Raw genomic sequence first — 56,846 nt, 5'->3', positions numbered from 1 at the left:
CTCCTTTTTCGTATACGGCGGAAAGCCGTATCAGATGATCGACGGCCCGGCCACGATGCGCGCCGCATCTTCCTCGCGCAGCGGCAACGCGGAGCAGGCGATCACGTGTCCGGCCAGCCATCGCGAAAGGGCAGCCTCGCCCTCGCCGAAAAGTTCGACGAAGCGGCATCCGGCAAGCCCGGCGCCCGCCCGCGCCAGATAATTGACCACCTGCGCCCTGCCACTCACGATCGACGTATCGCCCTCGTGTTCGATCACGAACTCGAACGGCTGATCGCTGCCCGGCGGCGTCGACGCGGAAACGGCAAACCCTTCCAGCGAAAGATCCTGCAGCTCGAGCCGCTGCCCGCCCCACACCAGCCAGAACCTCGGTTGACCTGCCTGCACGGTAACGATTCGCTGCCGGGTCCGGCGTTCATGTGGGGCATTCATGGAACTCGTCCTGTATGGGATGTTATTGCCAACATCGGCTTGCTCGCACGGAACTTGAGACGAGCGAGTCGGGCGGCGCGGCTCAGCGCGCACCCGGCTGGTCTCCCGAGATGACCGCCCCCGGGCGATTCGCAAGAATCACCCCGCACACCACCATCAAGCCGCCGATGAGACTGGCCGGTACCGGCCGCTCACCAAGCAGGAGCACCGAAAGGATCACGGCGAAGACCGGAACGAGGTTGGTGAACAGGGTGGCGCTGGCCGGCCCGACCGCGGCGACACCTTGGTTGTACCAGAAGAAGGCCAGCGCGGTTCCGAACACGCCGAGGTAGGCCATCGCGAGCCAGGAAAGCGCATCGGGCATCACGACCGTCCCCTGCGAAAGCTCCCAGGCGGCGGGGCCAGCCAGCATCAAGGTGCCCCACAGCGTGGACCACGTCGTCGCGGAAACGGCATTCATGCCTTGCAATGCGTAGCGACCGATCACCGTGTAGGCGACCCAGGAAACCACTGCAATAAAGATATAGAGCTCGCCAAGACCGGCCGCCTGCGCAAGCGCGGCGCCGAATTCTCCGCGGGTGATCACCAGCGTGACCCCCACCAGCGATATCAATACCCCGCCGACACGTAGCCAGGTCCACCGCTCGTGCGCCAGAAAACGCATGACGAACATCGTCATGACCGGCGACAGCGCCACGATAAGCGCCGCACGCGACGCCGGAATATAGGCCAGGCCGGCAAGGAAGAACGTGTTGTAGGCGAACACCCCGGTGGCGCCGAGCAGGATCGTCGCCACCAGATTACGGCGATCCAGTGGCTGCAGCCCGTCTCCGAAAACGAGTGCGAACGCGAAGAGCGGTATCAAGGCGGAGACGAAGCGCCCGGTTGCGGCCAGAAAATGGGGCATGTGCTGGGCGAGATGCCGGCCGGCGATGAACGCACCACCCCAGAAGGCCGTGGTGACGACAAGTTTTAGGTAGACCGGAAAAAGTCGCTGGCTGCGCTGCATTTACTCGCTCGAAAACTCGGAACCAACTCGTCTATCGTGGCGAGTTGCCTTTGGCAGCATAGCGCGCACGGCGGGTTCGGGGACGCTTTCCGGGTCTGTCACGACGGGCCCCGGCTTTACAGGGGCAAGCCCCTCGGCTTGCGTCCGGCACGCGAGAAGAGGCGATCGAACACGGGACGCGGAATGGCCGCCAGCAGCCGCGCGACCACCGCCATCTGCCAGGGCACCACACCGAATCGGCGACCGGCCTCGATCATCCCGAGCATGCGCCGGGCGGCCGCATCCGGCGCCATCAGGAATGGCATCGGATAGTCATTCACGTCGGTCATCGGCGTGCGGATATAGCCAGGCGCGATGGTCACGACCCGCACACCCGAACCATGCAACTCGACGCGGAGGCTTTCGAGGTAGCTGATCACGCCGGCCTTGGAGGCGCTGTAGGCACCCGCTCCGGGCAGGCCCCTGATCCCGGCAACCGAGGCAATGCCGACGAGGCGCCCACTTCCGCGCCGTCGCATCGGCTCCACGAAGGGCTGGAATGTCGCGACCATGCCAAGCAGATTGGTCCTCAGCACCTGTTCGAAATCCGCCAGGTCGGATTCATATTCGGTCAGGGTACCAACCGACACCCCTGCACTCGCGATCACCACGTCGGGAACGCCGAAACGGGAGACAAAGCGCCGCGTCGCATCGGCAATCTGCGCCTGCACGCTCACATCTGCAAGCAGCGTCAGATGCTCCCCGGGAAGGCTTTCGGCGAGTCTCGCAAGTGCAGCTTCGTTGCGTCCGAGAAGCCCCAGGCGGGCCCCCCGCTCAGCATAGGCGCGGGCAAGTGCCGCGCCGATTCCGCTCGACGCACCGGTGATGAAAACGACGGGGGCGGGATTCACACGGATGGCTCAACCATGACCCGCAGGATGCGCCCCCTCGGCGATCTACTTTCCGCGTGCGGCCCGGGCACGCTGTATCAACTGGTCGGCCACCTTGAGCGCATTCTCATGGGTTCCCGCCATCGAACCGGCAGTAAGGTACTTACCGTCGATTGCAAGCGTGGGCACCCCTTGGATCTTGTAGGCTCTGGCCACCTGATCGGCCCGCTGGACCATCGACTGCACACCGAAGGACTTGTAGGCCTCCATGAAGCGCTTCTGATCGACGCCCTGCTTGCCGATCCAGTCACGAACCCCCTCTTCGGTGTTGAGGGGCACCTTGTCGGTCTGCAGGGCGCCGAACACCTTGCCATGCAGCGCGTGCAACTGACCGGTCACCTCGAGCGTGTAGTAGAAACGGGCGAGTTCCTTGAGCTGAGGATTGCCCCAGATCGCCGGGACGCGCTTGAAATCGACATCCTTGGGAAGCGCGGCAACCCACTTCTCGAGCAAGGGATCGAAATCGCGGCAGTGAGGGCAGCCGTAGTGGAAGAACTCGATCACCTCGATCTTGCCTGTATCCGCAGTCGGTTGCGGCGGGTTCACTTCCACGAACGGCTGCTGGGCTCCGACCTTTCCGGCCACGGCAGCGATGCCGGCCAGCACCGCCATCTGCTTGAGGACACTACGACGATCCATTACTCACTCCTGTATGGCGGAACATCGAAACGGTTCCGCGAACGCATGGGATCGAGGCTCGAGGCCGGGAGTTCCCCGGCACATTCGAAGCCCGTAACTGCAACAGTAAAACGCCCCGGTCGATGCAAGGTTGACCGTCGAGGCCGACGTTCGCCGGATCAGGGCTTTGCCGGCACCCTGACGATGCTGGTATCGATGCCGGCCGCAGCCATCTCGGCGCGCTTGCGCTCGAGCGAGGACTGCGACGAGAACGGACCGACGCGCACCCGATGAACCGTTCCCCGATTGCTCGTCTGGGCGCGTTGCACGCTTGCCTCGATCCCCATCAGCGCCAGCTGGGCCTTGACGTTGTCGGCTTCGGACGGATCTTCGAACGCACCGGCCTGCAGGTACAGCCGTTCGCCGCCGTCCGGCCCCGAGGCATCCTGTTTCGACGTGGAAGGCACCGGTGCCGCGGCACCCTCGCCCTGCGGCAGGATCTTGTAGAAATCGAATTGCGGTTTTTCCACCGGCCGCCCGCCCGGCTTGCCCGGCAGGACGATCGGTGCGGTCTGCGTCGCCTCTCCCTGGCCCTGGGGCTGAGCCGGGACCGGACTCTCGGCGCGACGCGGCGGCTCCTGGAACGGAGAGGATCGGGTGAAATACCAGGCCGCCCCGACCGCGCACAGCGCGCCGATCAACAAACCGATGAAGATGCCGACGAGAATGCCGCCCTTGCTGCGCGAGGGCTTTTTCGCCGTCCGGGCGCGGGGCTTGTGATCACGACTCATTGCTTGGGCATTCCATCCGTTACATCGCTTCGGGCGCGGAAACCCCGAGCAGGCGCAGTCCATTGGAAATTGTCTGGCGGACCGCAGCAGCCAGCGCCACACGCGCGAGCTTCAGCCCCTCGTCCTCCACCAGCATGCGATCCGCGTTGTACCAGCTGTGGAAATCGCCAGCCAGATCCTTCAGGTAGAAGGCGACCTGATGCGGCGCATAGTCCTCCGCAGCGTTCAGGATCACTTCCGGGAAGCTCGCCAGGCGCGCGCACAGGCCGAGCTCCCGCTCGCCGTCGAGCCGCGACAGGTCGGCCGCGGCAAGCTCCGCCACTTCGCCATCCCATTGCCGAAGCACGCTGACGATCCGCGCGTGGGCGTACTGGATGTAGTACACCGGATTCTCGTTGGTCTGGCTCTTGGCAAGATCGAGATCGAAGTCGAGGTGCTGATCCGCCTTGCGCAGCACGTAGAAGAAGCGGCACGCATCGTTGCCAACTTCGCTGCGCAGCTCGCGCAGGGTCACGAACTCTCCCGAGCGGGTGGACATCGAGGCCTTCTGGCCATTGCGGTAGAGCACCGCGAACTGCACCAGCGCCACCTCGAGCTTCTCCGGCGGCAGTCCAAGCGCTGCGAGCGCGCCCTTCACCCGCGGGATGTAGCCGTGGTGATCCGCGCCCCAGATATCGATGATGCGGTCAAAGCCGCGCTCGTATTTGTTGAGGTGGTAGGCGATATCGGAAGCGAAATAGGTGTAGAGACCGTTCTCACGCTGGACCACGCGATCCTTCTCGTCGCCGAAGGCGCTCGAGCGGAACCACTTGGCGCCGTCCTGCAGGTAGATGTGGCCGCGTGCCTCGAGCTCGCTCACGGCGCGCTCGACGAGTCCGGTGTCGAACAGGCTGCGCTCCGAGAACCACTTGTCGAAACGAACGCCGAATTCCTCGAGATCACTGCGCCCGTCGCCGAGTTGCTCGGTCAGCGCAAAGCCGTGCACCCAGTGCCAGTCCTCGCCGAGCAAGCGCTTGGCGTTACCGATCAGTGCATCGAGATGGCCTTCCTTGTCGGCATCGACCGGGGGTGCGTCGGCCAGCACCTCGGCGGCCGTCACCCTCGCAAAACGGTCCTGGTGGCCATTGCGGATTTCCTCCGCCATCCCGACCACGTAATCGCCCTGGTAGGCATTGGGCGGGAACGGCACCACGATGCCGAACAGGGCAAGGTAACGCAGCCAGGTCGACAGGCCGAGGATGTCCATCTGCCGGCCGGCATCGTTCACGTAGTATTCGCGGCTCACCTCGAAACCGGCGAAGTCGAGGACGTCCGAAAGCGAGGCACCATAGGCTGCGCCACGTCCGTGCCCGACATGCAGCGGACCGGTCGGGTTGGCCGAAACGAATTCGACCTGCACCTTGACACCACGCGGCGCGGCACGTCCGAAATTCCCGCCTTCGGAGAGGACGCGCGAGACGATCCCGGTCTTGGCATCACTCGCCAGCGTGAAGTTGATGAAGCCGGCGCCGGCCACTTCGGCCTTGACCACCAGCGGGGAGCGGGGCAGCTCCGCCAGCAGCAACGCGGCAAGATCGCGCGGATTGCGCTTGAGCGGCTTGGCCAGCTGCAGAGCCAGGTTGGAAGCGAAGTCGCCGTGGCTCGCCTGCTTGGGTCTGTCGAGCACGATCGGGGTATCGATCAGCTCGGGAGCAACACTGCCGAGCGCCTGGCGCAGCAGGTCGGCAAGTCGGGATTTTGGATCGGCGCTCATGGCACTCGTGCAAATGCGAAACCCGCAATTATACAGAACGGGCCCGCATTATCCCGGACGCCCGACACGGCGATCTGCATGTTTTACATGAAAAGAACAGCGCCTTCGCTGCGAAAGACGCACTGCACCACGATGCGGCGCTTCCGGAGGAGGTCGGAAGCCACATCGCGGTGCAGCGCAAAGCACGAATACGCGGGACCACAGACACTTGCCCCTTAGCGCTCACCATCGTCCGGTTTCGCTGGCGCGCCCTTGGTAGCCCGCTTGGGCTTGGCACGCGCCTTCGGCTTGCTCGGGGCCGCGCGGACGCTGCCCCCACCATCCGAGGGCGACCCGCCCGGCGCGGCGGCAACACTGCCCGCAATCCGCGAGCCGTTGTTGGGATCGAGCCCGTTCGCGAGATCGCGCAATACCTTTTCGAGTTCGGCATCGCCGGCAGCGCCACGCACCCGCACCAGATCGGCCAGCGTCCGCAGGTGGGACACCACCGAATTGAACTGACGTGCACTCGATGAAACGCCCTCACCGGCCTCGCGGTAGGTACGGGCCACCTCGTCCGCGGCTTGTCCAAGCGTTCCGTCGAGGAGGCGGACTGCCAGCAAGGCATCGGCCGGCCCGATCGCGTCGAAGAAATCGCCCGTTACGGCGAAACGCTGACGCGCGAGCTTCTGGCAACGCTCGGCCAGACCGATATCGTTCGCGACATCGGCGCTACCGGTCAGCCCGGCAAACTGCAATCCGTTGATTACCGTGTAGGGGCTGAAATCATCGCTCTCGGGTGACATGTCCCCGGCCAGGGAAACATTTCTGGCCCGCTCCAGTTCAGCCTGCACTGCCGGCCAGTCCTTGCCCGGTATGGCCGTCCGCGCCAGCAGCACCGCCAGTCGCTTGTATGCCCCCGCGAGCAATGCCCGCCGTTCGTTGTTGGCGTATTTCAGCGCTGCCTCCAGGCTTGCCGTGGGTCCGGTAAAGCAGGTCAGCGCCTCGAGCCGGCCTATTGCGCCGCGGATCAGGGTTTCGCCTTCATGCGGATCATCGCAATCCGCACCGCGGCGGGCCTCCAGATTGGCAAGCTGTTCGATGGCCTTGACCGGGACCCTGCCGGCCGGGTCGTTGGCGACGATCGCCCGCTGGTACGCGGCACACGCTTCGTCGGCCCCGGCTGGGAAGAACTCCGCGAACAGGGCGCCCAGCGCAGCCTGCACTTCGGCCCCGTCGCGCCAGCGTGCGGGGACTGTTTCGAGCAGCGCCGTGACCGCGCTGCGCGCGGCCTTCAGGTCTCGGCCCTTGTCATGCTGCGCATCGATCCGCATATGCCCTAACGCGGCAATCAGCTCTGCCGGAGAAACCGGCGCGACCCCGGTGCCGCCGCCGCTGCCGCTGCCCGGCTCGAGGCGATAGTGCGGATCGCCATAGGCCTGGTAGGCCCCCCAGGTGTTGCATTGCGGCCAGCGTTCCCAGGTCGTCTTGCGGGCTGTATGGACCGCCTCGCCAAAGGGCGTGTTCTTGCTGACGAATTCGCTGAAGAAAGTCTCGGCGAAGCATTTCGCTGCGTCGTCGTTGACCTGCCATCCGGCTGCGATCACGCAGCGGACACCCATCTCGATGAGCTCGCGCGACAGGCTGTAGGCAAGGCGATTGGGGTCCTTCAGCGGTGAATTGATCTCCCCCAGGTGGCAGCAATTCAGAAACACCAGCTCTGGCACCACCTCCATCTGGGAAACTTCGGCTGCAGTGAGAAGCATCCCGTCCGACAGCACAACACCGGTACGCGCCCTGCCATCGGCAGCCATCAGTTCGAAGACCCCGTGTGCCGCGATCACCAGCACCCGGTAAGGCTGCCTGAACAGTCGCGCGAACACGTCGAGCGCGGCCCCATCGTCGCTGTAGGTCACCTCGTAGTGCAAGGCTTCGAGCAGACCGCGAACCGCCCGCCCCTCCGCTTCGGCACCGGTCAGCGGCGGCAGGCGATCCTTGGCCGGATCTCCGATGTCCTTTTCGGCCACGCCGAGCAGCCGGCTGCGATAGCCGGTGGTATCCGGGTTGGCGATGACACAGGCGGTACGCCGGGTGGTGGTGCGCGGCATCGTCCGATAGCGGGTCGAGGCGAACTGGCGTACCACCGCGGTCTTGAGCACCATCGGCAGATCTTCCGCCTGCAGCATCTCCCAGGGAAGATTGGCGGTGTAGCCATCGACCACCAGCACCATCTGCTCGGTTTCGCGTGCGGCGGCCTTGAAGTCGAGCGGCACCATCAGCTGGAACAGGGTTCGCGACAGATCGGGGTCGTACGTATCCCGGCCGATCGCGTTCTTGACGAGCGCCTCGACCAGGCCCGGCTGCCGTTGCTGAACCACGCTTTCGGCACGCGCCCGCTCGGAAAGGAAAACGTAGCGGATCTTCTCGGCAATCGCCGGCGGAGCCGGTCGGCGCGACATGGCAGCCGAGCCCTGACCATTGTCTCCGGTCTGCGCATCGTCATCGCACTCGTTGTCCTTGCGGGCATCATCCGTCACCATCAGGCGCGGCCAGTAGCCGAACGGCGCAAACACCGAAAGGCGCGCACGCGCGCTCTCGTGCTCGAGAAGTTCCGCCTGCGGTTCGAGATGCGCTTCGAGCCGCCGCAGGTCGCCCGCCATGCGCGTGGGCAGCTCCTGGATCGCGTGGGCTGCGGTGATAGCGGTGTCGGTAAAGAGTTCAACGAACTCCAGCCGGCCCACCCGCAGCCTGGCCTTGGGCATCGCCTCGTTGAACTGGCGGTTGCCTTCGAGCACGCCGCGCACGATCGCGGCAATCGAATCGATGACGCTGATGTGGGTCGTCGAGTTGTAGCCGATCAACAGGCTGGCCAGCGTGAGTTCCTGCACGTCGCCAGCCACCGAGCGCTCGCCGCCCTCGCGATCGAGCGTGTGCAGCAGCAGGCGCAGTACGCCGGAGCGAACCGTTTCGGACACATCGCTGGCCGACAGATTGCCGTATTCACCGAGCCCGACGATCACCGCGCCCTGGCCGGTGCCGCGCTTGCGGACTTCGTCGTTGCGCGCCTGCAGCACCACCGCCGAGGTGCCGATCTCGCCGGCATAGACACCGAGCCGCTCGCGCTGGGCGAGCGCCCCCGCGACCAGGCAGGTGTCGATGCGCCGCTCGGCGCCAGCGATCGCATCGCCGATGTAATGACCGCAGAGGATCGGGTACTGCACGAAGCGCAGGTCCATGGCGCGCACCGCCACGCTGAACTTGTGGCTCGCCGCCTCTGCCACCCGACGCCTTGGCCTGCTGCCGACCAGGCCGCGGGCGAGCTCTTCTTCGCCGGGCAGGCTCGGCGGGGCGGCATCATAGGTCCACGTCGCGGCATCCCCCCGGGATACCGGCAAGCGGCCGAGGCGCAAGGTTTCGCCACGCTCGACCAACTCCATGATGGCCGGAAAATAGTCGTCGGTCGCGGTCAGTGCGCCGTGCTCCACCGGCATGTACCAGCAGCGCTCGGCAGGCAGGTTGTCGAGTTTTCCGGCCGCCCAGCTGACCGTGCCGTCGCCTTCCGAGGTGCCGACCATCTTGAGCCACTTGTTCGCACCCTCGCCCTCGATCCGTACGCCGCAGGGTGTGCTCTTGCCCTGACCGAATACGTAGGCGACCCGGTCCGGGTGGGGGATCGTGCTGTCGGTCAGCACCTTGTCCCAGAGTTCACGGGCGCGCTTGAAGGTGCCGTCCGAAACCTTGCCGACCACACCGTCCCCGATCCAGCGATCGCGGTTGAGCTTGCGCATCTCGTCTAGGGTGCCGGTGCTGTAGTAATCTGCCCACGGCGTGCCGCCATCGGCAAAACCAGGCCGCGGCAGCAGCTGCACGCCACCGTAGAAACCGGCGACGATGTCGAGCACCTCCTGCATGTCGTGCTTCATGTCGATGAGTTCGAGCTTGCGCATGCTGTCCGATTTGGCCAGCAGGGTCTCGACCATCGCGTGCGAACCGCGGTTGGGGGTACCGAGCATCACCAGGCGCCCGCCCGGTCGCGCTACCACGTCATCCCAGAGATCCGCATGCTGCGCGATCATCGCCCGGCTCACCAGCCCGCCCATGCTGTGGGCCAGTATTCGCACCGGCTGATCGGGGTGCGTCTTCAGCGCATCGCTCAGCACCCCGGCGAGGCTTTCGGCGAGCGCCTGGATCGGCTGGCGCCAGTCGTAGGGAAAGCGGATGACCAGCTGGGTGCGCTCGAGGTATTCGGCCAGGTCCTCGTAGAACATGCCGAACAGCGATTCGGCCTGCACCGCCGGACGGTCGATGCGGATCTTGTCGAGACCGCCCCAGTTGAGATCGAAGAAATCGAACCACACCCGATCGCCGTCACCCGGCTTGCCGCCCTTGCGCACCTCGAGATGCGAACCCATGATGCCGGGCAGGTAGATCGTCACCGGCCGGGTGTTGGGCGCAGGCGCAGCACCGCGACTGTCGGAACGCGAGCGCACCTCGGCAAAGGACGCCACGCGCGCCTGCTCGAGCGGGCTGAAGGCGGTCAGGCCTTCCGGCTTGTCGGCAACGAGCCAGTCCTTCATCGCCGAGCGGGTGCGCCGGCGGGCAAAATAGCTGAAGTGGTTGACCGCCTCGCCCTGATCGAACAGATAGCGCGTTTCGTTGCGCGAGGCGAGCCCGCCGTACATCGAATCGGTATCGACCACCAGGTCGTTGTCGGCACGATCGAAGAACATCCAGTCGGTGAACATCACGCCGAGCTGCTTGAGCACACCGCCGCCCTCGATGTCGCCAGCAATCACCGACATGGCGAGGCCCTGCCTGCGCGGTGAGCGCGCCAGCAGCGCGGTCAGCGGCGAATCGGTAAGCATCGCCTCGATACCCGGCACCAGTCGCGCATCGACGCGCTTGTCGGCAATCTCCAGCACCACCCGCCGGAACACCGACATCACCGCACCACCGGCCGGACCGGTCACCGCGCCGACCATGCGGCTGGCCAGCGAGAGCAGCCCGGACAGAAACACATCAAGATTGTCCGACAGCAGCGTGGTACCGCGAGCCGGCGCCGCGACCCGCACGTAGCGCTCGATCTGCAGGCCCTTCTTGTCGAGCAGACTGCGCAGCTCGCGCAGCTTGGCCTGCTCGTCGGCGGCGACCTTTTCGCGCAGCAGGTTCTGCTCCGCCGTCTCTTTCTGGTTGACTGGCGCATCGCGGCGGTAGGCCGCGATCGATTCATCGCTGAGCGCCCCGATGCACACCAGATCCCCGACCAGGCCACCGCGCGAATGGCTGACCAGCGACACCCGCGAACCGGCAGGCAAGACCCTTACCAGCTCGAGCGCGTTGTCGATCGGGCTCTCGGAAAAAGTGCGGTGCTCGAGACCGAACACCCGGTCACCGAAGCGCCGCGCAATCGGCTCCCAGTCGGCTTCCGCATCCGGCGCATGCAAGTCCTTGAAGCCGCCCATGGTGTGCGATGCAGTGCCGTGGATGAAGACCAGCATCGGCCCCTCGGCAGCGGCCTTCTCGAGCCGCGGATCGCCCGCGACGCAGCGGTCGGAAGCAGACAGCGTATCGCCGCGCCACTGGTAAAGCCCGGGCTCGCCGGCCAGTTGCGACTCGATCGCCCACATCAGCGCCTTGGCGCCCAGCCACGAGGCATTCGGCGCCACCAGCGAGGCGGCCTTGTCGCCGAGCCAGTCCTCGACCCATTCGCGCGCCTTCTCGGTGGCCAGGTCGGTGATCGAGTCGCGGTCCAGCCGCAGCACCGAGAGTTTCGACCAGACCCAGTCGAGTGCCCCGCGGGACGCCGCGCCGCGATCGCGCAGCAGGCCGATGTCGATCGCGCCCGCGGCCGCCTCGTCGGGATACAGGCGGGCCAGTTCCTCGGCCAGGCGGTCGGCGCGGATGAATACCGTGGTGCCGTCGGCCGCCTCGAGCGCGAGCAGGCGCGCGCCGTCGACGTCCTTCTTGAGCTCATCGGCATCGCCGCGCCCCGGCGCCGCGAGCTCGACGACGGATTCAACGGTCAGCGCCGCATCGAGCAGCCGGTCCCCCGCGATGTCGCCGCGGGTCGTGCTCTGCAATACACGCGGCACGGTCGCGGGCGCGGCTGCGCCTCGACGCGCGGGCAGCGTCAGTGTCAGACCGCCTGAAGCCTTGGCCATGGAAATCCTCCCTCTGGTGCTTTTGTCTTATGTTGCCGGCCTCGTGCGACCTGCGTTCCGATCAGGCAAAGATCTTGAAATTGCGGGCGCTTCGCGAGCCGGATATCTGCGGATTCTGCGGCAGCTTGGTGGATGGCAGGTAATCGCGGATGGCCTTGAACCACTGCGCATAGGTCGCGCCTTCCGGCAGGGTCTTCAGCGACTTGAGGGCGTAGTAGGTGAACGCGCCATTGGGCCGCCCGCCGAACCGGGTATCCCAGCTGTATTCGGTGTCGAGGCAGCCCGCCAGCAGCAGGTCACCCCCCGAGCGGGTAAATCCGCTGAACAGGCCACGCGGTCGCGCCGGCAGCGTCGCAGGGAGCTGGCTGCGCGGCATCCAGGCCTCCGGCGGCAGGAAGCGGGCGCGCGGCATGCCCGGATCGAGGTCGTCCTCGCTGCCACGGGTCACCGAGCCGGAGTGGCAGCTGTCGGAGATCAGCAGCACCCGCACCCCAGCGGCGCGCTCGGAAAAGAGCTGGTGAATCTCGTCGTCCAGCAGCACATTGCCCGAACCGATGTCGTAGGGGCACAGCGCCTCGTCGCGGCCGTCGGGCTCGTCACCCGATTCGTCGGGCACCCAGGTGCCATGGCCGGAATAGGTGATCACCACCGAATCGCCCTTGGTGGCACCGCCGACAAGCTCGCGGATCGCCGCAACCATCGCCGCCTTGGTGGCGTCGCGATCGATCAGTTTCCTGACCTCGAAACCGCGCGCCGACAGCGTCACCGCCCAGTCCTCGGCATCATTGACACAACCCGACAGATCGCTGTCGGTCCCCGGATAATCATTGATACCGATGCACAACGCACGCTTGCTCATGGTGGCTCTCCCGCTTCCGCTGTCGATGCGGGCAGCCCGCGGCACCCGTCCAGCGACACGGATCAATTTGCATGAGATCTTTTACCAGATTCGTATTTAAGCATCTGCACTATCAAGTGCAAGCACGGCCGGGCGAGGCTGGCCGCGGCATCAGGTAAGGATGAAATTCGCATCCGGCCGCGGTGCGGCGGGCGGTACCTCGCCAAGCATCTCGCGCAGACTCGCATCGATGCCGCTGACGATCGCATCGAGCGCAAGGTCGTTCGGCATGGTGCCGAAAGGCTCTTCGATCTCGTCGCTGAGGGACTCGAGCGCAAAGAAGGTGTAGGAGACGAAACCCACCACCAGCGGCGTCATCCAGCCGATGGAGTCCACCAACCCGAACGGCAGCATGATGCAATACACGTACGAGCTGCGATGCAGGATCACCGTGTAAGTGAATGGCAGCGGCGTACTGGCGATCCGTTCGCAGCCGCCGAGGGCCGCGCCGAGTTCGTCGAGCGTGGCCTCCATGTGCTGCGCCAGCATCGGTGACAACGCGCCCGCATCGCGCCACTTCGCAACTTCCTCGCCAAGCCACAACAGGATCAGGCCCGGAGCGAAGCGGGCCTCGCGCAGCCGCTCGATCACCGCCTCCGGCAACAGGCCTGCGAGCCCTTCGTCGCGCGGACGGGCACGCAGCTGGTTGCGCATGCAGGCCGCAAACGCGATCAGGCCGAGAACGAAGAGCCGTGCATCGACTCCGTGGCTGGGCAAGGTGAGCGACTGACGCGCCAGGTTGCGCGCTACTACCAGAACCGCGCCCCACAACTTGCGGCCCTCCCAGTAGCGGTCGTAACTGGCATTGATGCGAAAGCCCAGAAAGATCGCCAGGGTCACGCCCATCAGCGAGAACGGCGACGCGGTCAGCGTCACCTTCCAGTGATAGAGCTGGCCATGGGCGAATGCCACTGCGCAGGCCAGCGTCAGCACGAAGAGTTGCTGCGGCAGGATTCGCGGCAGGAGCGAGCCGCGTCGGACCAGCAGGAGATGCAGCCAATGAGGTCTGGGGCGGATGATCACGGCGTCGGGCAGGCAGTAGCGACGAATTGCGCAGGCGAGGATTCTGGCAGATTTCGGCCGTAGACAAGGCGGACTTTGGCGAAGGCCGGCACCAAGCGCCCGCCCGGACACCTTCCCGGCGGCGCCACGTGTCCGGGCGGCATACGCCAGCGGCGAGCGTTTTCGGGCACAATCCGGCCTTCTTCCCCCTTCGCCCAGATTGCCGTGCGCCTGCTGCGACTTGCCAAGATTGTTTCCGTCGGACTGCGCTTCGGTCTCGACCAGATGGTGCTGGACGGCGACAGCAGCGGCCGCCTGCCCCGCCTGTGGCATCTGGTGTTCTTCTGGCGCAGGTTCGACAAGCCGCGGGCGGTGCGCCTGCGCCTGGCGCTCGAATCGCTGGGGCCGATCTTCGTCAAGTTCGGCCAGATGCTGTCCACCCGGCGCGACCTGCTGCCGCCCGACCTGGCCCAGGAGCTGTCGATGCTCCAGGACAGGGTGCCGCCCTTTCCCAGCGACAAGGCGATCGCCGTTCTCGAAACCCACTATGAGCGCCCGGTCGACGAGGTATTCGATGCCTTCGAGCGCACCCCGGTGGCCTCCGCCTCGGTCGCCCAGGTGCATTTCGCCAAACTGCAGGACGGCACCGAGGTGGCAGTGAAGATCCTGCGCCCGGGCATCGAGCACGTCATCGCCCACGACCTCGGGCTGCTCGAGGTGGCGGCAATCCTGCTCGAGAAGCTCTGGCCGGAAGGCCGCCGCCTCAAGCCGCGCGAAGTGGTCGCCGAATTCGACAAGTACTTGCGCGACGAGCTCGACCTGATGCGCGAAGCCGCCAGCTGCTCGCAGCTGCGCCGCAACTTCAAGGACTCACCGCTGCTGATCGTGCCGGAGGTGTACTGGGACTATTGCGGCAGATCGGTGATGGTGATGCAGCGCATGCACGGCGTGCCGATCTCGCAGATCGAGGCCCTCAAGGCCCAGGGCAACGATCTCTCGGCGCTGTCGCGGGCCGGCGTCGAGATTTTCTTCACGCAGGTGTTCCGCGACGGTTTCTTCCATGCCGACATGCACCCCGGCAATATCTTCGTACATGCCGACGGCCGCTACATCGCGCTCGACTTCGGCATCATGGGCACGCTCAACGAAGTCGACAAGAACTACCTCGCGCAGAACTTCCTGGCCTTCTTCAAGCGCGACTACAAGCGCGTCGCGATGGCCCACCTCGAAGCCGGCTGGGTGCCGGCCCACACCCGGGTGGACGAGTTCGAGAGCGCTATCCGGGCGGTCTGTGAGCCGATCTTCGACAAGCCGCTCAAGGACATCTCGTTCGGCCGTACCCTGCTGCGCCTGTTCCAGACAGCGCGCCGCTTCGAGATGGAGGTCCAGCCGCAGCTTGTGTTGCTGCAGAAAACCCTGCTCAACATCGAAGGACTCGGCCGCCAGCTCGACCCCGACCTGGACCTCTGGAAGACCGCCAAACCCTTCCTCGAGAAGTGGATGAACGACCAGATCGGCTGGCGCGCGCTGCTTCGCCACGCCAAAGAAGAAGCACCGAACTGGGCCGGCACCCTGCCGCAACTGCCACGCCTGGTGCATCGCGCCCTCGCCGCGCCCGACCGCGCCGAGCAGGCCCAGCGCGAGATCGCCCGCCTGGCCGCCGCACAGCGCCGGCAGTCGATCATCCTCACCGTGGTCGGTGTGTTACTCGCGGCAATACTGGCGCTGCAGGTCTGGCATTTTCTCGGGCGGTAGGGCCCGCTAACGCCTGTTCGACGACGTAACAGCGCGAGTCGCCTTCACCGGGTGGGCCGGAGACTTGGCCCGCCGGCAGACGTTCAGGCAAACTGGTGCCGCACTCCGAACGACCAGAAGTGGGCCTTCATGGCTCTGCCGGGAGCGACAATGACGATCTTCATCAGCCACTGTTCCGAAGACAAGGCCATTGTGGACGAGCTGATTCGCCTACTGGAAAACACGGCCACCAGCAGTGCCAACGAAATAAGGTGTTCAAGCGACGATTCGGGCGAAAAAGGCATTCCTGGCGGAGAGGAGTGGTTCAAGTGGATCGTGAACGAGATCAATTCGTGCTCGGTAGCCTTGGTGGTGTTGACGAAACGTTCGATTTCCCGCCCTTGGGTTCTTTGGGAGTTCGGCGCAACCTCCATTGCTGGGGGATATAAATCACTTGCTGCAACCGCCAACCACGAACACCAGGACTCGAATGGTGGGAAGAAGCCGTGCGTCATCCCAGTGCTGATCGGTGCTGATCCGTCGGCCCTCAAGGGCGGCCCCTACAGCCCGCTCGAAGCAATCGATGGCACGATCAGGGCCGGAGTCAGGAAACTGATAAGACAGATTAGTCCTCCGGAAACGATTCAAACGCCTTCTGTAAACGAGAGCAAGGAAATCGAACTCGCGATCGGGACGTATCTGGAGCGCTTGGCAAGTCATCTTCACGCGCTCGAAAGATGCCTTGAAGAGGATGCCGTGCGGCAGTGGGTAAGCACTGCATCCAATTGGTTCGCGGATAACAATGCCCTTCTCGGAAGCGCCCTCCGGCAGCTGCTGCAATCGCCCTGCAACGAAGCCCTGTCGACGATGGTCCGTGACCTGCGCCTGCTCTCGCAGGAAACGATCCTCTCGCTCGATCGATACCTGAAGATCAATAGCCACCACGAGCTGCCGATTCCGGTCGAATACGGGCGAGCCCAGGCACTGCGCGATGCGTTTGAAGAACTCGTCAGGGAGGCATTGAAAAGCTCAAATTTCTTCGAGACGATCAATGAAGCCTTGGGCGTATCCTGTTTCGGTGCATATGTGTACGCCATAGGTCGGTTGAGTGGCGACGGCAAAGTAAAAAGGAACCTTGCATCATGTCTCTCTGTTCCCGGACATCCTCTTCCTGCCCTTATTTCCTTGATCGGCGGTGGCGAGCGGCGTAAAGAGTGGATCGAGCAGAACATCGAGAACTCGATGGGAGAAGAAGACGGCGCGTTCGGTCATCTACTCATTTCGCAGTGGCCCACAATCCCCTTCGCCATCGTTCTCGAATTCAAGCAAAGGGGGGCGTGGTCGGCATCACGCCACTGGAGCAAACCGAACGGCAAGGAAACCCATCCTCTCCTGTATTCAGTCAGCGCATCCGGAGATGTTGAAGGGATGGAGGACGCCTTGAATCATGCGTTCGAAGGGGGCGCGACGCAGCAGCTACTGGAGGATTTCGAGTTGCTCCGCGAAGCACTCGCCGGCGAACCGAACAAGCTCGAGGGTTCCGAAGAATCCGAAACGAACAAGCCCCTGGAGCAGTACATGGCAACGAAGATCAAGGGCGGTTTGCTGCTTCCCATTTTCGGACAGCCCAAGATCACGCTCCTGATTCTCACGAAGAATCCCATCGACCTGACCGGCGATCACTCAGCGGACGTTTCCGGAGCGGGACACCGGACCCGTTTGTCGCCTGACGCCCTCTTTTCAATCCGCCTTGCCGGCGAACAGTTGCAGGGATTGATCGCATCTCATGCCGAAGCGCAAGGCTTTCGCATGCCCCCCGCTCGGCGCAAGGCACCGAACTCAAGGCAATCGAACGGCGCAACCGGACGAACCAAGGCCTAATCCAATCCGCAACCAGCACCTGTTCACACGAGCCACAGACGGCTTCAGGCGGAGCACCCATCTCATCGCTCTTTCAAGATCCATGCCCTTGAGGTCAAAAATCGGTGAGCCGATCGGTAACAACGAAGCGTTGTCACCGATCTTGAGGTGTCGCTCAATCGTATCCTCGATGTATTCCTTGCTGCGTAACATGAAGTAAGTCGACGAGATTTTGGCGAAGACCATGGCGAGCTCGGCTCTGGCAAGCCCCATCTGCAAGAGGTAGCCTAGGTAGTACCTGATCTGCAGCAGCGGGTAACCTGCGGCCGAGTAGTCGTCATTAAGCAACAGGGCGAGTTCACCATCTTCCTTCAGCAAGCCTGCCCGCACCAGCGTACAGACGATTCCAACGCCACGCATGCCGGAAGATTTCAGTTCGGCGGCCCGGAGGGCTCCCGCACTGGCGCAGCCGACGAGTTCGACGCCCGAGCCGATCAGCGCCATGATTTCCCGATGCGTCGGGCAGGCGTCGAAGAAGAGACTGTCCGCGTAAACAATCCGGCGGATTCCGAGACGATGCGCAGCGACAAGGTCTCCGGCGCTGGCTGGAGGAAACCGGACAATCCGCGGGTCATTCACGACACACGCGCTTGGTCCCGCAAAAATCGCCACGCGCTCGGAATTCACGGCACCGATGCGAGCGTCAGTCACAATCATTAAACTCAGGAACGACAACGCGCACGGCCGGGTATTCGAGCACCTGCCGCAGTGGAAAACATCCGATCGTTTCAATGCCAGCTGCGGCCTTCAGCTCGATGGCCAGCTCTTTTGAAAGCGTGCGGTGCCCGGATCGCAGGGTTGGTTGCGGTGCGGCGAGCGTCGATACGGCCCGCAAGCGTTCGAGCCACGACAACTGCATCGCATCGTGGCAAGCATGCGTCTGCTTGGGCCGAACCGACCGGGCCACATCGTCTCGCAGTCCGGATGCGAACGCCGCTCGTCCCTGCGCGACCTCCAGCAGCGCTGAAACCAGGGCATGCTGCATGTCGATGCCAGCTGCGAAGCCGGAGCAATGCAATTGCGGAAATCGCAAAGCCTGATCGAAACCGTAACAGTAGACGACGCTGTATGCCGCGGCTTGGGCCAACAAAAAACAGTGAATCTCGATGTCGTTCGCAGTAAACCGCTCCAACAGACTCCTGGCCAATTGTCCAAACCTGCGCCCGTCGATACGCCTCAGTTCTTCAATTGCGAGGCCCGCCGTGTGGTGTCGCTCGAAACACTCCAGCGCTCCCGAGAGGATGGCTTGGTCTAGGTTGGTATGTGCTGCCAGACCGGTTGTGCTGCACCGGTATCCAAACCGTCCGGGAGGAGGGAACTCGACCCACTCGGACGGCATGACCAGCACCCGATCGTCCGAGATATCCTTGCCCAAGGACCAGCGATACTCGCGCTCCTCATCAAACTCGTCGGGAACGATATAGTGAAAATCGAGCGCATCTGCCCACCGTACGATTTGCGGCAGCGTCGCGACAAAGCTGTACAGGCTCTCTTCGGCTGCCCAACGTTCATACGATTCGAACACCGCGGTGACATCGGCCTCGAATCGCGTTGCGCCCTTCCCACTACTGTAGATGGCCGCGGGATGCAGCGCCGCGGGGCGCACCGCATAGCCCGTAGGAACCCCAATGCGGTCCAGCAAGGTTGTCGAGGCGACTCTCGTAACCCCAATCTGGCGTGATAACTCGGAAAGCTTCTCTTCCGTCAGCAGCTCAGAAGGCTCGGGACCCCCAGAGCAAACACGCCATCGGCGTACCAGCTCAACTAGTGCTGTTGCCTGGCCGCTCGATTCGACAAACATGTCGCTGGTTCCATACGGCGCAAGCACCAGAGGCGTCGCCTTTCAATTGGCGATGACGAGTCGCTGGTTGAAACCTGGTTCGTTACGACTAAGCACCTTTCGCTTCAGCGGCACTCGCCGCTGCGTCCGCGGCATCTCCACTGAATCCGTTCGGCGCACATCCCGCGTAGAACTGGTCGCGGCAACCTTCATCTTGGTCATTCCATCTTCTCCATTCTTAGCCGATCAGGCACCGCGATCCCGCCCCGGAGACATGAACTCTGCCTCATCACGTGGCGGACACTTGCGAGATGTCATGGGAAAACGCTGTGCAACACCAGATTCAGTCTAGCACTCAGCGATGGACAATCGAAACAGGCCAGATTCGCCACTCCGCGACAAACCGTCGACGTGAAGGGTTCTGCCCGCATCCCTCCCTCTTGCCGCCCGCCCGACCTCGGCCACGTGCCCTGAACAACCGTCCCAAACACGTGAGCCCGCACCCCTCTTGATTCACATCAAGCGCTGAAAGCGCAGCCCAGCCTATCCTCCCGCCCCATCTTCGCGAGGCGGGAAACCTCATGTCCCAGATTGAACTGGTGTGCCCGGCCGGCAGCCTGCCGGCGCTCAAGACGGCTGTCGACAATGGTGCCGACTGCGTCTATCTCGGCTTCAAGGACGCCACCAACGCGCGCAACTTCAGCGGGCTGAATTTCGACGACGCGGCGATGAAGGAAGGCATCCGTCATGCCCACGCACGCTCGGCGAAGGTGCTGCTGGCACTCAATACCTATCCGCAGAGCGGCAACTGGGCGAAATGGACCGCCGCGGTGGACAAGGCCGCGGACCTTGGCATCGACGCGGTGATCCTCGCCGATCCAGGATTGATGGCCTACGCGCAGCGAACGCATCCGCAGCTGCGGCTGCATCTGTCGGTACAGGGCTCGGCCACCAGCTATGAAGCGATCAACTTCTATCACCGCCACTTCGGCATCCAGCGCGCGGTGCTGCCGCGGGTGCTGTCGCTGGCGCAGGTCGAGGAGGTCATCGCCAGCACGCCGGTCGAGATCGAGGTGTTCGGCTTCGGCGGGCTGTGCGTGATGGTCGAGGGGCGCTGTGCGCTGTCGGCCTACGCCACCGGCGAGTCACCCAACTGCAACGGCGCGTGCTCGCCCGGCAAACATGTGCGCTGGGAACAGACCCCGAAAGGCATGGAGACGCGCCTCAACGGCATCCTCATCGACCGCTTCGACGATACCGAGCGGGCGGGTTATCCGACGCTGTGCAAGGGCCGCTTCGACGTGAACGGCGAGACCTATTACGCCATCGAGGAGCCCACCAGCCTGAACACCCTGGAACTGCTGCCGACCCTGCTCAAGGCGGGCGTGCGCGCGATCAAGATCGAGGGTCGGCAGCGCAGCCCCGCCTACGTCGCCGAAGTTACCCGCGTGTGGCGCGCGGCAATCGATCGGGCCACCCGCGACGCCGACGGCTTCCGCGTCGAGGCGGCCTGGATGGCGGCGCTCAACAAGGTCTCCGAAGGGCAGAGCCACACCCTCGGCGCCTATTACCGACCGTGGAAATGAAGCCGCCCGGCAATCGGCACGATCGCCGCCGCCTCGACCACTCACCGTCAGCGAACTACAAGTGAACAAGACCAGACTCAGCCTCGGCCCCCTCCTCTATTACTGGCCCCGCGAGGCCACGCTCGCCTTCTATGCGGACATGACCCAGGCGCCGGTCGACATCGTCTACCTCGGCGAAACGGTCTGCTCGCGCCGCCACGAACTGCGTCTCGCCGACTGGCTCGAGATCGCCGAGGCGATGGCCGCTGCGGGCAAGGAAGTGGTGCTCTCGAGCCAGGTGTTGATCGAGTCCGAATCCGATCTCAAGACCCTGCGCCGCATCGTCACCCAACCGCGCTTTCGCGTCGAAGCCAACGACATGGGCGCGGTGCGCCTGCTGGTCGACGAGGCCGGCCGCCGCGACTGGATCGCCGGGCCGACGCTCAACATTTTCAATCACATGACGCTCGGCATGCTCGGCGACCTCGGCGCGACCCGTTTCGTCGCGCCGCCGGAGATGTCCCGCGAGGCGCTGGCCGAACTGCGTGCGGCCCTGCCGACCCGCATGGAGACCGAAGTCTTCGCCTACGGACGCCTGCCGCTGGCCTTTTCGGCACGCTGCTTCACCGCCCGCCACTTCAATCTGCAGAAGGACAGCTGCGCGTTTCGCTGCATCGAGTTTGCCGACGGCATCACCCTGCGCACCCGCGAGGGCGAACCCTTTCTGGCACTCAACGGCGTGCAGACCCAGTCAGCCCGGGTCAACAACCTGCTGGCCGACCTGCCGTCGCTGCTCTCGGATGGCGTCGACATCCTGCGCATCAGCCCGCAGGCGGAACACACCGGCCGCATCGTGCAGACCTTCCGCGATGCGCTTGACGAGCGGCTCGACGCCGACGAAGCCCTCGCTGCCAGCCGCCCGCTGATGCCCGAAGCGCCCTGCAACGGCTTCTGGCACGGCCGCGCGGGGGCCGACCAGTTCATCACCCGCTAATGGAGACCTCGATGCCACGTGCGCTCCCCGCCTTTACCGTTCCAACCGCGCTGGCACGCATCGCCGGGCGGCTGCCGCAGCTGCCGCCGACGCTGGCCCTGGTCGGCGCGCTCAATCTCGCGCTCGGCCGGGTGCTGCCGCGCGATCAGCTCGAACCACTGCACGGCAAGCACCTGATGCTCAAGGTCACCGATGCGGGGCTCGCGCTGCGCTTCACGCTGGGCGCGCGGGGCTTCCGCCCGCGGCTCGATCGCGGCGTGCCTGACCTCACCATCTCCGCCAGCGCGCGCGACCTCATCGCCCTGGCGCTGCGCGAAGAAGACCCTGACACCCTGTTCTTCAGCCGACGCCTGCTGATGGAGGGCGAGACCGACCTCGGCCTGCTGGTCAAGAACACCCTCGACGCCATCGACTGGGACGCGCTGGTTCGCTCGTTCGGGCCATCCGCAGTGCCTGAGCGCCTGCGTCTGCCCACGCGCCGGAGCGCCCACTGACAGCACTGGCGCCCCGTGCGGGCGCTTGCCCACGTCGTCGCTTCAGGGCGGCTGCATAATCATTTCTACATAGAGCGGTCATAAACCCGCTTCAGACTTCGCGAGTCGGCAACCCGCTGCCGGCGCCACGCCCCACGACCCAGCGAAGGAAGTCAGAAATGCTCAAGCCCATCACTCTCGCAGTGCTCGCCGCACTGTCCGTACCGTCGGCCATGGCCGCCGGTAACACCCTTTTCGATGATGTCGCCCCGCTCACCGGTGCCAACACCCCGATTCCGGTCGGCTCACCGCTCGAAGCGACCAACCCGCTGCTGCTGCCCGACGGCCCGACGGCCTGACGCAGAAGACGATCGTCTCGCGCAGCGATGTCTCGCCCGATCTGAACTCGCTCAGTTCCGGCCGCTACTGGGACATGATCGATACCAACCGCACCGGCCCGGACGCAGGCCGCTACCTGTTCATGCCGTTCGAGCCGAGCAACCTCGCCGGCCCGAACACCGCCTCGGGCGCGCTGCGCGTCGACCTCCAGACCGGTACGGCCACCACCATCGTGCCGGTCGGCACCCAGAACTGGCAGCGCGGCGACGCCTCGCGCTGGGCGCCCTGGGGAGGCTGGATTACCGGAGAAGAGAACTGGAGCCCGTCCAGCGTCGCGGTCGAAGCGACCGGCCGCCTGTTCGAAGTCACCAACCCGACGACCGCCACCGAAGGTACCGGCAACCTCGTCCAGCGCAACAACGTGATCCCGCGCGTCTCGCATGAGGGTCTCGCCTTCGACAGCCAGAAGAGCTTCTACTTCATCGACGAGAACTCGAGCGGCTCCTTCTACAAGTTCGTCTCTGCGAACCCGAATGCCAGCAGCGGCGACGATTACTTCGCCGCTGGCACCACCTATGCACTCAAGGTCGGCGCGGGCAACAACGCCAGCGCCGCCGGGGCATTCACCTGGGAAGCCCTCGATCCCTTCAATACCAATGGCCGCAGCGCCGCCGACAACGTTGGCGCGACTGCCTACAACCGGCCCGAGGACATGGAAGTCAAGACGCTCGGCAACGGCGACGAGGCGATCATGTTCACCGCCACTGGCACCCACGACGTGTGGACCGTGAATCTCACCCAGAACACGATCAACCAGTTCGTCTCGCGCGACACCATCGACATCGCCACCGGCGTCGCGGTGGGCTCCGCGCTCGCCAGCCCCGACAACCTTGCCATCGATGCGGACGGCAACATCTACATCGTCGAGGACCAGCCGACCCCGAGCGCGGACATCTGGCTCGCCAAGGACACCGACAATGACGGCGTGGCGGAGTATGTCCAGCGCTGGGCGGCGATGCAGGTCACCGGCGCCGAGCCGACCGGCCTGTTCTTCGACCCCTACCAACCCAATGTCGCCTACGTGAACATCCAGCACCCGGACAGTCTCAATGACCGTCTCGTGCAGATCACCGCAGCGGTTCCGGAGCCCGAGACCTACGCGATGATGCTGGCTGGCCTCGGTCTGATCGGCGCGTTCGCACGTCGCCGCCGCGGCTGACGAATGCTCCGGCGGGCGGCGCATGGCGTCGCCCGCCTTCGCTAGCGGGACTCCGCCCCGTCCCGGGCAAGAACAGCCCAGAAACCGGCGAGCACGATCAGCCCGCCCCCCAGCCAGCCGCTCGCACTCAGCCCCTCACCCAGCGCCAGCGTCGCAAAGAGCGCGCCGAAGACCGGCTCGGTCCCCATCAACAGCCCCACGTGGGTCGGCGAGCTGCGCCGGATCGCGTGATTCTGCGCATGGAAGGCAAACAGGGTGCAGAAGATCACGAGATAGGCGCACGCCAGCCAGAACCCGGGGTTCGAGGGAAGCTGCGGAAGGTGCTCCGGCCCGATTGCGGTAGCCAGCAGCAGGCAGGCAAGCGATACAACCCCCGCCTGGATGGCAGTGAGTCCGAGCGTATCGACCGCTTTCGGACCGGAAACGCGCTTGGTCAGGCACACCGCAACCGCTCTCAACGATGCCGCCAGCAGCATCAGTGCGTCACCGTCGCCAAACGTCATCTGCATGTTGCCAACCAGCATGGCGGCACCGACCGCCGAAAGAACCGCAAAGCCGAGCGCACGGGAGGTGGGTCGCCGCCCGAGCAGGAGCCATTCGGCAAACGGCGTGAGCACCACGCACAGGCTGATCAGGAAGGCCGCATTGGCCGCACTGGTGAGCGCCACGCCGTAAGTTTCGCTGAGAAAGATCATCCACAGCACCAGGCCGAGCGGCAGACCGGCGTGCAGCGTCGCGATCCGGGTCGCGCGGTCGAGCCGCCACAGATGGGGCAGCAGCAACGCAAAGGTCAGACCGAAGCGGACGGCCAGGAAGCCGAGCACCGGATACCAGGCCAGCGCCAGCTTGGTGACGCCGTAACTGCTGCCCCACACCAGTGCAACGGCCAGCAACATCAGATCGGCGTGACGCTCGGGACGGCTGGAGACAGCAACGGGAATAGGCTGAGCGGACATGGGCGGCAAATGAGAAGCTGAAAGCAGGGTAGCCAGTATCGGGCTGTTCCAAATGGATGATAATTACCAGATTCATACAATCAGCTTTGCGTCGTGCGCACAAATAGCCTCATTTCCCTGCTCCCTGATCTCGCTGTATTGGTTCGCGTGGTCGATGCCGGCAGCTTCTCTGCGGCAGCGCGCCATCTCGGCGCCTCGCCTTCGGCGCTCAGCCGTCAGGTCGCCCGGCTGGAAGCCGCCCTGTCAGTGCGGCTACTGGAGCGCACCACACGCAGCCTGCGCCTGACCGACGCGGGCGCGGACGCCTACCGTCACGCCAGCGACATGCTCGCCGCGGCGCACGCGGCAAGCACCGTCAGCGAGGGCACTGCGGCAACACCGCGCGGCCTGCTGCGGATCAGCGCACCGAAGGCGCTGGCGCGCCAGGTGGTGCATCCACTGGTATTGGAATTCCTGCGGAGCCATCCGGAAATGGATGTGCAGTTGATGTTGCTCGACCGGGAAACCGATCTCATCGCCGACAACGTCGATCTCGCCCTGCGCGTCACCGACGCGCCGCCGCCCGGGCTGGCTGCACGACCGCTGATGCGGGTGCGCCAGCTACTGTGCGCGAGCCCCGCCTACCTCGCGGCGCGTGGCACGCCGGCGCATCCGATGGCGCTAGCCAGCCACGACTGCCTGTATCTGGGTGAAGTGGACGGCGACAATCTGTGGCGCTTCCGGCGAGGGGACGAGACCGCGGCGATCAGGGTAAAAGGGCGCTACATCGCCAACCATACCGAAGTGCGTCGCGAAGGGATGGAGGCCGGTTTCGGTATCGGCAGCCTGCCCGACTTCGCCGCGAGGCCTTCGCTTCGGGCAGGAAGTATCGTCCAGGTACTGTCTGACTGGCAGCTGCAGACAGCCTATCAGGGCACCCTCTGGGCGCTCTACTTGCCCGGCCGCCACCCGGCCCCGCGGATCCGGGCGTTCATCGATCATCTGGTCGCCAGACTGGAGGTCGGCGGAGGCTCCCCTTCGACACGGCCCTCGTCCGGCTGAAGCACAGTGGCGCGAACAGGCGCGGGACCCGTTGGCAGCGCTGTGCAACGCGCCCGGTCAGTCCCGGCGCATGGTTGAAATGTCGATGCCTTGTGTCGCCAGGTGCATGCTGGCGGCGGCCGACTGTTCGCGCTTCGATGGCTCACGGGCAGCCTTGACCACAGCAGCGATCACGGCAGTGATAATGCTTTTGAGATTAGTCATTTACAGTCCTCCTTTTGCACTTACGGTATTACCGTATGAACACAAACGCAAGCCCATGATGTGACAGATTGCATATGAGGGACTTGATTGTTCGACCCGAAAACGAAGAACTGGTTGCTCCCGCACTTCGGCACGGTCGATGCCGTTGTGGAAATCAACGGTTATGCTGTGCCGGACTTTAGCCACCACCACAAAAATGCCTACCCACCTTGCCGACCTCTCGCATGCGATACAACTGGCCGTTGCGCCAGTGTTCCTGCTTACTGCGATCTCGACCCTGATCAACGCAATGAACGGACGTCTCGGCCGCATCGTGGATCGACGGCGGGTCGTGCAACGGCGTGTCCAGGAGCAGCCCTCACACCCCCATCGAAACGATTTCGACAAGGAACTCGATCTGCTTGCCCGCCGTGGCCGGTTGATCTACCTCGCGATCTTTACCGAAGCCCTGAGCGCACTACTCGTCTGCGTGGTGGTGACCGCCGCCTTCGTCGGAACGCTGCTGCATGTGGAACTGGCACTCGCTGTTGCCGTGACCTTCATCCTTGCCCTGCTGTCGCTGATCGTCGGCCTCGGGATCTTCCTGCGCGAGGTCTACATGGCGGTACAGGGGCAGATTCACTGGGAACCGTGAAACCGGAAACGACCGGTGCGCCCGACAGCCCCGAAGCGACACCCCTCCTCTGCAATTGAAAAAGGCAGATCGAAATGCAGACCGTTTTTCTCAGCTACGCCACCGAGGACTATTTCTTCGCCGAACTCGCCGAGATCAAACTGGAAAATGCAGGCATTCGCATCTGGCGCGACCAGGACCGCCTGCGCGCGGGGTCAGACTGGCGCCACGGAATCGAAGCGGGCATCGACGATTGTGTCGCGGTCCTGGTGGCCCTCAGCCCGCGTTCGGCCCAATCCCCGTACGTGACGTTTGAATGGGCATACGCGCTCGGCAAGGGCAAGCCGGTCATTCCACTCAAGCTTGCGGAATGCACGTTTCACCCCAGGCTCGAACCCATTCAGTATCTGGACTTCTCGCATGGCGGCCATCTGCCCTGGGAGTCGCTGGTCGAGCGGATCAGGGAGATCGAAACGGAAACCCCTGACCCGGACGCCCCGGTCGAATCGCCGCGGGTGGCGGCAGCTGCAAGCGCGCCCGCAGACCCTCAAACCGACGCGGACATCGATGCGGTGCTGGCCTACCTCGAACAACGCGGCTTCCGGATGGCAAGCTTCGAGCGGCTTCAGAATGTTCTCGACAGGCCCCTGGACGATGCCGCGTTCGAGAAAATCATCGCACAGAGCGGCGGCCGGCTACGAAGCGCCCGCCTCAAGGGCGACAAAGCCGGCCTCGCCAGGACGACATTCTGAGCCTGCTCCCGGCCTGACGATACCTGCCCGCGCTCAGTGAGCCTCGTCCCAGTTGTTGCCCTCACCCACCTCGGCGAGCAGCGGCACCGAGAGCTCAGCCACACCGGCCATCAGCCGTGGCAGCTGCTCTCGGATGGTCGCGACCTCGTCCTCCGGCACTTCGAGCACCAGTTCGTCGTGCACCTGCAGGATCAGGCGCGACTTTGCGCCCGATGATTTGAGCCAGCCGGACACCGCGATCATCGCCAGCTTGATCAGATCCGCCGCGGTGCCCTGCATCGGTGCGTTGATGGCGGCGCGTTCGGCGCCCTGGCGGCGGCCGGCCTGCTGGGCGCGCAGCTCGGGCAGGTAGAGGCGGCGCCCGAAAACGGTCTCGACGTAGCCCTTGTCCTTTGCACTGGCGCGGGTGTTGTCCATATAGGCCGCCACCCCCGGATAGCGGGCAAAGTAGCGGTCGATGTAGTTCGCCGCGGCGGCGCGTTCGATACCGAGATTCCTGGCCAGGCCGTGGGCACTCATGCCATAGATGAGGCCGAAGTTGATCACCTTGGCGTAGCGGCGCTGCTCGCTGGTCACTTCGCCCGGCGCGGTGCCGAATATCTCGCCGGCGGTGGCGCGGTGCACATCCTCGCCCTTAGCAAAGGCATCGAGCAGGCCCTTGTCGCCGGACAGGTGGGCCATGATGCGCAGCTCGATCTGGGAATAGTCGGCCGAGACGATGCGGTGGCCTTTGGGCGCGATGAAGGCTGCGCGGATGCGGCGTCCCTCTTCGCTGCGGATCGGGATGTTCTGCAGGTTGGGCTCGGAGCTCGCCAGCCGACCGGTCACTGCAACAGCCTGCGAGAAGCTGGTATGCACCCGCCCGGTGCGTGGATTCACCATCAGCGGCAACTTGTCGGTATAGGTGTTCTTGAGTTTGGCCAGGCCGCGATGTTCGAGCAGCAGCTTGGGCAGCGGATAGTCCTCGGCCAGTTGGGTGAGCACGTCCTCGTCGGTCGATGGCTGGCCTGTAGCAGTTTTCTTGACCACCGGCAGGCCGAGCTTGGTAAACAGGATCTCGCCGAGCTGCTTGGGCGAACCCAGGTTGAAGGGCTGGCCGGCAAGCTCATGGGCCTGCTGCTCCAGGCCATGCAGCCGACGACCGAGCTCCTCGGAGTGCTGGGCCAGCAGGAAATCGTCGATCAGCACCCCGGTGCGCTCCATCTCGAAGAGCACCTCGAGCACCGGCAGCTCGATCTCGCGATAGACCTTGGCAAGCCGCGGCTCGGGTGCGAGCTGCTTCGATAGCTTGTGGTGCAGCCGCAGGGTGATGTCTGCATCCTCGGCGGCATACTCGACGGCACGCTCGACCGCGACCTCGGCGAACCCGATCTGCTTCGCCCCCTTGCCGCAAACCTCGGTGTAGCTGAGGGTCTTGAGCCCGAGGTGGCGGCTCGCCAGTGAGTCCATGTCGTGACTCTTGTCCGACTCCAGCACATAGGATTCGAGCAGCGTGTCTTCGGCAATACCACCCAGGCGGATGCCGTGGTTGGCCAGCACATGAGCGTCGTACTTGAGGTTCTGGCCGACCTTGCGATGCTCGGCGGATTCGAGCCAGGGCTTGAGCTTCGCCAGCACCTCGTCGAGCGGCAGCTGCGCGGGCGCATCCGCGTAGGCGTGGGTCAGCGGCAGATAGGCGGCCTCGCCCGGCGTCACGCTGAATGACATGCCGACCAGCTTCGCCGCCATCGGGTCGAGGCTGGTGGTTTCGGTATCGAAGGCAGTGAGCGAGGCGGCCGAAATCCTTGCCAGCCAGGCGTCGAACTGTGCCCATTCGAGAATGCCTTCGTAGCCGCTGCGGTGCGCGCCGGGCTCGACCTGAGGAGCCGCTTCTGCCGCCGTCTCGGCTGCGGCCGGAGCGCTGTCAGCGGCAGCCGGATTCTGCAGCTCCCGCAACCAGCTCTTGAACTCCATGCGCTCGTAGAGCGCGGCCAGCTTCTGCTTGTCGTCGGCGCGGGCGTGCAGTTGCTCGGGCTTGAGCGGCAACTCGAGATCGGTGGCCACGGTTACCAGCTTGCGGCCCAGTGGCAGGAAATCGAGGTGCTTGCGCAGGTTCTCGCCGACCTTGCCACCAACCTCGTCGGCCCTTGCCATCAGCGTATCGAGATCGCCGTACTGGTTGAGCCACTTGACCGCGGTCTTGGGACCGCACTTTTCAACGCCCGGCACGTTGTCCACGGTGTCGCCCATGAGTGCCAGGTAATCGATGATGCGCGACGGCGGCACGCCGAACTTGGCCTCGACCCCGGCCTCGTCGAGCACCTCCTCGCTCATGGTATTGACCCAGCGCACCCCGGGGCGCACCAGCTGGGTGAGGTCCTTGTCGCCGGTCGAGATCACCACTTCCCAACCGGCCTCGGCCGCCTGTCGGGTGAGCGTGCCGATCACATCGTCGGCTTCGACGCCATCGACCACCAGCAGCGGCCAGCCCTCGGCCTCGACCGCTTCATGCAGCGGTTCGATCTGCGCGCGCAGGTCATCCGGCATCGGCGGGCGATGCGACTTGTATTCGGGATAGAGATCGTCGCGGAAGGTCTTGCCCTTGGCATCGAATACGCATGCGCGATATTCCGCCTTGTAGTCCGATTCCAGCCGCCTTAGCATTGACAGGACACCACGCACCGCGCCGGTCGGCTCGCCGGCCGAATTTCGCAGGTCGGGCAGCGCATGGAATGCGCGATACAGGTAACTGGAACCGTCAACAAGCAGCAGGGTGGGCATGGATTACATCAGCTCGAGCGACACCGGCGCAGTGCGAAATGGCCTGCAGCCCTGCCGGAGGGCTATGCCAGCGTTAAGGGAACGACATGACCGCAAGCGGAAAAAGCTTCCCGCATGGTCCCGTACGGCACGCTATCGCACCGCAACGCCCGGAAATCGCGGCGTGTTTTCGGCATTATGTCAGAGATGACGGAGGCCACGGAACTGCGTGGAATACCTTCCGGGGCGCGGCCGGACTCAGAGCCTGATGAACAGGAACCAATGCCCGGTCGGCGAGATCAGCTTATCTGAAAGGCCGGGACGCCCGCCGCCGCTCTGCTAGAATCCGGCGCTCAGAATGTGCGAGCGATCTCCCCGGCCCGGCCGCCTGAATCGAACATTCCAATACGGAGATTTCCATGCGTAGCCCTGCCGTACTCACGACTGCAAGCCTGTTGCTGGCACTTGCCCTGCCCACTGCAGCCCAGCAGCCGCCCAAACTCGAGCCGCTTCCCGAGGCGCCACCACCACCGGCGATGCAGGCCGACAACCCCGCCGACGAGCCACAGGTGACGATCAAGCGCCGCGGCGAAGACAAGGTCGAGGAATTCCGGATTCGCGGCAAGCTCTACATGGTCAGGGTCACGCCGCCGCACGGCGTCCCCTATTACCTCGTCGACCAGCGCGGCGACGGCTCGCTGGCGCGCATCGACACGCTCGACCCTACCTTGTCGGTGCCGATGTGGGTGATCAAGAGCTGGTGAAGATGCGGTGGGTAGCGGGATGTCGGCGGCGGGGAGCACCCCTGATTCGCCTTGCCCCTCACGCCTGACCCCTCACGAAAAAAATGTCCGTCTTCACCCCCGTCACCGACGAAGCACTTCAGCACTGGCTCCGCAACTACGCCATCGGCCGTCCCGTCGAGTTGCGGGGCATCGCCGCGGGTGTACAGAACAGCAACTTCTTCGTCACCACCACGCTCGGTCGCTACGTGCTGACACTGTTCGAAACCATGAACCGCGCCGAGTTGCCTTTCTATCTGTACCTGATGGCCCACCTCGCGCGCCATGGCCTGCCGGTACCGGCCCCGATCGCCGATCTCGACAATGAGTACCTTGGCACCCTGTCGGAGCGCCCGGCGGTGCTGGTCGCGCGCCTGTCCGGGGCCTCGGTAATGGATCCCGGCCCCGAACACTGCGCTCGAGTCGGCGCCATGCTCGCCGGGCTGCACCTGGCCGGACGCGGTTTCGGGCGGCGCCAGGACAATCCGCGCAATGCCGCCTGGCGGGCAATCACCGCTGCCCAGGTTCGCGATTACCTGCCGACCGACGAGCGAGCCCTGCTCGACCAGGAGATCGCCTTTGAGGCCGCCCGCGACGACAGTGCCCTGCCTTGCGGCGTGATTCACGCCGACCTGTTCCGTGACAACGTCTTGTGGGACGGCGGACACATCGGCGGAGTGATCGACTTCTACTTTGCGGGCGTCGATACCCTGCTGTTCGATGTCGCGGTCACCGCGAACGACTGGTGCACCACCCCGGGCGGCGAATTCGACGACGCGCGCTGCCGAGCCCTGCTGGATGCCTACCACGCCGAACGGCCATTCACCCGCGAAGAGTGCGAAGCGTGGCCGGCCATGCTGCGCAGCGCGGCGCTGCGTTTCTGGTTGTCGCGCGCAGCCGACTATCATCTGCCGCGTGGCGGCGAGATGGTGCTGGTGAAACCCCCCGAGGAGTACCGCGACATCCTCAGGCTGCGCATTGCCGGCGCGCCGGCACTGGTCGCGTCGGCATGCGTCTGAGGCGGAAAGCAGCTGCGCGGTGGCAGTTTGAATCGGCACGAAGCTTGCTGTTAGCATCGACGCACGCGGACTTCGCCGTCGTTTCAAGACACTTTGCATGAATCAAGACACTTCCACCCGCCCGAGTCGCAGCTGGCGCCACCCTGAACCGCATGCGGTGGGTGCCCGCCATTGCATCGACTGGCTCTCCTCCGGATGGCGCCTGTTCATGGGCGCACCGGGTATCTGGCTGCTGCAGACGCTGCTGTTCATGGCGATACTTTTCGCCGTGGGGGTCGTGCCGCTGCTCGGTTGGGCCGTGGTGCTGGTGGCCTTCCCGGTCCTCTCCGCGGGCATGCTGTGGACCGCTGCGGAAACCGGTGCGGGACGTCCGGTGAAGGTTTCCGGCCTGTTCATCGGCCTGCGGCGCCACGCCGGCAATCTTCTGATGGTCGGCATCTTCTACCTGCTCGGCGGGCTGCTGGCCGGCCTCGTCGGCGCCCTGGTCGGCGGCAGCGCCGCGCTCACCGGCTACGTGCTTGGCGCGCTCGCCGGCATGGGTCTGACACTGGGCGGCGTGGTGCTCGGCAGCGCCGTGTTCATGGTCCTCTGGGTGGGACTGATCATGGCGCTGTGGTTCGCCCCGGCACTGGTGCTCTTCCATGACGTTGCCCCGCTCGAGGCAATGCAGCTGTCGGTGGAAGCCTGCATCCGGAACGTGCTGCCGTTCAGTCTCATGGCGGTGATCCTCTATGTGCTGATCTGGCTGGCCATGCTGCCCGCGGGGCTGGGGATGCTGGTGCTGGTGCCGGTCATGGCCGGTACCGTGCATGCATCGTACCGGGACGTGTTCGGCGATTTGCCGGCGCTGCCCGAAAAGCCCGCGACGGAGGGTTGAGCGATGCAACTCAACACGCTTCCGGCAAGCCGCGGCTGGCTCTGGATCGTCGAGGGCTTCCGACTGTGGAAGCGCAACCCGGCGCTCATGACCTTCCTCACCTTCGGTTACTTGCTGATCCTGCTGGTCGTGAGTCTTCTGCCGTTCATCGGCCAACCGCTCGCCACATTGCTGATGCCCGCCCTCTCCCTCGGTGTGCTCAACGGGGCACGCGGCATCGCCCGCGGGCAGAAAGGGGGGCCGGATCTGATGTTCTCGGGATTCCGCACCAACCTGCAGTCATTGCTGACGATTGGCGGGATCTACCTGATCGCGTCGCTGCTGGCGCTGCTGGCCACCGGCCTGGTGGATGGCGGGTTGCTGGTGGAAGTGATGACCGGCACCCGCAAGATCGATTCAAGCCTGTCCGATGACCCGCGCTTCACTTTCGCCATGCTCACCGGCATCACCCTTTCCACGCCAGTGATGATGGCGTACTGGTTCGCCCCGCTGCTGGCCGGCTGGCATCATCTCCCGGCTCCCAAATCCCTGTTCTTCAGCTTCGTCGCCTGTGCCCGCAACTGGCGAGCGATGTTCGTCTATTCGCTCGGCCTGTTCGTGGTCGGTGGCGTTCTGCCCGGCATACTGGTCGGGCTGCTGAGCCTGGTTTCGCCGACCCTCGGCGCACTCGCTTCGGTACCGATGCCGCTGATCATGATCCCGATCGTGTTCGCCACCTTCTACCCGAATGCGCGCGATGTGTTCGGCGACGCGCAGGAAGTACTGGATGCCACGCGCCCCTGAGCCCGCCCCGCTCGGCCTGCTCGGCGGCACCTTCGACCCGATCCATCTCGGCCACCTGCGTCTCGCCGAAGAAGCGCGCGAGGCGCTGGGCCTGGCGGGGGTGCGACTGATCCCTGCCGGCCAGCCCCCTCACCGCGACACGCCCAGCTCGGCCTCCGAACACCGCCTCGCGATGAGCCGGCTGGCCGCGGCGGGAAACCCGATGTTCGAGGTGGACGATGGCGAAGTTCAGGCCACGGTACGCAGCTACACGGTGCTCACGCTCGAGCGCATCCGTGCCGAGCTCGGCCCGCGCCAGCCGCTGGTCCTGATCCTCGGCGCGGATGCCTTCGAAGGCCTGCCGAGCTGGCATCGCTGGCACGAGCTCTTCGGCCTGGCCCACATCGCCGTTGCCAACCGTCCGGGCTATGCACCCCACGGCCGACGCTGGCCGGGCACACTCTCGGCCGAGCTCGACGCTGCCTGCCGTGGCCGCATCACCGACGACATCACCACGCTTGCAGCGGCACCGGCCGGTCGGGTGGTGCCCTTCGACATGACTCCGCTGGCGATTTCCGCATCGCTGATCCGTGATCTTCTCGCCGGCGGCCACAGCGCACGCTATTTGCTGCCCGATCCGGTTCTTGACTATATTGACAAGCATTCTCTCTACCGCTGAAACAATGGATATACGCAAGCTGCAGAAAATCGTCGTCGCCGCCCTCGAGGAGATCAAGGGCAAGGACATCGAGGTGATCAACACCACCAAACTCACCGCGCTGTTCGATCGCATCGTGATCGCCAGCGGCGACTCCAACCGGCAGACCCGCTCGCTGGCCAGCAACGTCCAGGAAAAGGTCAAGGCCGCGGGCGGTGAAGTGATCAGCGTCGAAGGCGAGGAATCCGGCGAATGGGTCCTGGTCGATCTGGGCGCCATCGTGGTGCATGTGATGCTGCCCGTCGTGCGCCAGTACTACAACCTCGAAGAGCTGTGGGCCACCACCCCGGCAAAACGCCGCAAGCTCTCCGACGCCACCGCCGACGCCTCGGAATAGGCCGCGGGTGAAGCTGCTGGTCGTGGCGGTCGGCACCCGCATGCCGGACTGGGTGAGCGCGGGGTTCGACGAGTTCGCAAGACGCATGCCGCGCGAGATGCCGCTGCAGCTCATCGAGGTCAAGGCTGAGCCCCGCACCACCGGCAAGACCGTGGAAGCGATGATGGCCGCCGAGGCGCAGCGGCTCGAGGCGGCGCTGCCACAACGCTGCCGCAGGGTCATCCTCGATGAACGCGGCGACGACCTCACCACCGTCAAGCTCGCCCGGCGGCTGGAGCAGTGGCAGGGGCTCGGCGAAGACATCGCCCTGCTGATCGGCGGACCGGACGGACTCGCCCCGGAGATCAAGGCGGGCGCGCATGAGCGCCTGCGTCTCTCCAGCCTGACCCTGCCACATGCGCTGGTGCGCCCGCTGCTCGCCGAGGCGCTCTATCGCGCGTGGTCGCTGCACAAGGGCCACCCCTACCACCGCGAGTAGCCGCGGCACCGCCGCGCCAGACGATCAAGGCCTGACCGGCTCGGCAGCACCACGGGTTAGAATCGCGGGATCATCCGTTCGCGCAGGAGTCTTCATGCCGCTCGTTCCGTCGTACATCTACCTTGCGTCCCGCAGCCCGCGACGACGGGAGTTATTGAGACAGATCGGGGTGCATTTCGAGGTACTGACCTTTCGTGGCGGCGAGCGCGGTGAAGATGCCGATGTGAACGAGACCCCTTACACGAACGAGGATGTCGAACGATACGTCGTCCGGCTCGCGCTGACCAAGGCCGAATCGGGCATCCGCCGACTGCAGTGGCGCCACCTGCCGCCCGCGCCGATGCTGGCGGCCGACACCACGCTCGAGCTCGACGGCGAGATCATCGGCAAGCCGGCCGATGCGGCCGATGCGGCCGCCATCCTGCGCAGACTCTCGGGACGCAGCCACCGGATACTGACGGCAGTGGCGATCAGCAACGGCAGTCGTACCCGCTACCGTCTCAACGTCAGCGACGTCCGTTTCCGCACACTCGGCGATACGGAGATTCGCCACTATGCCGACAGCGGCGAACCCATGGACAAGGCCGGCGCCTATGGCATCCAGGGACGCGCGGCGATGTTCATCGAGGAGATCCGTGGCAGCTACAGCGGCATCATGGGGCTCCCTCTGTTCGAAACCGCGGAACTGCTCAAGGAGTTCGACTACCCGCTGATCTGAGCCGAAATGACGAAGTCATGATGAGTGATAGGCAAGGGGCGGGGCTCCTTTCCCATCCCCCATTTAGAAGAAGCCCGTATGGCCGAAGAATTTCTGATCAATTTCACGCCGCAGGAAACCCGTGTCGCGCTGATGCAGCACGGCGTCGCGCAGGAGCTCCACGTCGAACGCACCGCCAGCCGCGGCATCGTCGGCAACATCTATCTCGGCAGGGTCGTGCGGGTGTTGCCCGGCATGCAGTCCGCGTTCATCGACATCGGCCTCGAACGCACCGCCTTCCTCCATGTCGCGGACATCTGGAGCGAGCGCCACAATGGTGACGGTCCCAAGCCGATCGAACGCATCCTGATCGAAGGCCAGAACATCACCGTGCAGGTGCTCAAGGACCCGCTCGGCACCAAGGGTGCGCGGCTATCGACGCAGATCAGCATCGCCGGTCGGATGCTGGTCTACCTGCCCCAGGAAAAGCACATCGGCATTTCGCAGCGCATCGAGGACGAAACCGAACGCGAACAGCTGCGCGAGCGCCTCATGCGCCTGGTCCCCGAGGACGAGCCGGGCGGCTTCATCGTGCGCACCATGGCGGAATCCGCCTCGGACGAGGAACTGCTGGCCGACATCACCTATCTGCGCAAGATCTGGGCAGAAATCGGCAGTCGCACCGTCGGCGCCTTCCCGCCCAAGGTCCTCTATCAGGACCTGACCCTGGGCCAGCGGGTGCTGCGCGATCTGGTCGGCGACGAGACCAGCCGTATCCAGATCGACTCGCGGGAAAACTTCCAGAAGCTCACCGCCTTCGCCCAGGAATACATGCCCAAGGTGTTGCCGCTGCTGGTCCATTACGTGGGCGAGCGGCCGCTCTTCGACCTCTACGGCGTGGAGGACGAGATCGAGAAGGCCCTGGCCCGCCGGGTGGACCTCAAGTCCGGCGGCTACCTGATCATGGACCAGACCGAGGCGATGACCACGGTCGACGTGAACACCGGCGGCTTCGTCGGCGCGCGCAACTTCGACGACACCATCTTCAAGACCAACCTCGAAGCTGCGCAGACGATCGCGCGCCAGCTGCGCATGCGCAACCTCGGCGGCATCATCATCGTCGACTTCATCGACATGGAAAGCGCGGAGCACCGCGACGCGGTGCTCGACGAGTTCCGCAAGGCGCTCGCCAAGGACCACACCAAGATGAGCGTCTCGGGCTTCACCCAGCTCGGCCTGGTGGAGATGACCCGCAAGCGCACCCGCGAGTCGCTGGCCCACCTGCTGTGCGAATCCTGCCCCACCTGCGACGGTCGCGGCGAGGTCAAGACCGCCCGCACGGTGTGCTACGAGATCCTGCGCGAGCTGCTGCGCGAGGCACGCCAGTTCAACGCCCGCGAGTTCCGCGTTCTTGCCGCGCCGAACGTGATCGATCTCTTCCATGACGAGGAATCGCAGGCGCTGGCGATGCTCTCCGACTTCATCGACAAGACCATCTCGCTGCACCCCGAGGCCAGCTACGGCCAGGAGCAGTACGACATCGTGCTGCTGTAACGAGGCCCCGCGAGAATGCGCTACAACGGTCAGATCATCGAGTGGAACGATGCGCGCGGTTTCGGCTTTGCCACGGTACCCGGCTCCGACCAGCGATATTTCGTGCATATCAAGTCGATCGCCGGCCACGGCCGGCGGCCACAGATGGGAGACCGCGTGACCTTCGAGGTCGACACCCCCGCCGGCAAGGGCCCGCGCGCAGTGCAGGTGCGCTACGCCGACCAGCACCGGAAAGTGGCCGCGACACCCGCGCGCAGCGGCGGCTCCCGCAGCTTCGCGATCGACTGGGCGCTGGCCGCGGCAGTGTGCGCGGCGCTCTCATGGAACGTGCTCGAGCGGCGCCTGCCGGCCTGGTCCTTCGCGGCACTCGCCGTTGGCAGCCTGCTCGCCTTTGTCATGTACAACATCGACAAGCGCCGGGCCCAGCGTGACGCGCGTCGCACGCCGGAAGCAGAGTTGCTGGCGATCAGCGCCGTCGGCTGGTTGGGCGCCCTTGCCGCCCAGCAGTTGTTCCGCCACAAATCCTCGAAGAAGGCCTTCTACTACCCCTTCCGGATCATCGCCGTGCTCGAAACCGTCGCCCTGCTGTGGTTCGGCAAGGCGGGACCGATCATCTGAGCTTCCTGACCAATGCCCGCAGAACCCTCACTCGCCGCACTCCCCTCGCCGCCACTGCGCTACTTCTTGGCAACCCGCCCGGCCTTTCTGAGCGTGACCCTGGTCGCGTGCCTGATCGGCCTGGCCTCGGCGCACGCGGGCGGCGTGACGCTCAACGCGGCCAGTGCGACCCTCACCATCGTGTTCGCACTGGTCGCCCATGCCGGCGTCAACGTCATCAACGACTACCACGACGCCGAGAATGGCAGCGATGCGGTCAACACCGAGCGACTCTTCCCCTTCACCGGCGGCAGTCGCTTCATCCAGAACGGCGTGCTGAGCATGCGCGAGACGGCGGCGCTCGGCTACGGCCTGCTGGCAACGGTGGTTCCCGCCGGGCTGTGGCTCGCCTGGCACAGCGGCGGCGGCCTGATCTGGATCGGCCTTGCCGGCCTCGTGGTGGGCTGGGCCTATTCGGCACCGCCGCTGCGCCTGATGAGCCGCGGGCTTGGCGAGGTGGCGATTGCCGCGGGCTGGCTGCTGGTGGTGGTCGGCACCGACTTCGTCCAGCGCGGAGAATTTGCCGCCACGCCCGCACTGGCCGGCCTGTCCTACGCGCTGCTGGTCGCCAACCTGCTGTTCATCAACCAGTTCCCCGACCGCAGCGCCGATGCCCGCGCCGGCAAGCGAACCCTGGTGGTGCGGCTCGGCGCGCAAACAGCCAAGTGGGGCTACCTGCTGATCGCGCTCGTCGCCTACGGCTGGCTGTTCCTGCAGGTGGGCCGCTACAACCTGCCGCAGGCCTGCGCCGCAGCGGCGTTCACCCTGATTCTTTCCTTTCGCGCAGCGAAGCTCTTGATTGAACACGCCGGCACGCCCTCGGAACTCACCCCGGCAATCAAGCTCACCATCGCCGCCACCAACCTGCACGGCCTGATCCTCGCTGCCACCCTGGCCTTCGGACGCATGCCGCTCAACCTGCAATGACACGCTTCGATCCGTCTTCAATCCGCGCCGTCATCTTTGACATGGACGGCCTGCTGCTCGACTCCGAGCGCATCGCCTATGAACTCGGCCGCGAATCCAGCCTGCACCTCGGGCTGCCGTGGGACCATGACGTGGCCATGCGCATGATCGGCAGCAACTCGCGCGACGGCTACCAGCTGCTGCGCGATGCCTTCGGCCCGGACTTCCCGATCGAGGCGCACCAGGCCGAATTCGGGCGACGCTACGAGATCGCCATCGAAGAAGGCCGCTTTCCGCTCAAGCCCGGCGTGCACGAGCTTTTCGACCTGATCGAGCAACTCGGCCTGCCGCGCGCGGTGGCCACCTCCACCCGCCGCAGCCGCGCCCTGCCCAAGCTTGCCCATACCGGGCTGCTCGAGCGCCTGAGCGGCGTGGTCGGTGGCGACGAGGTCAGCGCCGGCAAGCCGGCGCCCGACATCTACCTTGCCGCTGCGCAGCTCATCGACGTGCCGATCGCCGACTGTCTGGTACTCGAGGACTCCAACACCGGCGTGCGCGGCGGGCTCGCGGCGGGTGCGCGGGTGGTGATGGTGCCCGACATGCTCAGCCCAGCCGAAGACGTGCTCGCCCGAGGCGTGCCGGTCATGAAGGACCTCTTCGAGGTCGCCACCGCGCTGGCCGCGGGTCGCGGCAATTCATAACTGTTTACCCATGTCCCGCGCGTGAGCCGTTAACATGGCGGGCTTCAGCCGCTGATGCGGCAGGTATCACGGGAAATCCAGCATGGCCGCATCCAGCCTGCTCGCGCTCATCGACGACATCGCCACCCTGCTCGACGACGTGGCACTGCTCACCAAGGTCGCCGCCAAGAAGACCGCCGGCGTACTCGGCGACGACCTCGCCCTCAATGCCCAACAGGTCACCGGGGTTACGGCCGACCGTGAACTGCCGGTGGTCTGGGCGGTTGCCAAGGGCTCATTGCGCAACAAGGCCATCCTCGTCCCGGCGGCGCTGGCGATCAGCGCGTTCGCGCCATGGGCGGTGGTTCCGCTGCTGATGCTGGGTGGCGCATTCCTGTGTTTCGAGGGCTTCGAAAAGCTGGCCCACAAGTTTCTGCACGGCGGCGAGGACGATGAAGCCAGGCATGGCGAACGGGTCGAAGCGCTCACCAACCCCGCAACCGACCTGGTCGCCTACGAGAAGGACAAGATCAAGGGCGCGATCCGCACCGATTTCATTCTCTCGGCCGAGATCATCACCATCACCCTCGGCACCGTCGCCGATGCATCCTTCACTACCCAGCTCACGGTGCTGACCGGCATCGCGGTCATCATGACCCTGGGCGTTTATGGCGTGGTCGCCGCCATCGTCAAGCTCGACGACGTCGGCCTCTATCTCAGCAAGCGCGGTGGCGACAGCGGCGCCGCACCGCTGCTACGCAAGCTCGGCCGCGGTATCCTGATTGCCGCCCCCTGGCTGATGCGGGCCCTCTCGGTGGCCGGCACCGCCGCGATGTTCCTGGTCGGCGGCGGCATCCTCATCCACGGCATCCCGCCAGCGCATCACTGGATCGCTCACGTCGCCGAACAACTCGGCGGATTCTGGGGCGCGCTCGCACCGATGCTGCTCAACGCACTGGCAGGCGTACTCGCCGGGGCGCTGGTGCTGGCGGTGGTGAGCGGGGTGCAACGGGTGCTCGGGAGGGGAGAGGCCGCAGACTGAAGAACACTTGCTTCGGCGACGGGAATGTACGAAGCCCCGTCGGATTGCGGTCAGGCCGCAATCCGACGGGGCTTCGTGTTCACACCCAATCCGCCTGTTTTAGCGGAAAATCCGGGACGAGCTTACTTGCCGGCGACTATTCCGGTGACCGGCCGTCGCCTGGCCATCACGATGTGAATGACGACGTATGCCACGCTAACCGCCATGGATACTGACCATATCAAGCTGCCGGTCTGTGTAATCATCGCGCCCGCGCCGCATACCATCAGCATGGCGCGCTCCATCAGATTGAGGTTTCTTACGATGAAGCCGGTCAATCCCATTGCCCATACCAGCGTCGAGACGATCAGGCCTACGCCAGCAATGGCGATCTGGGCATAGGACCCCTGAAACAACAATGCCTTGTCTGCGATGAAGGCAAAGGGAATCAGGAAGGCAACACCGCACATTGCGAACGCCACCATACTGGTTTTCATCGCATCCGTTTTGGCAACGCCTGCAGCAGCGAAGGACGCCAGCGATACCGGCGGAGTGACCATGGACAGGATGCAGAAGTACATCACGAAGAAGTGCGCCTGCAGCGGTTCGACACCGAGAGTCTCCAGCGCCGGCACGTAGAGAATCGCGCCGATGATGTAGGCCGCCACGGTGGGCAACCCCATTCCCATCACAATGCACCCCAAGATGACCAGGATCAGGGACATCGCGTAGGAGCCGCCACCAACCGAGATCAGGCCTGACGCGAACTTGAGGGCGAGGTTAGACTGGATGGCGACTGCGATGACGATCCCGATTGCAGCAATTGGCACGGCGATGGTGGCTGCCTGCTTACCGGTTTCGAGAATCATCGATGGCAACTCGCTCAGCGGATAGCGGGTCTCCTTGCGAACGAAGGGCACCAGCAGACAGGTCACGGTGGCGAGCGTCACTGCGATCTGGGCCGAGTAGCCCATCATCAGGCCGGCAACGAGCACCACCACCGGAAGGAGCATATGGATCCGCGGCAAAACCGGCGCGATGCCACGAAGATCCTCATCGGTCAGCGTACCGATACCGTACTTGCGAGCGTGCAGATCGGCCGAGGCGAAGAGCGCGAAGTAGAAGGCCAGCGCCGGGAATACGCCGGCAAGCGCCACCTCAGCATAAGGAATCACCAGCAATTCGGCCATCACGAAGGCCGCGATGCCCATGATCGGTGGCATGAGCTGGCCCCCGGTGGACGCGATGGCCTCCACGGCAGCGGCACGCTCACCCGACATGCCGGTCCTGCGCATGAGCGGAATGGTGAATACCCCTGTGGCGGTGACGTTGGCAACGGCACTGCCCGAGATGGTGCCCATCAGGCTCGAACCCACGATGGCCACCTTGGCGCCGCCGCCACGCGACTTGCCGACCATTCGCATGGCGATGTCTATGAACAGTTGGCCTCCGCCGACTGCGCTGTAGATCACGCCAAACACAATGAAGTAGAAGATGAAGTTCACCGAAGTTGCGGTAGTCACGCCGAGGATGCCACTGGTCGTCATGGCAAGGATTTCCGACCATGCGTCAAAGTCAATCGCGCTGAAACCGATCCCGCCAGGCAGCAAGTAGCCGAAAGCGCCGTAACAGATGAACGCGACGATAACGGCGAGCAGGATCTTGCCCACCGTGCGCCGTACCGCCTCGAGCAGCAGCACCACAAGGGTCGCGGCGAGAGCCATGTCATACCACTCGATCGGAGAGACGTTCTCGATCCGCGAGGTCAGTCGCGGCATTTCTTGCCAGTAATAGACGCCAACGCCAATTGTGGCGAGGAGAATCAGCCCATCGACACTTCGCTCGACGAATCTGGGCAGGCCCGTACCCGAAAGTGGTAGTGCAAGGAACGTCATCAGCAACGCGATAACGAGGTGCGCGGGCCGTTCCAGGTGAGGTTGCTGCGGATTGAAAAGAATCCAGAACTGGAATGTTACAAAACCCAATGCGAGCCACGTCTTTGGATCGCGCAGGGTCGTGTTGAGATTACTGACCATTTTTCTTCCCCGAATCTTGCGGTGGGACTTTGGGTCGACGCTCAAGCCAACCCCTTGAAATCAGAGCAGTCCGATTTCCTTGTAGTAGCGAATGGCGCCCGGATGAAGCGGGATGCCATTCTTTTCGGGGCTTGCGGCCTTTTCACGGATGAAGGCCTTCCACGCAGGAAACTCGGCGGCCAGCTGGTCCATGTGTTCAACCACCGCCTTGGTGATCTTGTAGGCGACATCGTCTGGAAGACTCTTGTTAGCGATCAGATGAGTGCCGTAATCGCCGCCAATGGTGGTTTCCTTCTGAATGTCGAACCACTTCGGTATGTCACCCTTGACGATTCCGATCTTGGCCAGTGCAGCAATCGATTCGGGGGACAGGTCGATGAAGCTCACATCGCCCGTGAGAGAAATCTCCTGAATGGTTGGGTGGCCGCGAAGAATCGTGTCGAAGAAGATATCAACCCGTCCGTCGCGAATCATGCCGGCCATCTGCGAGGAATCGACCTGGATGATGCCGCCGCCGTCTGCCTTGACCTTCTGCACGCTACTGCCATGGGCCTTGAGGATGACGTCCACCGCGGGTGGAATGTTCGAACCCGGCGGCTTCATCATGATGTGAACCGGTTTGCCCGACTCGAGAATGTCCTTCAGTGTCTTGAATCCGTTTTCCTTCATGTAGTCGTTGCGGACGATCGCGCCGATAAACACCGGGTTGAGCCCACCGACCAAGGAGCGGATGTCCGGTGCTTTCTTCCCCGCATAAAGGAGCTCGCCATTCATGGCCCACTGCGAGGTTGCGACGTTCGACAGGGCAATCTGAGCCTTGCCCTGCTGCACCACCATCGGATTTGCGATGCCGCCTCCACGGGCGATGATCTCAACGTCGAGACCGCTCGCCGTACTCTCGAGCGTTTTCTTGATGGCCGCCGCGGCAACATACCAACCGGATCCGACGGGCATGGCCCCGATACGGATGGGTTCGGCACTTGCCGAGAGCGAGACCGCACTGCCCAATAGAACGGTCGCGGACCAGCGAATCAGCGTTGATGTGATTCTGCGCATTTTCATGTCTCCTCTATTTTTGACAGCGAATCAGTGCCCTGAGTCACCGCCGGCCCTGAGGGCCTTTAGCTTTTGTTCATGCTCCCGACCAAGGAAGCAAAGGGAAGCCACCTTCGGCGGCCTCCCTGCAACCGATCAGGCCACGCGGCCCAGACCGGCAGAGCGCATCGCCTCGGCGATTTCCTTGTCTGCGCCCTCGGCCAGCGGCAGCAGCGGGGAGCGGACGGTTGCGTGCTCCAGGATCCCGCGGGCAACCAAGGCCCACTTGAGCGCCACGGTGCCTTCCATGTGGGAGCCGCGGTGATAGACGTTCTTCGTCACCGGCAGCAGTCGGTCGTGCAACTCGCGAGCCTTTGGGTAATCCTTGGCCTTGCCAGCGTTGATCAGCTCAACAAGCAGTTCGGGAGCGATGTTGCCGTAGCCTACGAGCAGGCCGTCGACATCGAACATGGTGTGCAGGAGGTATTCATCATGGCAGCTGAGAATCTGCAGGTCCGGCCGTTCGCGGCGGATCACGGGAATCTCGGTATCCCACCGACGCATGTTGCGCACGCCATTCTTCATCGCGAACACGCCGGGCTGTGCGGATATGTCGAGTTGGGTCTGGAGATCATAGGTGCACTTGGTTGCATCCGGGTACTGGAACAGGATCAAGGGCAGGCCGCTGCCTTCGTAGACCTGACGGTACTTGTCTTGAGGTGCCCCCTTTTGGTAGCCGAAACGCAGCCAGCCGTGGGACGGATACAGGAGACCAGCGGATGCGCCCGCTTCCTTGGCGCGCTTGGCCTCTTCGGCTGCAACCTGGGTTCCTTCCAGGGTGATGCCTGCGATGACGGGAATCGCGCCATTAACCGATTCTACGAAGGCTTCGATCACCCTGGCCTGTTCGTATTGAGTGAGAAAAGTACCCTCGCCCGCGTGACCTAGCACGGTGAGGCTCTTCACGCCTTCGATGCTGCCGAGCCAGGCGCCCAGCCTTTTGCAGGCCGCATAGTCAACGGCACCATCGCGGGTGAAAGGGGTAACAGGGGCAGGGTTGAGACCTCTGAGGTCGATGTTGATGGTCGTCATGGCATTTCCTTTAGCGTTTGGTGCTGCAATATGGTTGTCTTAACCGTTGGCCTTTTCAGCAACCCAGCGGGGTGACTGCGGCTTGTAACGCCTTGCTCAACGATAGCCCGCCGCGTGTTTCTCTCTAAGCTTTGCCTTTCGACAGCAGGTGAGATGCAGTGTAGGGAACCCATTGCCATGCCGGAACTGGCAAGTCAGGCATGGCAGATATAAATAATACGCATTTCATCATCACCGGTTTGCATCGCATCCGCCCAATGAAGGCTCTTGCAGCGCGTGCGAAACGCGACAGCGTCCAAACGGTTACAGCAAGTCTGAGCTACTGGCGAGCACCGACGGGAAACGCGCGGTTTCGGGTGCCGAGGATCCGTGAAAGCGGGGGTTTCAAACCGGCTCCATTTGGAGAAAAAGCGGATTTCGCGGCATCAGGACTTGCGAACCAGACGCGATCCAGGCATCGGTGAAGCGAAACGGTAAACTGGCACGTCGCTATCAGCATTCGTGTTCGCGGCGCTACCGATGGCACTCAACAGATCACGGAAAACTCGAGGGGATGTGCGCTGCCCTGACCGCAATCGCAACGCAGACGGCTTCGTTTTCGCACGCCACAAGGAGCAGCATTATCGGCCTTCGAGGTAGTCGCCCGCATGAAGTGACGACGTTAACGGCGCATTTTTCCGGTGCCACGGAAGGGCGAGACCGGGCGATACGGGAAAGGCCGGTAAGGACCGGCCCTCCTGCAGGCGGTGGATCGACTTCAGAAGCTGTGGCGCATACCGACAGCGTAGGTGTTGGCCGACGACTGGTCCGTCTTCTTGTCGTGGGAGTAGACAGCGAACAGATCGGTCCGCTTCGACAGCTTGTGGTCGTATCCGAATGACGCAGTCGTTCTGCGGACATCAGCCGCATTGGTCAGGTCGATTTTGGTACTGGCCAGCTCAAGCATGAGCTTGCCCGGCTGGGAGACGGGAACCGACGCGCCGAGGTCGTAGAGCCGGGTCGACGTGCCGCCGCCAATGTTTGTGCGCACCGTATTCCCGTAAATCTTCAGCGGGCCGAAATCGTAGTTAGCGCCTGCCAGAACCGAGTGCTGCGCACTCGGCAGCGGCGTATTCGCCAACATGCGGACGCGCTGTGCGGAGATGGCGGCCATGAACTTCCCGGCCCGGTAGGTACCGTGGAGGCCGGCATTGCCATACCCGGACTCACCCGCCGTCTCCCCAAAGCCATAGAGAACCGACCCCTGGAAGCCCTTGTAGGTCGGCGAAGCGTACTTCACAACGTTGTTCCAGACCGAGTCACCGAGTATGTTTCGACCATAAGCGGGCACGAAAGACTGCACGGTCAAAGGTGAAAAAACCACCGATGCGCCGAAAGGACTCAACTGGGACATCACGCCGTAGGTCGGATTGGTCTGACGCCCGAAGCTCACGCGGCCAAACAGGCCATCGATGCCCAGCCATGCGTTACGAGAAAACAATGGGTCTGCCGGGGTACGCCCCTGATCGCCTGTATCGGGCCGGAAGAAGCTCTCAAGAGCAAACACTGCCTTCATGCCACCGCCCAGATCCTCCTCACCTTTGAAACCAAGGAAGGAAGTCTGCAGCCCTCCGCCATTGATCGCAGTGACGGCTTCTGCGTCACCGCTATGCTTGATACTTCCCATATACACCCCCACCAGTCCATAGATTTTGACGGACTCGGCATGGGCACCTCCAGTGACACCTCCTGCCAACAGGCTTGCGAGTAGCACGCCCACCGATCTTCCTACATGTTTCATTCTCGTCTCCACCCTTGATTGTCGTCCAGACCCCGCACATAAAGAGGTTTGTAGCGGGGGCGCTGATACCGACCCACTCCGCGGACTATTCGCTTGCAGGTGGGTGCCGACACGAGTCTATGGACACACAACCCATGCATGAAGAGGCATTTCAGACATTTCAGATATACTTATCAAACATAATTATTTGGCGGAGGCAGCGTGAACTACGACATCTGGAAACTCTTTATCGAAGCCGTCGAGTTCGGTAGCCTCAGCAAAGTGGCGTCTGCGAGGGGGAGCAGCCAGCCTCATATCAGCCGGCAGATAGCTGACCTAGAGACGGAGTGCGGAGGACGACTCTTTCAGCGGACTGGCCGGGGCGTGATTCTCACGGAACTGGGGAAGCGCATCGAACCAAGAGTGCGAGCCTGGTTGGCGAATACTGAACAACTGTCGAACGACATCCAGGCGACAGCAGGCGTACCAATCGGAACCGTGCGGGTGGGGATACTGCCTTCAATGGCGCACCCCCTGATCAGCAGTCTCCACTTCCGACTCCGAAAGTATTTTCCGATGATCAATCTGGTCGTCCGCGAAGGCCAGGGGGCGCAGATCGAGCACTGGCTCGAGACCACATCTGTCGATCTGGGCCTTTTATTTCGCCATAGTCCATCACCGCGAAACGGTGACACCTATCTTGTCAAAACCGATACCTACCTTGTCGGCCCGGCGGGGAACCCCTTGACGGCCGGAGAGACGGTCCCGTTCTCCGCGCTACACCAACTCCCGCTGGTTCTCTTTTGTCGCCCAAACAGTTGGAGGGATCGGCTTGACCAGTTGTGCGCGAAATACGGAATCACGCTGAATGTCGTCCTTGAGGCCGACTGCCTTGCACTGCAGACCCATGTCGTCGCGGCAGGCGGCGGCTACGCTTTGCTGGGGCCGTACGCAATCGCGGGAGCAGACAAGGAATGCCTGTTGAAAGCGGCCAGGCTTGTCGAACCGAGCGTGGCGCGACATATCGCGCTTGCAATGTCACCCCACGGCGAGTTGACCCTCGCGTGTCGAACCGTCATGCAAACATTGCAGGAGATCGTTGGCAGCGGAATAGACAGTCTGGAGCCTTACACATAGTGGACTGCACGCTTTCGTCACAGAACGACAGTATTGACTCACCTCGTTGCAAGACCCCGCCAACTATCGTATAGCGAAGGCTCCTTTCAACCCGCCCCCACCACTCGGAGCTTCCACAGCGACGTTACCTCCGCTGCGCGCGCGGCGTGCAGCGGATCGTCGGCGTCCTTTGCGCGGCCGTGCCGCGGAACTGTGTCCAGCTTTGCCAACACCTTGAGTCCGGCCTCCTCGATCATCTGCAGCAAGGCCTCCCGGCTGCGCAGGCCGAGATGCTCGGCGAGGTCGGACAACACCAGCCAGCCCTCGCCGCCCGGGGCAAGGTGGGCGGCGAGGCCCGCGAGAAAACCGCGCAGCATGCGGCTGTCGGGGTCGTACACCGCGTGCTCGAGCGGTGAGGTGGGTTTGGCCGGCAACCACGGCGGGTTGCACACCACCAGTTGCGCCCGGCCATCGGGGAACAGATCCGCCTTGAGTACCTCGACCTGCTTCGCATAACCAAGCCGCTCGATGTTCTCGCGGGCGCAGGCCAGGGCGCGCTCGTCCTGATCGGTGGCCAGCACCCGCTTGACGCCCCGCCTCGCCAGCACGGCGGCAAGCACGCCGCTGCCGGTACCGATGTCGAAGGCCAGCTGCGTTGCGGCCGGCAAGGGCGCTGAAGCCACCAGCTCGAGATATTCACTCCGCACCGGGGAGAACACCCCGTAGTGCGGATGAATGCTGGCTTCGAGCGCCGCCACCGCTACGCCGCGGCGGCGCCATTCATGTGCGCCGATGAGCCCCTGCAATTCGCGCAGCGACATCACCATCGGGCCGTCGGCCGGCACCTGCCCCTCGCGGCAGGCCGCGCTCACGTCCGGCGCCCGCCGTAGCGGGATCACGTGCCCGGCCTCGAAAGGGATCAGCAACATGCCGAGGATGCGTGCGCGCTGCGCTTGGGCCATGCGGTAGAGGTGAAAGGCTTCGAGCTGCGAGGGCTCGGCCTTGGCGCGCTTGCCGGACCGGCCGGGCTTGCGCCGCAGGCCATCGACCCGGCGCGCCATCGCCTGCAGCAACAGCCGCGCATTCTGGAAGTCGCCGCGCCACAGCAGCGCCGTTCCCTCGCAGGCCAGTTGATAGGCGGTGTCGGCCTTCAAGGTATCGTCGGCAACGACGACCCGCCGAGGCGGCGGCAGGCCCGCTTCGGACTGCCAGCCGGCGCGATGCACCGCCTCGGCTTCGGTCCATTCGATGGATGCGGGATTGCCTGTTCGCGGCTCGGCGGATGTGTTCATGTGATTCGACTCTGGGTGGGGCCGGCGACAGGCGACCGGACAAAGCGCGATTGTACGGACATGTGGCCGATCCACTCCATGCTTCGACACCGGGAGATGGCCGGGGGCAGCTCGTCCCCGCGCCTCGAAACAAGCCTTTCGGGCCTCTTCGGACGACACTTTCCATGAAGCCCCGAAGACGGGTTGTGCGTCGCAACATTTCTGTTGACAAGCGCATTTTGCTCCGTATAATTCGCTCCATGCTGCACCGCAACATCAGCACCTAATGACTGATACGCGGCTAACCGAAGTTCGCTTAACTCACCGAGGAAATCAATCATGACCAAATTCACCGCTCCTGAGCAGTTCGTCGAAGCCGGCAAGGCCGCCCTCGAGACCCTTCTTGGCCAGGCCACCAGCGCTTTCGGCCGTGCCGAGCGTCTTGCTGCCCTGAACCTGAACACCGCCCGTTCGGTTCTGGAAGACGGCGTTGCCAACACCAAGGCCGTGCTGGCCGTCAAGGAGCCGCAGGAGCTCGTCAAGCTGCAAGCCAGCCTGGCTCAGCCGATGGTCGACAAGGCCGTTGCCTACGCTCGTAGCGTGTATGAAATCGTTGCCGAAGGCCAGGCTGAACTGACCAAGCTGGTCGAAGCCCAGATCGCCGAGATCAACAAGACCGTGAATTCGGCTCTGGACCAAGCTGCCAAGTCGGCTCCCGCCGGTTCCGAAGCTGCCTTCACCGCCGCCAAGTCGGCCATGGCTGCTGCCAACAGCGCCTACGACAGCATGAGCAAGGCTGCCAAGCAGGCTTCCGACATGGCCGAAGCCAACGTCGCTGCCGCTACCAAGGCAACCGTCAAGGCCCTGAGCTCCAAGAAAGCTGCCTGATCGGTCTCGGCCCCAGGCCGAGCTGAATCGAAAAGCCGCCCGATTTCGATCGGGCGGCTTTTTTACGTCTGTGCGATCCGTCTCCACACAGTGCGGACCCACGGTGCGGCAAGCTGATCGGAATACTCGCGCGCCGGCCCCGTTGAAGGCCTCGCGGTGCATCGCGCCGATCAGAGCGGATTGCCCGAGATCGCGATGCGCGCCGTGGTCAACAACTCCTCTTCCATGTCGCCGAGCGGCGCAAAACTGTCGGCGCGGCTCAACAGCTTCTCGACCTGCCGCCAACGCTCCGCGGGGGCATCGCCAAACTGCGCCAGCCGCGCCTGGGCCCAGGCCAGATCGGTCAAGCGCTCGGTCGAGGTGAAGCCGGCCTCCACGACCGCGCGACGCAATTCGAGACACTGGGTGAAGGCCGTCAGCGCACCGGCCCGATCACCTGTGAGTGCGCGCAATTCGCCGAGATTGAGCAGCCCCTGGCCAAGTTCGACCTTGAGCGCATTATCGGAACCCGCTGGCGCGGTCAGATCGGTCAACAGCGCCACATACTGCTCGTAATGCGGCAAGGCGGCGGACCGGCGACCGAGCCGCCAGTCGAGCAGCCCCACCGCCTTGTGCGCCTCGGCGAGCATGGCACGGTTGTCCCTGCCTTCACTGCCCAGCCGCTCCTCGAGCGCCAGCTGTCGTTCTCGCAGCGCGAAGGCGTCCTCGAATTCGCCCTTGCTCTCGAGCACGCCGGCGAGCCTGTAAAGGGCCAGTGTCATCTCGCGCATCGCCGCCGGGTCGTCCGGCGTGGCGGCGAGATTCGCTTCATTCAGTGCCAGCAGACGCCGTGCCGCACCCTCCGCCGCGCCGTTGAGGCCGCCCCCGGAAAGCGCGTCGACCGTGCGGGCCAGCGAGAGCTGCAGCGCGAGACGCACGTCCTCATCCTGCGGTGCGCTCTCGAGCATCGCCTCGAGCGCCTCCCTGCTCTCGCGGAACATTGCGGCGGACTCCATAAGTGCCCCGCGGCCCGCCAGCAACTCGGCTTCCTCGGCGAGTTTCGTCGCTCGCATGCGCCGCGCCTCGCGATTTTCGGCATCGCCCGCGGCCAGCGCGGAGATGGTCCTGGCGGAGCGCTTGCGCGCGGCCTCGGCCTCGTCGGACCTGCCGAGCTCGTCGAGCAGTCTCGCCATGCTGGTCTGCACGCTGCTGAGCAGGCCACGAATCTGCGGCATGTCGGGCTGGCGTCCGGCGGCTTCCACCAGCCGCCCCTCGACTTCCTCGTAGATGCCGAGCGCCGCCTCGCGCTTGCCCTGCTTGAGCAGCAGCTCGGCCTCCATGTTTCGCGTCGCCACCTGCACGAGGCGATAGCGCCAGTCATCGGGATTGCGGTCCGACAGGGCGCCGGCCAGCGTGCTCGCCCGGCTGCCATGGGCCTGCGCGCCCGGCAGCCTGTTCTGATCGGCAAGCAGCAGTGCCAGCATCATTTCGGCATTCGCGACTTCCAGCTGCAGTTCGGGGCTGCTATCGACGCGTGACGCGTCACGCCCGAGCGCGCTCAGACCGGCCTCCATCTTGTCGATCGCCGCCTCGCGATCGCCACTGGCCGCCAGCGCGCTGCCGAGCCGGGTACGCACCAGCGCCAGCAAGACTTCCCGCGCGGGGTCGTCGGGCTGGGCGGCGAGCAGGCGGCTCGCCAGCGTTTCGGCCTCGCGGTAGCGCAGCAAGGCGCCCTGCTTGTCGCCTTTGGAGAGCAGCGCCTGGGCAAACACGCCCTGCGCATTGACCCGGCTGATCTGCAGCTCCGGCGCATCCGGCAAGGTTTCGCTGAGCTTTTCGATGATCGCGTTGGCACGATCGATGACCCCCCTGGTGGTCTCCAGCTCGACCCCTTCGACCCGGATCAGCTCCATGCCGACGTCGTCCAGCAGCGAATCCGCGGCACCGAGCGCAGCCTGGTAGTTGCGCTCCGCCACCACCCGCCGCGACTCCGAAAGCCAGGCGAAGCCGCCGGCCGAGATCGCCAGCACGGCCATCAGCGCCGCCACGCCGAACATGATGCGGCTGCGCCGCCGTGCTGCCTGCAGCGCCCGCCGGGCGATCTCGTCGAAAGGTACGCCGAGCAGGCCGGCAACCACCTTGGCGAGCGCCTGGCGGTGTCCGTCGCCCGAATCACGCGCGTCGGCGGCAAGTGGCTCGACCGGCTCGCCGAGCGGATTGCCGTCGGCGTCGAAGGCCTGGCGCAGCGCAGCCGGAAAGCATTCGGCGTCCGCACTGCCCGGCTCCCCGGCGACGATCAGCGGAATGATCCGCGCCTCGCGCCCCATGCGCTTGAAGAGGCGGATCTCTTCATTCACATAATCGCTCTGCGCCGCCTCGCGCGAGCACAGCACGATCATGAATTCGGAATCGGCAAGAGCCTGCCTGATCACCTCGCTGAGGGTGCCACCACCGGCAAGCTCCTCGCGGTCGCGGAAGATCGGCCGCAGCGTTTTGGGCACCGGGCCCAGCGGCGTATCGCGGCCGACCAGGCCGGGATCGATACGCCAGGCTTCCAGTTCGCGATGGATGCGGCGCGCGAGCCGGTCATCGCGGTGGCTGTATGAGAGAAAGGCACGGTAGGTCTTGGTCATCACGGTAGCCGATCACAGTCGCCGCGCCGCACGGGCTGACCCGGGGGCCCCGTCCGAATCGCGGGGCAGCCTTGCCGCCAGCCCTTGCGGCGCCATTGCCAGGGACTCCAATAGTGGCACGCAAGGATCGGTCTGTCTCATCCAGCATGGCAGGAAGCCGTCACAAATGACACAAAGACGCGGAAATCCCACACTCCGCGCGCCACGCCACTATCATGTGCGCCTTTCCCACCCAAGCCGTGCGGCCCCCAATGCCATCCACCCTCACCACGCACCTCGCCGCCGCCCTTGACGCCCGCGCCGCCCTCATCGCACAGCTCGACGCCGAGCAGACCGACGCCTACCGTCTGTTCCACGGCACCGTCGAAGGCGAATCCGGGCTCACCGTCGACCGTTACGGTGACCTGTTGCTGGCGCAGACCTTCCACCGCGCGCTCACGGCCGAAGAGCTGGCCGCGCTGGAGGCCTTCTACGCCGGCCCCTTCCCGGGCCTGCCGCTGATCTGGAACGACCGCAGCCAGTCCAACTCGCGCATCGCCAATGCGCTCCCACCTGCGCTGAACGAGATCGCCCACGCGCCACGCGAGATCCGCGAGCTGGGCGTCAGGTACCGCTTCCAGGCACGCCACGCCGGTCAGGACCCGTGGCTGTTTCTCGACCTGCGCGCGGGCCGCCGGCGGGTCATGCAGGAAGCCGCCGGCAAGTCGCTGCTCAACGTTTTCGCCTACACCGGCGGCGTCGGCATCGCCGCGGCAAAGGCCGGTGCGCGCCATGTGGTAAACGTGGATTTCGCCGAATCGGCGCTGGCCGTCGGCAAGGAGAGCGCCCGGCTCAACGAACTGCCGATCCGCGTGCGCTTCGTCAAGTGCGACGCCTTCGCCGCGCTGCGGCAGTTCTCCGGCATCGGCCAGCCGCAGTTCGTGCGCGGCAAGCGCATGCCGCCCTTCCCGGAGCTCAAGGCACAGCAGTTCGATGTGGTGTTTCTCGACCCGCCGCGCTACGCGCGCAGCCCCTTCGGCGTGGTCGATCTGGTCAAGGACTACCCTGCGCTGTTCAAGCCCGCGCTGCTGTCCACCGCCGAGGGCGGCACCCTGATCTGCTGCAACAACGTCGCCCAGATCGACCGCGACGGCTGGGTGGACCAGCTGCAGCGCAGCGCGAAGAAGGCCGGCCGCGAGATCCGCGAGGTCGAGATCATCGCCCCCGAGGCGGACTTTCCCAGCCCGGACGGCAAGCCACCGCTCAAGATCGCGCTGCTGCGGGTCTAGTCACCGCGCCCCGGGCGGCGGCCTTCAGCCACCCGCCCGCTTCACGGTGAAGCCATCCTTCCTGAGCAGTTCGATCACCCGCTCGCAGTGGTCGCCCTGCACCTCAATCACGCCATCCTTCACCGTGCCGCCGGTACCGCAGCCGGTGCGCAGCTTCTTGCCGAGCAGCGCGAGTTCCATGGCGCTGCGCTCCACCCCGCGCACCAGCGTCACCGCCTTGCCGCCGCGCCCCTTGGTCTCGCGGCTGACCCGCACCACGCCATCGCCCTTCGGCACCGCCGCTGCCTTGGCCGCGCAGACGCACGCATCCACCGGCTGGCGGCACTGCGGACACATGCGACCGCTCTCGGTCGAATACACCAGCCCGCCCGCACCTGATTTACGCATTCCCGACTCCGTTCCGGCCGATTCGCCCACCGGCCGAATCATAGCCGAGCCGCGCGCGCACGAAGCGCCGCGACCATGGTCTATGATGCAGGCCAAACGACCGGGACCAACCATGAGCACCAAGGACACCAGCAAGCTCGACCGCATCGTCGCCGATGCCCGCCGCAACGCCGACGCCCGCAGCGAGGGCTACCGCGAACGCGCGCTCAAGATCTACCCGTGGGTATGCGGCCGCTGCGCCCGCACCTTCACCGTCGCCAACCTGCGCGAACTCACCGTGCACCACCGCGACCACAATCACGACAACAACCCGCCCGACGGCAGCAACTGGGAGCTGCTGTGCCTGTACTGCCACGACAACGAACACCAGCGCCAGGCCGAAGCGCAGGCCGGGCGCAGCGTACAGACGCCGCGCGGCGAAATCGCCACCCACTCGCCGTTCGCCAATCTCAAGGCGATGCTCGGCGACAAGAAACCCTGAACCCACGCCCAGCACCGGCCTCGGGGCAGCCCGGGGTAACCGCCTCCACTCGTGATCGCGCCAGATCATGTATGTTCAAGGGCCCGGGCGCCCCGGCCCACACCTGAAGCTCGTCACCTGCAAGCCATGCCGCGAACACTGCTCCCGCTGATTCTGGCCGCCATCGTCACCACCGCCGCCCACGCGCAGGAACCACGCTCGGTGGGCGGCTGCGACATCCGCCGCGGCACCCTGTGCGCCAGCATGAACCTGAGCGGCGCGGACTTCTCGAGCGCCAACCTCGCCTACTCGCAATTCTCCCGCTCCGAATTGCAGGGCGCGAACCTGAGCGACACCACCCTCGACGAAGCCAACTTCTCCTACGCCCAGCTGCAGGGCGCCGACCTCTCCAAGGCGCGCATGGGCCGCATCAACCTGCGCGGCGCCAAGCTCAACGACGCAAAGCTCTCCGGTGCGAACCTGCGCAACGCCAACCTCCAGAACGCCGACCTCGGCAAGGCAGACCTCACCGACGCAGACCTCACCGCCGCCGACTTCACCAACGCCCGCCTCGTCGGCACAAACCTGCGCGGCGCCAACCTGCAGCGCGCCAACCTGCGCGCCACCCACCTCCACAACGCCTCCTTCGCCGGCGCCAACCTGCGCGGCGTCGACTTCACCAACGCCCTGCTCATCAACGCCGACCTCACCGGCGCAAACCTCGACCAGGCGATCTTCCTTCATGCGCAGATGGACGGGTGCGTGGGGTGTCCGAAGCAGGGTCAGCAGTGAAAAAGGGCGGCGTCCAGAAGGTCGCCGGCTTGATCTGCTACACACGAATCGTCCCGCCTGCCGCTGCGACCCCGCACCGGAGAGAATCGCCCCGCTGCCCGAGTAATTTCATTTCAGTGCGTCATGGGGATCCGACCAAGCGGCCGGCGTCGTCGCACCGCGGCATTGCGAGTAGCTTGGCCAGACCTCACCAAGAGCGACCTGACTAGCCCCTGAACGCCTGCGCGTCACCTCGCTCAGCCTAGCCAGCTCGATTCCCGACACCTCGCGATACCGAAACGGAGCAAGGCACTTAGCGCCTGGGTGGAAGCACTGACCGTTCTCTCCACGGCGAGATGCGTCAGGAACGATTCGACCTCCTTTTTTCCCATTTCGCGGGGGTGGTGCTTACCATGAAACAGGATGTATCTTCTGATCCATCCTACATATGCGGTCTCGGTACGCAGGCTGTAATGCTTCACCCGCAAGCGCTCGCGAACCTGATCGAGCAATCTCGGGGCGGCTGGGGCGGAAGTGGGCGGCGGGGTTTACACGACATCCGCATAAACACAGACAGGGCAGTCTTATCCGCCACTTTGTCGCCCACTTCACGTTAGGGAATTGGGAGGAATCACCGTGGCCATGATCAAATGCAAAGAATGTGGGGGTGAAGTCAGCTCAAAAGCTGATGCTTGCCCAAAGTGTGGCTTTCGATTGAAAGCCAAGCCATCTGGCTGCATAGTTGGCTTCTTCAAACTGGTTGGCGCAATCGTTGGCCTGATGGTTGCCATTTCATTTCTCTCAGGCGGCGAGAAGCGCGACCCTGTACAAGAGCTTGAAAGCCGGTGCCGTTCTTTAGCCGACTCGTACTCCATCGAATCTGAAAAGCCAACGGTCTATTCAAGTTGTGTTGCTTCTGGCAAGGCAGCACTGAAGTCGCGAGGCGTGAATTAGCCGCGACTTTCAAGACATATCGTTGGTCTTAAAAGGACTTGGCCATGAACAAGAACCACATTGAACAACTGGCGCTAGCATTTGTGCTCATGGCGTCGCACATCGTTGCCCAAGCCGGTGTTTGTGAATACGCAGACACGACCTACGCAAAAATCTCTACTGGCGTAGCCGGTGCCGGAGTTGCAACAGGCGTCGGTCTAAATGTCGCTGGAGTAACTGCGGTCGCTCACAGTTCAGGGGCCGCAATCGCAGCTACCGCGTCCAGCGGCTACTTGGCGGGAACATTGGGCGCCGTCGGCAGTGTGGTCGGCTTTCTTACCGCCCCGGCGACCCTCGTGGTTGGCGGGGCCGCGGTAGCGGCGGCAGGCGGAACAATTGCTTATTGCCACTACACGAAAGACGAAAGATCCGGAGTGCCTGCGCGTCCTGCTCCTGTTCCTGCGCCCAGCAAAGCAAAGTAAATGCACTGTCCCTCTTTCAGTCACCTCCAGTTGCCATCTCGCCAGCGCCTACTTTTGACCCAACATCTAATCGTCACGCCATTCCTAACCCGGCAGTCCACACGGACGCTGCGCGAAAAAGCCGCGCAGCGCCGGTGACTTCTACGTTAGCAGGGTGATGCAAAAGTGCCGGACTCCGCACCGGCAAATGACCCCAGCGTAACTTTTATGGCGACTTCAGGGCGAGATTTGATTTTTCAATTCGATTCGAGGTGCCGAATCGCGCATCGGAGGACGCTCCGACGGGCAGTTTCGGATACCACTTCATGCTTCCGCCCTCGAATTGCTCAATTTCGCAATTCTGAGAA

Annotated in this window: 53 protein-coding genes; 30 read left to right on the top strand and 23 right to left on the bottom strand. The window is 64.4% G+C overall.

Features of this window, described 5'->3' with window-relative positions; genetic code table 11:
* Positions 1-30: 30 nt before the first annotated feature.
* The 9 genes from GQB03_RS11855 to GQB03_RS11815 all read right to left on the bottom strand — a co-directional run bounded on the left by GQB03_RS11855 (position 31) and on the right by GQB03_RS11815 (position 13,593).
* Entirely contained in the window at positions 31-432 is a 402-nt protein-coding gene (locus GQB03_RS11855; protein ID WP_159689321.1) for a PilZ domain-containing protein, read from the bottom strand.
* A gap of 82 nt (positions 433-514) precedes the next feature.
* Positions 515-1,441, bottom strand: a complete 927-nt coding sequence (locus GQB03_RS11850) for a DMT family transporter (RefSeq protein ID WP_159689318.1) — start codon at positions 1,439-1,441, stop codon at positions 515-517.
* A 116-nt stretch (positions 1,442-1,557) separates the two neighbouring features.
* Complete coding sequence (locus tag GQB03_RS11845; RefSeq protein ID WP_235027039.1) at positions 1,558-2,331, bottom strand: SDR family oxidoreductase; 774 nt, start codon at positions 2,329-2,331, stop codon at positions 1,558-1,560.
* A gap of 45 nt (positions 2,332-2,376) precedes the next feature.
* The gene (locus GQB03_RS11840) at positions 2,377-3,009 is read right to left on the bottom strand and encodes a thiol:disulfide interchange protein DsbA/DsbL (RefSeq protein ID WP_159689315.1); all 633 of its coding nucleotides are present in this window, start codon (positions 3,007-3,009) and stop codon (positions 2,377-2,379) included.
* A gap of 158 nt (positions 3,010-3,167) precedes the next feature.
* Positions 3,168-3,779: an SPOR domain-containing protein gene (locus tag GQB03_RS11835; RefSeq protein ID WP_159689312.1), complete on the bottom strand. Its 612-nt coding sequence runs from the start codon at positions 3,777-3,779 to the stop codon at positions 3,168-3,170.
* Positions 3,780-3,798: 19 nt separating this feature from the next.
* Positions 3,799-5,532 (bottom strand): arginine--tRNA ligase, encoded by a 1,734-nt coding sequence (gene argS / locus GQB03_RS11830; RefSeq protein WP_159689309.1) that lies wholly within the window; start codon positions 5,530-5,532, stop codon positions 3,799-3,801.
* Between the two features lie 215 nt (positions 5,533-5,747).
* Entirely contained in the window at positions 5,748-11,672 is a 5,925-nt protein-coding gene (locus GQB03_RS11825; protein ID WP_159689306.1) for a CHAT domain-containing protein, read from the bottom strand.
* Between the two features lie 61 nt (positions 11,673-11,733).
* On the bottom strand, positions 11,734-12,531 hold the full coding sequence (locus GQB03_RS11820; protein ID WP_159689303.1) for a caspase family protein: 798 nt from the start codon (positions 12,529-12,531) through the stop codon (positions 11,734-11,736).
* A 150-nt stretch (positions 12,532-12,681) separates the two neighbouring features.
* Positions 12,682-13,593 (bottom strand): bestrophin family protein, encoded by a 912-nt coding sequence (locus GQB03_RS11815; protein WP_159689300.1) that lies wholly within the window; start codon positions 13,591-13,593, stop codon positions 12,682-12,684.
* Between the two features lie 204 nt (positions 13,594-13,797).
* On the opposite strand from GQB03_RS11815, the gene ubiB reads away from it, so the two are divergent.
* Positions 13,798-15,327, top strand: a complete 1,530-nt coding sequence (gene ubiB, locus GQB03_RS11810; RefSeq protein ID WP_159689297.1) for a ubiquinone biosynthesis regulatory protein kinase UbiB — start codon at positions 13,798-13,800, stop codon at positions 15,325-15,327.
* Positions 15,328-15,477: 150 nt separating this feature from the next.
* Complete coding sequence (locus GQB03_RS11805; RefSeq protein WP_159689294.1) at positions 15,478-17,187, top strand: toll/interleukin-1 receptor domain-containing protein; 1,710 nt, start codon at positions 15,478-15,480, stop codon at positions 17,185-17,187.
* On the opposite strand, the gene GQB03_RS11800 is transcribed toward GQB03_RS11805, so the two are convergent.
* Genes GQB03_RS11800 through GQB03_RS11790 form a run of 3 tightly spaced genes read right to left on the bottom strand, consistent with a single transcriptional unit; the run spans position 17,146 to position 19,228 of the window.
* Positions 17,146-17,883, bottom strand: coding sequence for a TfuA-like protein (locus GQB03_RS11800; RefSeq protein ID WP_159689291.1), 738 nt, complete (start codon positions 17,881-17,883; stop codon positions 17,146-17,148). The genes GQB03_RS11805 and GQB03_RS11800 overlap by 42 nt on opposite strands.
* Complete coding sequence (locus GQB03_RS11795; protein WP_159689288.1) at positions 17,870-19,027, bottom strand: YcaO-like family protein; 1,158 nt, start codon at positions 19,025-19,027, stop codon at positions 17,870-17,872. Before GQB03_RS11795 ends, GQB03_RS11800 begins: the two co-directional genes overlap by 14 nt.
* A gap of 42 nt (positions 19,028-19,069) precedes the next feature.
* Positions 19,070-19,228 carry a hypothetical protein gene (locus GQB03_RS11790; protein WP_159689285.1) on the bottom strand — a complete coding sequence of 53 codons (159 nt, stop codon included), beginning with the start codon at positions 19,226-19,228 and terminating at the stop codon, positions 19,070-19,072.
* 359 nt (positions 19,229-19,587) lie between these two features.
* Between GQB03_RS11790 and ubiU the strand changes: the two genes are divergently transcribed.
* The 5 genes from ubiU to GQB03_RS11765 all read left to right on the top strand — a co-directional run bounded on the left by ubiU (position 19,588) and on the right by GQB03_RS11765 (position 23,596).
* A complete protein-coding gene (gene ubiU, locus GQB03_RS11785) occupies positions 19,588-20,592 on the top strand; it encodes a ubiquinone anaerobic biosynthesis protein UbiU (RefSeq protein ID WP_159689282.1) in 1,005 nt (334 codons plus the stop codon).
* A 61-nt stretch (positions 20,593-20,653) separates the two neighbouring features.
* Entirely contained in the window at positions 20,654-21,565 is a 912-nt protein-coding gene (gene ubiV, locus GQB03_RS11780) for a ubiquinone anaerobic biosynthesis protein UbiV (protein ID WP_159689280.1), read from the top strand.
* 11 nt (positions 21,566-21,576) lie between these two features.
* Positions 21,577-22,059, top strand: coding sequence for a ubiquinone anaerobic biosynthesis accessory factor UbiT (ubiT, locus tag GQB03_RS11775; protein ID WP_235027038.1), 483 nt, complete (start codon positions 21,577-21,579; stop codon positions 22,057-22,059).
* 158 nt (positions 22,060-22,217) lie between these two features.
* The gene (locus tag GQB03_RS11770; protein WP_159689275.1) at positions 22,218-22,397 is read left to right on the top strand and encodes a hypothetical protein; all 180 of its coding nucleotides are present in this window, start codon (positions 22,218-22,220) and stop codon (positions 22,395-22,397) included.
* A gap of 74 nt (positions 22,398-22,471) precedes the next feature.
* Positions 22,472-23,596, top strand: coding sequence for an alkaline phosphatase PhoX (locus GQB03_RS11765; RefSeq protein ID WP_159689272.1), 1,125 nt, complete (start codon positions 22,472-22,474; stop codon positions 23,594-23,596).
* Positions 23,597-23,637: 41 nt separating this feature from the next.
* Here GQB03_RS11765 and GQB03_RS11760 read toward each other — a convergent pair whose 3' ends face one another.
* Entirely contained in the window at positions 23,638-24,552 is a 915-nt protein-coding gene (locus GQB03_RS11760) for a DMT family transporter (RefSeq protein ID WP_159689270.1), read from the bottom strand.
* A 93-nt stretch (positions 24,553-24,645) separates the two neighbouring features.
* Here GQB03_RS11760 and GQB03_RS11755 point away from each other — a divergent pair, with 93 nt between their 5' ends.
* On the top strand, positions 24,646-25,593 hold the full coding sequence (locus tag GQB03_RS11755) for a LysR family transcriptional regulator (RefSeq protein ID WP_159689267.1): 948 nt from the start codon (positions 24,646-24,648) through the stop codon (positions 25,591-25,593).
* Between the two features lie 57 nt (positions 25,594-25,650).
* Here GQB03_RS11755 and GQB03_RS11750 read toward each other — a convergent pair whose 3' ends face one another.
* Positions 25,651-25,797 carry a hypothetical protein gene (locus GQB03_RS11750; RefSeq protein WP_159689266.1) on the bottom strand — a complete coding sequence of 49 codons (147 nt, stop codon included), beginning with the start codon at positions 25,795-25,797 and terminating at the stop codon, positions 25,651-25,653.
* A gap of 196 nt (positions 25,798-25,993) precedes the next feature.
* On the opposite strand from GQB03_RS11750, the gene GQB03_RS11745 reads away from it, so the two are divergent.
* Together GQB03_RS11745 and GQB03_RS11740 are read left to right on the top strand one after the other, a co-directional pair.
* A complete protein-coding gene (locus GQB03_RS11745; RefSeq protein WP_159689263.1) occupies positions 25,994-26,431 on the top strand; it encodes a DUF2721 domain-containing protein in 438 nt (145 codons plus the stop codon).
* Between the two features lie 74 nt (positions 26,432-26,505).
* Positions 26,506-27,162 carry a toll/interleukin-1 receptor domain-containing protein gene (locus GQB03_RS11740; protein WP_159689261.1) on the top strand — a complete coding sequence of 219 codons (657 nt, stop codon included), beginning with the start codon at positions 26,506-26,508 and terminating at the stop codon, positions 27,160-27,162.
* Positions 27,163-27,195: 33 nt separating this feature from the next.
* Here the strand turns inward: GQB03_RS11740 and polA are convergent, their stop codons facing one another.
* Positions 27,196-29,922 carry a DNA polymerase I gene (gene polA, locus GQB03_RS11735; protein WP_159689258.1) on the bottom strand — a complete coding sequence of 909 codons (2,727 nt, stop codon included), beginning with the start codon at positions 29,920-29,922 and terminating at the stop codon, positions 27,196-27,198.
* A gap of 398 nt (positions 29,923-30,320) precedes the next feature.
* On the opposite strand from polA, the gene GQB03_RS11730 reads away from it, so the two are divergent.
* From GQB03_RS11730 to GQB03_RS11670, 13 genes are all read left to right on the top strand, one after another.
* The gene (locus GQB03_RS11730) at positions 30,321-30,665 is read left to right on the top strand and encodes a DUF2782 domain-containing protein (protein ID WP_159689256.1); all 345 of its coding nucleotides are present in this window, start codon (positions 30,321-30,323) and stop codon (positions 30,663-30,665) included.
* An 83-nt stretch (positions 30,666-30,748) separates the two neighbouring features.
* Positions 30,749-31,702, top strand: coding sequence for a homoserine kinase (locus GQB03_RS11725; RefSeq protein WP_159689253.1), 954 nt, complete (start codon positions 30,749-30,751; stop codon positions 31,700-31,702).
* Positions 31,703-31,799: 97 nt separating this feature from the next.
* Positions 31,800-32,579, top strand: coding sequence for a BPSS1780 family membrane protein (locus GQB03_RS11720; RefSeq protein WP_159689250.1), 780 nt, complete (start codon positions 31,800-31,802; stop codon positions 32,577-32,579).
* A gap of 3 nt (positions 32,580-32,582) precedes the next feature.
* Positions 32,583-33,362 (top strand): BPSS1780 family membrane protein, encoded by a 780-nt coding sequence (locus tag GQB03_RS11715; protein WP_159689247.1) that lies wholly within the window; start codon positions 32,583-32,585, stop codon positions 33,360-33,362.
* Entirely contained in the window at positions 33,346-34,020 is a 675-nt protein-coding gene (gene nadD, locus GQB03_RS11710; protein WP_159689244.1) for a nicotinate-nucleotide adenylyltransferase, read from the top strand. The genes GQB03_RS11715 and nadD overlap by 17 nt, the downstream gene beginning before the upstream one ends.
* A 4-nt stretch (positions 34,021-34,024) precedes the next feature.
* Entirely contained in the window at positions 34,025-34,396 is a 372-nt protein-coding gene (rsfS, locus tag GQB03_RS11705; protein WP_159689241.1) for a ribosome silencing factor, read from the top strand.
* 7 nt (positions 34,397-34,403) lie between these two features.
* Positions 34,404-34,874 (top strand): 23S rRNA (pseudouridine(1915)-N(3))-methyltransferase RlmH, encoded by a 471-nt coding sequence (gene rlmH, locus GQB03_RS11700; RefSeq protein WP_159689239.1) that lies wholly within the window; start codon positions 34,404-34,406, stop codon positions 34,872-34,874.
* Between the two features lie 94 nt (positions 34,875-34,968).
* Entirely contained in the window at positions 34,969-35,592 is a 624-nt protein-coding gene (locus tag GQB03_RS11695) for a Maf family protein (RefSeq protein ID WP_159689236.1), read from the top strand.
* 78 nt (positions 35,593-35,670) lie between these two features.
* Positions 35,671-37,125 carry a ribonuclease G gene (gene rng, locus GQB03_RS11690; protein WP_159689233.1) on the top strand — a complete coding sequence of 485 codons (1,455 nt, stop codon included), beginning with the start codon at positions 35,671-35,673 and terminating at the stop codon, positions 37,123-37,125.
* Positions 37,126-37,140: 15 nt separating this feature from the next.
* Positions 37,141-37,743, top strand: a complete 603-nt coding sequence (locus GQB03_RS11685) for a DUF1294 domain-containing protein (RefSeq protein WP_159689230.1) — start codon at positions 37,141-37,143, stop codon at positions 37,741-37,743.
* A 12-nt stretch (positions 37,744-37,755) separates the two neighbouring features.
* Positions 37,756-38,709 carry a prenyltransferase gene (locus GQB03_RS11680; protein WP_159689227.1) on the top strand — a complete coding sequence of 318 codons (954 nt, stop codon included), beginning with the start codon at positions 37,756-37,758 and terminating at the stop codon, positions 38,707-38,709.
* Positions 38,706-39,389 carry an HAD family hydrolase gene (locus tag GQB03_RS11675; protein ID WP_159689225.1) on the top strand — a complete coding sequence of 228 codons (684 nt, stop codon included), beginning with the start codon at positions 38,706-38,708 and terminating at the stop codon, positions 39,387-39,389. Before GQB03_RS11680 ends, GQB03_RS11675 begins: the two co-directional genes overlap by 4 nt.
* A gap of 82 nt (positions 39,390-39,471) precedes the next feature.
* A complete protein-coding gene (locus GQB03_RS11670; RefSeq protein WP_159689222.1) occupies positions 39,472-40,410 on the top strand; it encodes a DUF808 domain-containing protein in 939 nt (312 codons plus the stop codon).
* A 122-nt stretch (positions 40,411-40,532) separates the two neighbouring features.
* On the opposite strand, the gene GQB03_RS11665 is transcribed toward GQB03_RS11670, so the two are convergent.
* The 4 genes from GQB03_RS11665 to GQB03_RS11650 form a co-directional block, all read right to left on the bottom strand.
* A complete protein-coding gene (locus GQB03_RS11665; protein WP_159689219.1) occupies positions 40,533-42,425 on the bottom strand; it encodes a TRAP transporter permease in 1,893 nt (630 codons plus the stop codon).
* Between the two features lie 60 nt (positions 42,426-42,485).
* Positions 42,486-43,481: a TAXI family TRAP transporter solute-binding subunit gene (locus GQB03_RS11660; RefSeq protein WP_159689216.1), complete on the bottom strand. Its 996-nt coding sequence runs from the start codon at positions 43,479-43,481 to the stop codon at positions 42,486-42,488.
* 135 nt (positions 43,482-43,616) lie between these two features.
* Positions 43,617-44,552, bottom strand: coding sequence for a dihydrodipicolinate synthase family protein (locus tag GQB03_RS11655; RefSeq protein WP_200832196.1), 936 nt, complete (start codon positions 44,550-44,552; stop codon positions 43,617-43,619).
* A 757-nt stretch (positions 44,553-45,309) separates the two neighbouring features.
* Positions 45,310-46,332, bottom strand: a complete 1,023-nt coding sequence (locus GQB03_RS11650; protein WP_159689214.1) for a porin — start codon at positions 46,330-46,332, stop codon at positions 45,310-45,312.
* A gap of 201 nt (positions 46,333-46,533) precedes the next feature.
* Here GQB03_RS11650 and GQB03_RS11645 point away from each other — a divergent pair, with 201 nt between their 5' ends.
* On the top strand, positions 46,534-47,448 hold the full coding sequence (locus GQB03_RS11645) for a LysR family transcriptional regulator (protein ID WP_159689211.1): 915 nt from the start codon (positions 46,534-46,536) through the stop codon (positions 47,446-47,448).
* Positions 47,449-47,534: 86 nt separating this feature from the next.
* Here the strand turns inward: GQB03_RS11645 and GQB03_RS11640 are convergent, their stop codons facing one another.
* On the bottom strand, positions 47,535-48,719 hold the full coding sequence (locus tag GQB03_RS11640) for a methyltransferase (RefSeq protein WP_159689208.1): 1,185 nt from the start codon (positions 48,717-48,719) through the stop codon (positions 47,535-47,537).
* A 318-nt stretch (positions 48,720-49,037) separates the two neighbouring features.
* On the opposite strand from GQB03_RS11640, the gene GQB03_RS11635 reads away from it, so the two are divergent.
* On the top strand, positions 49,038-49,586 hold the full coding sequence (locus GQB03_RS11635) for a phasin family protein (RefSeq protein WP_159689205.1): 549 nt from the start codon (positions 49,038-49,040) through the stop codon (positions 49,584-49,586).
* A 170-nt stretch (positions 49,587-49,756) separates the two neighbouring features.
* Here GQB03_RS11635 and GQB03_RS11630 read toward each other — a convergent pair whose 3' ends face one another.
* On the bottom strand, positions 49,757-52,198 hold the full coding sequence (locus GQB03_RS11630; RefSeq protein ID WP_159689203.1) for a toll/interleukin-1 receptor domain-containing protein: 2,442 nt from the start codon (positions 52,196-52,198) through the stop codon (positions 49,757-49,759).
* 251 nt (positions 52,199-52,449) lie between these two features.
* On the opposite strand from GQB03_RS11630, the gene GQB03_RS11625 reads away from it, so the two are divergent.
* Positions 52,450-53,466 carry a class I SAM-dependent rRNA methyltransferase gene (locus GQB03_RS11625; RefSeq protein ID WP_159689200.1) on the top strand — a complete coding sequence of 339 codons (1,017 nt, stop codon included), beginning with the start codon at positions 52,450-52,452 and terminating at the stop codon, positions 53,464-53,466.
* Positions 53,467-53,490: 24 nt separating this feature from the next.
* Here GQB03_RS11625 and GQB03_RS11620 read toward each other — a convergent pair whose 3' ends face one another.
* On the bottom strand, positions 53,491-53,853 hold the full coding sequence (locus GQB03_RS11620) for a translation initiation factor Sui1 (protein WP_159689197.1): 363 nt from the start codon (positions 53,851-53,853) through the stop codon (positions 53,491-53,493).
* Positions 53,854-53,965: 112 nt separating this feature from the next.
* On the opposite strand from GQB03_RS11620, the gene GQB03_RS11615 reads away from it, so the two are divergent.
* Positions 53,966-54,334, top strand: coding sequence for a YajD family HNH nuclease (locus tag GQB03_RS11615; protein ID WP_159689194.1), 369 nt, complete (start codon positions 53,966-53,968; stop codon positions 54,332-54,334).
* A 126-nt stretch (positions 54,335-54,460) separates the two neighbouring features.
* Entirely contained in the window at positions 54,461-55,105 is a 645-nt protein-coding gene (locus GQB03_RS11610) for a pentapeptide repeat-containing protein (protein WP_159689192.1), read from the top strand.
* 236 nt (positions 55,106-55,341) lie between these two features.
* Here the strand turns inward: GQB03_RS11610 and GQB03_RS11605 are convergent, their stop codons facing one another.
* Entirely contained in the window at positions 55,342-55,566 is a 225-nt protein-coding gene (locus GQB03_RS11605; protein ID WP_407644536.1) for a phage integrase N-terminal SAM-like domain-containing protein, read from the bottom strand.
* Positions 55,567-55,720: 154 nt separating this feature from the next.
* Between GQB03_RS11605 and GQB03_RS11600 the strand changes: the two genes are divergently transcribed.
* Positions 55,721-56,038, top strand: a complete 318-nt coding sequence (locus tag GQB03_RS11600; RefSeq protein ID WP_159689187.1) for a hypothetical protein — start codon at positions 55,721-55,723, stop codon at positions 56,036-56,038.
* Positions 56,039-56,082: 44 nt separating this feature from the next.
* Positions 56,083-56,499: a hypothetical protein gene (locus GQB03_RS11595; protein ID WP_159689182.1), complete on the top strand. Its 417-nt coding sequence runs from the start codon at positions 56,083-56,085 to the stop codon at positions 56,497-56,499.
* Positions 56,500-56,846: the final 347 nt, after the last annotated feature.

It is taken from the genome of Cognatazoarcus halotolerans (assembly GCF_009800965.1).
Classification (GTDB): domain Bacteria; phylum Pseudomonadota; class Gammaproteobacteria; order Burkholderiales; family Rhodocyclaceae; genus Cognatazoarcus; species Cognatazoarcus halotolerans.
The sequence above is the reverse complement of the archived record's forward strand: the minus strand, read 5'-3'. Positions and strand labels throughout refer to the sequence as shown.

Coding starts and splice junctions, on each gene's coding strand:
- ubiT (WP_235027038.1), top strand. CDS start 21,577: ATGCCACGTGCGCTCCCCGCCTTTACCGTTCCAACCGCGCTGGCACGC.
- GQB03_RS11770 (WP_159689275.1), top strand. CDS start 22,218: ATGCTCAAGCCCATCACTCTCGCAGTGCTCGCCGCACTGTCCGTACCG.
- GQB03_RS11820 (WP_159689303.1), bottom strand. CDS start 12,531: ATGAGCAAGCGTGCGTTGTGCATCGGTATCAATGATTATCCGGGGACC.
- GQB03_RS11625 (WP_159689200.1), top strand. CDS start 52,450: ATGCCATCCACCCTCACCACGCACCTCGCCGCCGCCCTTGACGCCCGC.
- polA (WP_159689258.1), bottom strand. CDS start 29,922: ATGCCCACCCTGCTGCTTGTTGACGGTTCCAGTTACCTGTATCGCGCA.
- GQB03_RS11740 (WP_159689261.1), top strand. CDS start 26,506: ATGCAGACCGTTTTTCTCAGCTACGCCACCGAGGACTATTTCTTCGCC.
- GQB03_RS11730 (WP_159689256.1), top strand. CDS start 30,321: ATGCGTAGCCCTGCCGTACTCACGACTGCAAGCCTGTTGCTGGCACTT.
- GQB03_RS11805 (WP_159689294.1), top strand. CDS start 15,478: ATGACGATCTTCATCAGCCACTGTTCCGAAGACAAGGCCATTGTGGAC.
- GQB03_RS11825 (WP_159689306.1), bottom strand. CDS start 11,672: ATGGCCAAGGCTTCAGGCGGTCTGACACTGACGCTGCCCGCGCGTCGA.
- GQB03_RS11610 (WP_159689192.1), top strand. CDS start 54,461: ATGCCGCGAACACTGCTCCCGCTGATTCTGGCCGCCATCGTCACCACC.
- ubiU (WP_159689282.1), top strand. CDS start 19,588: ATGTCCCAGATTGAACTGGTGTGCCCGGCCGGCAGCCTGCCGGCGCTC.
- rsfS (WP_159689241.1), top strand. CDS start 34,025: ATGGATATACGCAAGCTGCAGAAAATCGTCGTCGCCGCCCTCGAGGAG.
- GQB03_RS11835 (WP_159689312.1), bottom strand. CDS start 3,779: ATGAGTCGTGATCACAAGCCCCGCGCCCGGACGGCGAAAAAGCCCTCG.
- GQB03_RS11800 (WP_159689291.1), bottom strand. CDS start 17,883: ATGATTGTGACTGACGCTCGCATCGGTGCCGTGAATTCCGAGCGCGTG.
- GQB03_RS11655 (WP_200832196.1), bottom strand. CDS start 44,552: ATGACGACCATCAACATCGACCTCAGAGGTCTCAACCCTGCCCCTGTT.
- GQB03_RS11725 (WP_159689253.1), top strand. CDS start 30,749: ATGTCCGTCTTCACCCCCGTCACCGACGAAGCACTTCAGCACTGGCTC.
- GQB03_RS11720 (WP_159689250.1), top strand. CDS start 31,800: ATGAATCAAGACACTTCCACCCGCCCGAGTCGCAGCTGGCGCCACCCT.
- GQB03_RS11745 (WP_159689263.1), top strand. CDS start 25,994: ATGCCTACCCACCTTGCCGACCTCTCGCATGCGATACAACTGGCCGTT.
- GQB03_RS11840 (WP_159689315.1), bottom strand. CDS start 3,009: ATGGATCGTCGTAGTGTCCTCAAGCAGATGGCGGTGCTGGCCGGCATC.
- GQB03_RS11750 (WP_159689266.1), bottom strand. CDS start 25,797: ATGACTAATCTCAAAAGCATTATCACTGCCGTGATCGCTGCTGTGGTC.
- GQB03_RS11630 (WP_159689203.1), bottom strand. CDS start 52,198: ATGACCAAGACCTACCGTGCCTTTCTCTCATACAGCCACCGCGATGAC.
- GQB03_RS11795 (WP_159689288.1), bottom strand. CDS start 19,027: ATGTTTGTCGAATCGAGCGGCCAGGCAACAGCACTAGTTGAGCTGGTA.
- GQB03_RS11695 (WP_159689236.1), top strand. CDS start 34,969: ATGCCGCTCGTTCCGTCGTACATCTACCTTGCGTCCCGCAGCCCGCGA.
- GQB03_RS11620 (WP_159689197.1), bottom strand. CDS start 53,853: ATGCGTAAATCAGGTGCGGGCGGGCTGGTGTATTCGACCGAGAGCGGT.
- GQB03_RS11640 (WP_159689208.1), bottom strand. CDS start 48,719: ATGAACACATCCGCCGAGCCGCGAACAGGCAATCCCGCATCCATCGAA.
- GQB03_RS11790 (WP_159689285.1), bottom strand. CDS start 19,228: ATGACCAAGATGAAGGTTGCCGCGACCAGTTCTACGCGGGATGTGCGC.
- GQB03_RS11765 (WP_159689272.1), top strand. CDS start 22,472: ATGATCGATACCAACCGCACCGGCCCGGACGCAGGCCGCTACCTGTTC.
- GQB03_RS11850 (WP_159689318.1), bottom strand. CDS start 1,441: ATGCAGCGCAGCCAGCGACTTTTTCCGGTCTACCTAAAACTTGTCGTC.
- GQB03_RS11675 (WP_159689225.1), top strand. CDS start 38,706: ATGACACGCTTCGATCCGTCTTCAATCCGCGCCGTCATCTTTGACATG.
- GQB03_RS11680 (WP_159689227.1), top strand. CDS start 37,756: ATGCCCGCAGAACCCTCACTCGCCGCACTCCCCTCGCCGCCACTGCGC.
- GQB03_RS11665 (WP_159689219.1), bottom strand. CDS start 42,425: ATGGTCAGTAATCTCAACACGACCCTGCGCGATCCAAAGACGTGGCTC.
- nadD (WP_159689244.1), top strand. CDS start 33,346: ATGCCACGCGCCCCTGAGCCCGCCCCGCTCGGCCTGCTCGGCGGCACC.
- GQB03_RS11670 (WP_159689222.1), top strand. CDS start 39,472: ATGGCCGCATCCAGCCTGCTCGCGCTCATCGACGACATCGCCACCCTG.
- GQB03_RS11650 (WP_159689214.1), bottom strand. CDS start 46,332: ATGAAACATGTAGGAAGATCGGTGGGCGTGCTACTCGCAAGCCTGTTG.
- GQB03_RS11595 (WP_159689182.1), top strand. CDS start 56,083: ATGAACAAGAACCACATTGAACAACTGGCGCTAGCATTTGTGCTCATG.
- GQB03_RS11855 (WP_159689321.1), bottom strand. CDS start 432: ATGAATGCCCCACATGAACGCCGGACCCGGCAGCGAATCGTTACCGTG.
- GQB03_RS11635 (WP_159689205.1), top strand. CDS start 49,038: ATGACCAAATTCACCGCTCCTGAGCAGTTCGTCGAAGCCGGCAAGGCC.
- rng (WP_159689233.1), top strand. CDS start 35,671: ATGGCCGAAGAATTTCTGATCAATTTCACGCCGCAGGAAACCCGTGTC.
- argS (WP_159689309.1), bottom strand. CDS start 5,532: ATGAGCGCCGATCCAAAATCCCGACTTGCCGACCTGCTGCGCCAGGCG.
- GQB03_RS11715 (WP_159689247.1), top strand. CDS start 32,583: ATGCAACTCAACACGCTTCCGGCAAGCCGCGGCTGGCTCTGGATCGTC.
- GQB03_RS11615 (WP_159689194.1), top strand. CDS start 53,966: ATGAGCACCAAGGACACCAGCAAGCTCGACCGCATCGTCGCCGATGCC.
- GQB03_RS11760 (WP_159689270.1), bottom strand. CDS start 24,552: ATGTCCGCTCAGCCTATTCCCGTTGCTGTCTCCAGCCGTCCCGAGCGT.
- GQB03_RS11660 (WP_159689216.1), bottom strand. CDS start 43,481: ATGCGCAGAATCACATCAACGCTGATTCGCTGGTCCGCGACCGTTCTA.
- GQB03_RS11685 (WP_159689230.1), top strand. CDS start 37,141: ATGCGCTACAACGGTCAGATCATCGAGTGGAACGATGCGCGCGGTTTC.